Genomic DNA, 57,671 nt, shown 5'->3' with positions numbered 1-57,671 from the left:
TTCCTGCTCTTCGAGAAATAGATCTCTTTCATTGTCATCTTCAAAAAGGTATTGATCAGTATCATGCATATCTATTCTATACGAAACACCGATGCCAGCTCTCCATCGCTCTGGAGAATCTTTAAAATTAACTAAGCCAGAAACATCCACCTGCAAATTTTCATTCACAAGAAAGGCAACACCACCTCTCACAATCTCATCACTGTAGTAGTCGCTTATATAGGTTTGGAATTCAGCAAAAATTCCAGTTCTGGCATAAATGGAATGCGTGAGTGTAAAAATTCCTGCGTAAGTGGGAAAGTCTGTTGTAGGTTTATCGACAATGAAGTTGGACACCAGCACCCATTTGCCACCGCCGAAATTATTTTGTGTGATAATGGCAGCTTTAGGAGAGACATTGGGTTCGCCAGAAAACTTGAATGGATTCTCGCCAAATAGTAAGTTGACTCCGGCATACACTGAAACGGCAGGAATTAAATCACTCCATTGGGGACGGTTATTTTTCTTCCAGCTGTAGAGGTTAGGGCCATCTTTTTCTCTTTTGATAAATGGGTCGTAAATCAGATACTTGGCACCTAGTGTATTTGAACGAAAATTGCTAAAATTACTTGTAGTTTGACTTCCACCTCTCAATAAGGTTTCTTCTGAGTTGACAAAGGTTCCGTCTAGAATCAGTTCTAGTTGTTCCATAAACAAACCGTATCTCACCTGGTACTGGTAATCGACTTGCGAGCGGTCTGGAATAAGTGAAAACACGTGATTGTCTTCTCCGTAAGCCAGTCCGGTTTCAAACTGCAAAACATTCGTGCCTACGCTGTAAGCTCCAAAAGATTCGCCAGGTCTGTTGGAATTGATCATATCTGTGTACTGGGCTTGTATAGTGTAGCTTGCTAATAAAAACAAGCCAATAAGTCTGAGTTTCATAACTAAGGTTTGAGATTCAAATATAAATTAAAATCCGATTTTTTTAGCCTGAATACTGCTTTGCTATAAAGTATTGGTATTTTTGAAAATTAAATTGTTTTTATGGTATTTCTCAAGACATTATTAATTATTCTTTTAGTTTACTTCGCCGTCAAATTGTTGGCAAGATATCTTGGTCCTTTGTTGCTGAAGTATATTTTTAAAAAGGTCCAAAAGAATATGGAAAATCAATTCAATCCTCACCAACCTGAAACAAAGAAAGATACCAGAAAATCTAAGAAAACCTTCAACAGAAAATCCAAGGATGGTAAAGTTGGGGAGTATATAGATTATGAAGAAATTGAGTAACTTTCACTTTTTTCAAATTAAAATTCACCAATGAAGTCCATATTTATTAAGTCCTGGAAGCATGTTGTCGTCTTGTTCCTATTCATCGTTGCCTCACTGGCCTTTTTCTACCCTGTATTAAAAGGGAAAACAATATTCCAAAGCGATATTGTTCAATATACAGGAATGGCCAAAGCTCAAAATGATTTTAGAGCTAGTGAGGGTGAGGAGCCTTATTGGACCAATTCTGCTTTTGGAGGAATGCCAACCTATCAACTCGGAGCGAATTACCCTTATAATTTTATCAAAGAAATAGACCGTCAGCTTAGATTCCTGCCGAGGCCCGCCGACTATTTGTTCTTATATTTTATCGGGATGTATATTTTGTTTTTATGCTTTAAAGTCGATTACAAATTAGCCTTTCTTGGCGCTTTGGCTTTTGGATTTTCCACTTACCTGATTATCATTCTTGGCGTTGGCCATAACGCCAAAGCGCATGCGATTGCGTATTTTCCGATTGTAGTTTCTGGAATGGTACTGGTTTATAGACAGAAACTATTTTGGGGGAATGTCTTGTTCTGTGTCGGTCTTGCTTTTGAACTGATGGCCAATCACTTCCAGATGACCTACTATCTCATGTTGCTCTGTGTTGTAATTGTGATTGTCAACGCAGTTCATGCTTACCAGCAAAAAACCTTAAAGCCATTTTTGAAAGCGTCTCTAAGCTTTTTACCAGCAATTATTTTAGCGGTTTTACTTAATATTACAAACCTTCTCGCTACCCAGGAATACGCTGACTATAGCACCAGAGGTGATACCGGACTTACCATCGAATCTAACGGAACAGAAAAGGTAAAATCTGGTTTGGATTACGATTACATCACCGAGTATTCTTACGGTATTTTAGAAACCTTCAACTTGTTTATCCCAAGATTTATGGGAGGTTCCAGCAGTGAATCGCTTGGTAAGGATTCTGAAGTCTATGGCGAACTCATCCAAATGGGAGCCTCACCAGCTCAAGCCTTAGATTTCAGTAAAAACCTACCCACCTATTGGGGCGATCAAACCTTTATTGGTGCTCCTGCATATATTGGTGCAAGCGTTATTTTTCTTTTCGTCTTCGCTTTATTTCTCACAAAAGGTAAGAAAAAGTGGTGGTTGGTTGCGGGTTCAATTTTGGCTTTACTACTTTCCTGGGGTGATAATTTTTCGCTTCTGACTAAGTTTTTTGTTGACTTTATTCCTTTCTACGATAAGTTTAGAGCGGTGTCGTCCATCCAGGTCATTATCGAATTTTGCCTTCCAATTCTGGCTATACTAGGACTTTCAAAACTTGTAAGTGATAAAATTACAAATCAGAAGAAACTGAAAGCATTAAAAAAATCGACTATTGTTTTAGGAGGATTAAGTGTTTTATTTTTGCTTCTCAAATCTGTTCTTTTTGATTTTAGCGGTTCGAGTGATTCCGTATTCTTAGAAAATTACGGAGCTAAATTTGTTCGAGCGCTTAAGGAAGACCGAAAAGCCATGTTCAATGCAGATACCATTCGATCCTTGGTGTTTGTGCTGCTCATAGCAGGGGCTATTTATTTATACTTGAAAGAAAAGCTCAAAAAGCCTTTGTTTCTTGGACTTATTGGGATTTTCATCTTGGTTGATTTGATTGGAGTGAATACTCGCTACGTGAACGAAGATGATTTTGTAGCGGCTTCTGTGATGGAACGCCCTTTTCAAGCCACTCAGGCTGATCTTGAAATTCAAAAAGATAAATCCCATTTCAGAGTTTATGATTTAACCTCCAATCCACTTAACTCCGCAAGAGCCTCTTATTTCCACAATTCTATTGGAGGTTACCATGCCGCAAAGCCAGGAAGAATTCAGGAGTTATTCGACTTTTATATATACGAAGGCAAGCAAAGCATATTGAATATGCTCAATGTGAAGTACTTCATCTTTGATAATGAAGGCCAACCCACTCCTCAGGAAAACCCTGACCATCTGGGCAATGTCTGGTTTGTGAATGAATTGATCACTGTCGATAATGCCAATGAAGCGATTTTAGCACTGGATACGATTAATCCAAATACAACAGCGATTGTTGAAAACAATCAATTTGACTATTCAGACAAAACCTATGATGTCAGTTTTTCAGACCAAATTGAATTAACTTCTTACAAGGAAAATGAATTAATATACACTTATGATTCTGAAAATGAAAGCCTTGCTTTATTTTCTGAGCTTTATTACCCTGAAGGCTGGAAGATCAATATTGACGGAAAAGAGGCCACTCATTTTAGAGCTAATTATGTCTTAAGAGCAATGGAACTACCCGCAGGTAATCATCAAGTAAAATTTTCATTTGAGCCAGAAGTTGTGAGTTATGGTGGCAAAATAACTTTAGCTAGTTTTATAATATTAATATTAATCATCCTAGGAGGATTGCGTTATACCATAAAGCGAAAGCAAATTTAGAAGATGAAAAAGGTTTTAATTATTACTTACTACTGGCCACCTGCCGGAGGTCCTGGAGTGCAGCGCTGGCTGAAATTTTCTAAATATCTGCCAAAGTTTGGTATTCAGCCTGTCGTTTACAAACCTCAAAATCCAAGTTACCCTATTATCGATTCTTCTCTGGATGCAAGTCCCGAAGTGAAAGTGATCGAAAAAGCCATTTTTGAACCTTATGCACTTGCAGAAGTTTTGTCGAAATCAGATTCAAAAACCATTAGCAGTGGCATCATCAAATCCAAGAAAAAACAATCCTGGAAAGAGCGATTGATGCTTTATGTAAGAGGTAATTTTTTTATTCCAGACGCCAGAGTGCTTTGGGTAAAACCTTCAGTCTCATTTTTGAAAGAGTATATTCAAAATCAGGAGATCGAAACTATCATCACTACAGGTCCGCCACATAGCCTGCATATTATTGGTTTGAGATTGAAGGAGATTCATCCAGAGCTCCAATGGATTGCAGACTTTAGGGATCCCTGGACGACGATTGGTTACCATTCCGCTTTAAAACTTACAGAAAAGTCTAAGCAAAAACATCTCGGTTTAGAAAGCGACGTACTAAATTCCGCAGATCAATTGATTACTACAAGTTTCCAGACTAAGGCTGAGTTTGAGCAAAAAACCAAAACGCCTATTGAAGTCATCACCAATGGCTTTGAGGAAATGTCGGTAGATGCAGAATTAAGCGAGAACTTTACAATCTCACATATTGGCTCGTTACTCAATGAAAGAAATCCGAAGGTACTTTGGGAAGTTTTGGCTGAATTGATAGATGAAAGCCTCGTTTTTAAGGATTTTTTCGAACTCAAACTTATTGGTAAAATCAGTGAAAGCGTTCTTCATTCTGCCTATGAATTTGGTTTAAAGAATTTTATAAGTGTCGTGGGGTATTTGAATCACAAAGACGCTGTGGAAAGCCAGAAAAGTTCTCAAATGCTCCTTCTTATTGAAATTGATAAACCCGAGACCAGAGGCATTATTCCAGGTAAAATATTTGAGTATTTAGCTTCCAGGCGACCTATTTTAGCCATTGGTCCAGAAGGGTGGGATGTGGCACAAATCATTTCAGAAACCAGTTCTGGAGAATGTTTTACCTACAGTGAGAAAGCTCCTTTAAAGTCTTACATTGAAAAGTCTTTCAAGGCTTATTTAAATGGAAAATTAAAAGCCAACACTAAACATATAGAACAATTTAGTCGTAAAAATTTGACCAAAAAATTAGCGCAACTTATCGAATAATTCAATGGGAATCGTCGCCAAGCAATCTTTAAACAATCTTATTTCCACCTATGTGGGATTTGGAATTGGCGCGCTTAATGTTTTGATTTTATATCCCAAATTCCTGACTGCAGAATATTATGGATTAGTCGCTTTTCTGTTGTCCGCGGGGAATTTATTCTGGCCATTTATGGCGCTGGGGGTCCATAATACCATCGTAAAATTTTACACCAGTTTCACTAGCAAACTCGATACAGACAAGCTCCTTAATTTCGCCTTGCTTCTCCCACTATTACTAGGTTTGTTCATCGGAATCCTTGGTTATATCTTCTATGATTCTCTTTTAAGTTATTTTGAAGGGGAAAACGACTTGGTACAACCTTATGTTTGGGGAATTTTCGTCATCGCAATGACTACCGCCTATTTCGAAGTCTTTTTTGCATGGGCAAAAGTTCACTACAAAAGCGTTTTTGGAACTCTTATGCGGGAAGTTTTTCACAGACTTGCTATAACTCTCTTATTACTTATGCTCTATGCTGAATTTATTAGTGTTCACTTATTCATTTATCTTTTAATTGGTGTTTTTGTATTAAGAACAGTGGTGATGCTGGGTTATGCGATAAAATTATATAGACCGCGATTTAGTTTTCAACTCCCGCCAAGACTGAAGGATTTACTGAATTATTCTCTGCTTATCTTTATTGCAGGAACGGTAGCAGTGGCCTTGTTTGATTTGGACAAGGTGATGATAGAGTATTTTATGCCGATAGAAAATGTTTCTATTTATGGCATTGCCATTTACATTGCAACAGTCATTGCCGTACCCTCTAAAGCTATGCATCAAATCACCAATCCTATTACGGCTAAATATCTCAATTTTGGAGAAAACGATTTGTTGAAAGATCTTTATGTAAGGAGTTCTAATACATTATTTGTGATCAGTGGTTTTGTGTTTACGCTCATAATTACCAACGTCAACCAACTTTATGAAATTATTCCAGAGGAATACAGGGTAGGAGTGAGTATTGTATTTTTGATCAGTCTGGTAAAACTGACGGATAATATTTTGGGAAATAACAACAGTATTATTTTCAATTCCAAATATTACAAAACTGTACTTATTGCCGGAGTCGTTCTTGTAGGAGTTGCCTTCCTGCTTAACCTTTGGTTAATTCCCATTTATGGAATTTATGGCGCCGCCTACGCCACGTTTATCTCATTTCTGACTTACAATATCTTCAAGCTTTTGTTTGTAAGACTCACTTTCGGAATTCATCCCTTCAATGTAAAAAGTTTGTATATATTTTCAGTAATTACTGCTTTAACGATGGGCTTTTATTTTTGGGAGTTTTCGACTGATTTACCACTTCTTAATATCACTCTGAAATCAATATTGATCAGCGGTCTGTATTTTATCATTAGTTTGAAAGGAGACTTGTCTAAAGACTTGACAAAGCTTTACTTTAAAGTTATTAAAAACAAAACTCTTTAGTATCTATAACTGATGAGTTCACAACTAACCAATCAAAACTGTTTTGAAACAAAACGAATGATACTATATACATGGAGTCGGTAGAAAGTTTTTATCCTTAAACTATTATACCTTAGTTTTTAAATACTGCCCAGTAAAAGAAGTTTTGACTTTAGCTACTTCTTCAGGAGTACCTTCAGCTATGAGCTGTCCGCCATTAATTCCTCCGCCAGGACCTAAATCGATGACATGATCGGCACATTTGATCAAGTCGATGTTGTGTTCAATCACGATTACGCTATGACCATTCTCAATTAAAGCTTCAAAGGATTTCAATAATTTACTGATGTCGTGAAAGTGAAGTCCGGTTGTGGGTTCATCAAAAATGAACAAAGTTTTATCAGCGTTTTTTCCTTTGGTTAAAAAAGAAGCTAACTTGATACGTTGCGCTTCACCACCAGATAGGGTAGAAGAGCTTTGACCTAAAGTAACATAACCAAGACCAACGCTTTGTAAGGCTTCAAGTTTATTAGAGATCTTGGTTTCGTTGTGGGAAGAAAAGAACTCCATCGCATCATCTATTGTCATGGATAAGATGTTGTCGATGTTTTTGCCTTCAAATTCAACATCCAAAACTTGCTGCTTAAAACGTTTACCTTTACAAGCTTCACATTCGAGGTGAACATCTGCCATAAACTGCATTTCGATAGTCACTTCACCCTCACCTTCGCATGTGTCGCATCGTCCCCCTTCCACATTGAAACTAAAATGCTTGGGCTTGAAATTTCTTATTTTAGAAAGCTTTTGTTTAGCAAATAGATTTCGAATATCATCGTAGGCTTTGATGTAGGTTACAGGATTGGACCTCGAAGACCTCCCAATTGGATTTTGATCCACATACTCAATATGCTTGATGTGCTTGAAGTTCCCTTCAATGCCATCAAATTGGCCAGCTTTGGTTCCATAGCCTCCATTATGCTTTATCATAGCCGGGTAGAGAATCTTTTTGACAAGAGTGCTTTTTCCACTACCTGAAACTCCTGTGATGGCTACGAAACTATCTAAAGGCACTTTTACAGAAACATTTTTTAAATTATTCTCGCGTGCACCTTTCAGTTCAATATAGGATTTGGATGTCCTTCTTTCTTTAGGAACTTCAATTTCCATCTTACCGTTCAGGTATTTTGAAGTTAGTGAGTTTGCCTTCAGGATTTGTTTATATGTCCCTTCAGCTACAAGATCTCCACCATGAGTTCCTGCTTCTGGACCAATATCGATAATGTAATCTGCAGCTTTCATGATGTCTTCATCATGTTCTACTACAATTACTGTGTTTCCTAAATCACGAAGATCTTTCAAAACTTCAATCAGCCTTTCGTTATCTTTAGAATGCAAACCAATAGAAGGTTCGTCTAAAATATACATTGAACCCACAAGGCTACTGCCCAGTGATGTTGCCAAATTGATTCGCTGTGATTCTCCGCCCGAGAGAGAATTGGATTTTCTATTTAAAGTAAGGTAAGTTAAACCGACATCCATCAAGAATTTAAGTCTACTATTGACTTCCTTCAATAATCGTTTTCCGATTTTTTCATCGTGTTCATTCAGCTTTAATTTTTGAAAAAATGAGCTAACTTCATCAATCGGTAAATCCACAAGCTGAGTGATATCAATGTCATTGATTTTCACATAGGTGGCTTCTTTTTTCAATCTGCGACCTTTGCATTCCGGACATCTTGTTCTCCCACGATATCTGGATAATAAAACTCTATTCTGAATTTTATAAGCTTTTGATTTTACAGCTTCAAAAAATTCATTAACTCCGGTGACATATTGATTTCCGTTCCAGATGACATTTTTTTCGTCATCGGTTAGTTCGAAATAAGGTTTGTGTACAGGGAAATCAAACTTGTGCGCATTTTTTACAAATTCTTTCTTGTACCAACCTAAGGTGTCGCCGCTCCAGGGAGCAATGGCTCCCTCATAAACACTCAATCCGGTATTGGGAATAACCAAAGCTTCATCAATGTCGATAATATCTCCATAACCTTCACACTTTGGGCAAGCTCCTAACGGATTGTTGAAACTGAATAGATGCACATTTGGCTCGGTAAATAAAATACCGTCCAATTCGAATTTATTGTTGAAATTGGTAATTTTATTTGTGGCTACTTCTTCAATATTGAGCTCTCCTTTCCCTTCAAAAAATGCATTCTGAATAGAATCCGCTAATCGGTTGTAGAAGTCTTCATCATCTTTTACGACTATCCTGTCTACAACAATTGAAAGTTGACTTTTCTTAGGAATCTTTCGCTCCTGAGCTTCACTTATTTTTAAAACTTCATCATCAACCTTGATTCTACTAAATCCTTGTTGCTGAAGAATTTTAATTTTTTCTTCAATAGTACGCTTGTTTTCTAAGGTTATAGGAGCGAGGAGAAGCAGTTTTTTGTTTTCTTCCTGTGATTTTATGAAATCTACAACATCGGTTACCGTATGCTTTTTTATTTCTTTTCCTGAAATTGGAGAAATAGTTTTTCCAATTCTTGCATAGAGCAATTTCAGATAGTCATAAATCTCTGTTGATGTTCCTACTGTTGACCTTGGGTTTGTAGAATTCACCTTTTGTTCGATCGCTATAGCAGGAGCAATTCCTTTGATGTAATCTACCTTAGGCTTGTCTAGACGGCCCAAAAATTGCCTTGCGTAGGCTGAAAGGCTTTCGACATAACGTCTTTGACCTTCAGCATATAGCGTATCAAAGGCTAAACTCGATTTTCCTGAACCAGAAAGTCCAGTAATGACTACGAGTTTATTTCTTGGAATGACAACATCAATATTTTTTAAATTATGAAGTTTTGCACCCTTTATTATAATATATTCTTTAGGGTCAATTTTATCTAAATCTGTGTGTTTCATATATTGTAGGAATACCACAAATATAAAGATTTGTCCCCCCAATTAAGCCTTATACACTGACTCATAATATGTTAAAATTATTAACGGTATGAGGTGTGTAAACATATATTTATATATTAGCCAAATAAAAAGAAGCCTATACAACACTTTTACTTAAACTAAATTAATAACAAGAGCCGATTTTTGAAGTTGGTTTTACTTAAGTGAAAGATTTATGAATAGAACTTCGATCTCCTCAGAAGCTTATTTGGTCAAGCAATACATTTCAGGTGATGAAAACTCACTTTCCATTTTAATCAACAGACATCAACAAAAAATCTTCGGGTTTATATTTTCCAAAGTCTATGATAAAGATCTTGCGGAAGATATTTTCCAGGATACCTTCATAAAAGTTATAAGGACTCTAAAGCGTGGTAAGTACAACGAAGAGGGAAAATTTCTTCCTTGGGTTATGAGAATTGCTCACAACCTCGTTATTGATCATTTTAGAAAAAGCAATAGAATGCCAAAATTTGAGGGCAAAGGAGACTTTGATATCCTAGATTTTATGACAGATGGTGACATGAACGCTGAACGTAAAATTATCAAAGATCAAATAGATGTCGATTTACACGCTCTTATCAAAGAACTGCCCCAAGATCAACTTGAAGTCTTAGAAATGAGAATTTTCAAAGAGATGAGTTTTAAAGAAATAGCATTCAAAACTGATGTGAGCATCAATACTGCTTTGGGCAGAATGAGATACGCTCTTATTAATTTGAGGAAAATTATTGAAAAACATCAGGTAGTTTTAACAAACTAGCTTATGCAATAATTCTTTTTTAGTTGCGTTTTTGTTGTATATAAAATTAAAAAATATGGCAAAAATTTACTCTAAAGAAGTTTTAAATTCAACTTCAAAACCAATGAGACCCTCAGCAAAAACCATAAAGTCAATTTTGGATTTTTCTAAGGCAATGACTGTTGTACAGTATAGAAATTTACAGTTTGAAAATATTCAAAATTGATTGAGTGTTTTTCTTAAAATAAAAGGTTTTCTTATTTCGATTTGGAAGCCTTTTTTTTGTGGTAATTATGGATGACAGATTTACGACCAATCGTATTGGTAATAATATCCTTATTCAAATCCCAGCCCCTGGCTGGGGAATATTCTCTACCATACCAAATAATTTGTAAATGCAAGTCGTTCCAGACTTTTTCTGGAAAAAGTCGCTTGGCATCTTTTTCGGTTTGTTGCACATTTTTACCAGTACTCAAGTTCCAGCGGTACATTAACCTATGGATATGAGTGTCTACAGGAAATGTAGGGACACCGAATGCCTGAGCCAAGACCACTGAAGCCGTTTTGTGTCCAACCGCAGGAAATTCTTCCAAGGCTTCCATATCATTAGGAACTTTACCGTTATATTTTTCAATAAGAATTTTAGAAAGTCCGTGAATTCCTTTGGATTTCATCGGAGATAAACCTACTGGTTTAATGATTTCCCGAATTTCATCTGGACTCATTTTGACCATTTCCCAGGGAATGTCCGCTCTATCAAAAAGCAAAGGGGTGATTTGGTTGACTTTCACATCTGTACTTTGTGCTGAAAGCAATACTGCAATGAGCAAGGTGTATGGGTCTTTATGGTCCAAAGGAACCGGGATCGTGGGATATAATTCCTTTAACGTATTTATAACGAAATCTACTTTTTCAGATTTTTTCATTTCCTTTACTTTTAAACAAAAATAGGAATTATGACAACACTAAAAGCGGGAGATAAAGCCCCAAATTTTGAGGGTAAAGACCAAGACGGAAACGCCCACACACTTAAAGATTATAAAGGAAAAAAATTAGTCGTCTTTTTTTATCCCAAAGCAAGTACACCAGGATGTACTGCAGAAGCTTGTAACCTGAGGGATAACTGGGAAACTTTTCAGGAAAAAGGTTATGAAATTCTTGGCGTCAGTGCAGATTCTAAAAAACGTCAGCAAAATTTTAAAACTAAATACGAGCTTCCTTTTCCATTGCTTGCCGATGAAGACAAAGAAGTCATACAAGCATTTGGAGTTTGGGGGCCGAAGAAGTTTATGGGTAAAGAATACGATGGCATTCATAGAACTACTTTTATCATCGATGAAGAGGGTAAAATAGAAGAGGTTATTGCTAAAGTGAAAACCAAAGCTCACGCTGAGCAGATCTTGTAAACCTTAATTGGAATTAGTTGTTTGATCTTTAAAAATCAAATAAATATCCTTTTGATTATTTTTCAAGCTTAGGTTGAAGCTGTTGAATTACTCAAGAATTAATGTAATTTGGTTGTATGAACTGGGAGCAAGCAATTCAAGATTTTACATACTACCTAAAGATAGAAAGAGGCCTGGCCGATAATACCATTCAAAATTATCGGCTGGACATCTTAAAATTGACCAATTACCTTTCCGATTTTGATTTGAAAATTTCTCCAGTTGAAATAGCTGAAGAGGATATTCAGAGCTTTATTTATATAATTTCAAAACTTCTAAATGAACGATCTCAGTCCAGATTAATTTCTGGGCTAAAGAGTTTTTTTGATTATCTCATTTTTGAAGATTACAGAAAAACAAATCCGCTCGAACTCATAGAATCTCCGCGTTTGGGCCGACAACTCCCGGATACGCTTTCAACTGAAGAGATTGATCGACTCATTGATGCTATAGACTTGTCGCATCCTCAAGGCCAGCGTAATAAAGCCATCATCGAAACTCTTTATGGTTGTGGATTAAGAGTTAGCGAGCTCATAAATCTTAAAATTTCTGATCTACATTTTGAAGCAGGTTTTGTTAAAGTAGTAGGAAAAGGGAATAAGGAACGATTGGTTCCAATTAATGCCTACACTCAAAAATTTATAACTATTTATAAAGATGAAGTTAGAATTCATCAGGAGGTAAAACCTGAATTCACTGATATTCTTTTTTTAAATAGACGAGGCGCTCAATTAACGCGAGCTATGATTTTTACTATCGTAAAGCAATTATCTAAAGAAGCTCATATTCAGAAGAAAATTAGTCCACACACATTCAGGCATTCGTTTGCGACACATTTATTGGAAAATGGAGCTAACCTGAGGGTTATCCAACAAATGTTAGGTCACGAAAGCATCACCACAACAGAAATTTATATGCATTTGGATAAAACTCATTTAAGGTCTGTGCTTGAAAAGTTCCATCCGAGAGCTTAAATCACAACTCCATTTGATTTAAAATCTTGTAGTTTTTGTAGAGTCTTCTAGTGAGAATGCCATAAAGTACACGATAAAATAAAATCAATAGGCCAACAACGATAAGAAGTATGAAAACCATGATTCCACATATAATCCAGAATTCTAGAGTATTGAATGTGGTTTGCATCATTATAGCTCTAGCCCCACCTATCACGAACATAATTATAAAAAGAGCGATGTTATAACGGACATAGTACTTTACAGATTTCCTAGTTTTAATAATCTGCTTCATCAGTTTCCTTGCAGAGTCTGTAACTTGAATACGTAGATAGTTCTTGCAGAATAAATAAATAAATCCAAATAGAACAACATAATTTAAAACGGTCAGTATTTTCAAAAACCAAAGAAAAGATTGATTTTCTATAGAGTCCATATATTCTTTTGAGGAGACTAAAACATCTATACCCAACCAAAACACAAACTCCAGGATACTTATGATAAATATCCATTTGACACTGGAAGATGACTTTTTATGCAACATTGGCATAAGTTCATCTTGAGTGTATTTTGGCAAATCTTCATTTCTTTTTTGCCAATCTTTTTTAATAAGGTCTAACTCATCCATAGTTAAGGATTCAAAATCTTTTTAAGTTTAGTCTTTACTCTATTCATTTTCACTCTTGCATTTACTTCAGAAATTCCAAGGGTCTCGGATATCTCTGTGTAGGGCTTGTCTTCCAGATAGAGTAGGACTAAAGCTTTATCAATATCATTAAGTTCTTTTATAGCAGAGTACATCAGTTTCAAATTATCATCCAAGGTGCTATCATAGCCTTCAGCAGAAATTTTAAAATCAAAATTCTCCCAGGGTAAGGTTTGGACTCCTCTTTTTTTCTTTCTATATAAAGTTATAGCTGTATTTAAAGCTACACGATACATCCAAGTACTAAATTTTGACTCTGCTCTAAATTTTGGATAAGCTTTCCATAATTGAATGGTTATTTCTTGGAAAAGGTCTTTGTGAGCATTGTCATCGTAGGTGTACATCCTACAAATTTTATGTGCAATGTTTTGATGTTCCTCTAAAAGGTCAATAAATTTTTTCTCTAGTTCTTTATTCAAAACTTACAAAGTCTTAATCATATGTCGTTAAAATTATCAAAAGTTACAGAACTAGCATTAAATTGAACCAATTAAGATATAAATTGGTACTTATGAATGTACCAATTTCAAAATTACCAAGAGTTGTCATCATAGGTGGAGGCTTTGGAGGAGTAAGTTTAGCCAGGAAGCTTGAGAAGAAACCTTTCCAAGTAGTCATGTTGGACAAAAGAAACTTCCACACTTTCCAACCATTATTATATCAAGTTTCAACGTCTGGACTTGAGCCAGATTCCATAGCATATCCTATCCGTAAAATATTAAAAAAAAATAAGGATGCTTATTTCAGGATGGCAGAAGTGGAAAATATTGATGATGGGAAGCAACTTGTAAAAACAAACATTGGAGAAATTACATACGATTATTTAGTAATTGCAACCGGGTCCAAAACAAACTTCTTTGGAAATAAAAGCGTTGAAGAAAATGCTATTTGGATGAAAACTGTGCCTCAAGCCCTCAACCTGAGAAGTTTGATTTTAGAAAATTTCGAAGAAGCAACTATCACAACAGATCTTGAAAGGAGAAAAGCACTCTTGAACTTTGTTATTGCGGGAGCGGGACCAACTGGTGTTGAATTAAGTGGTGCTCTAGCAGAATTGAGAAAAAATGTAGTTCCCATGGACTACCAGGATATTGATACAAATGAAATTCACATCCATTTAATTGAAGGTTTGGATAAGGTGTTACCGCCAATGAGCGATAAATCCTCTGCAAATGCTCAAAAATATCTGGAAGAACTTGGTGTAGAAATTCACCTCAATACTTTTGTGAATTCCTATGAGGATAATATTGTAAAAACAAATAATGAGGACTTAAGCTTCAATACAGAAACTTTTATATGGAGTGCCGGAGTTACTGGAGCAGCCATAGAAGGGCTTAAGACAGGTGCTTTGATGGAAAAGGCAAATCGTTACAATGTCAATGCCTTTAATCAAATTGATGGGTATGAAAATATATTTGCTATTGGTGATATTGCTTTAATGACCAGTGAAGATTATCCTAAAGGACATCCTATGGTTGCTCAGCCAGCAATACAACAAGGAGATCATTTGGCTAAAAATTTACTGAGAACGATCAATAAGCAAAAACTCTTACCTTTTGAATATTTTGATAAGGGAACAATGGCCACTGTAGGAAGAAATAAGGCCGTTGTAGATTTGAAAAAGCTCAGATTTGGAGGTGCATTAGCTTGGTTTATGTGGATGTTTGTTCACCTGTGGTTTTTAGTAGGATTTAGAAATAGAATAGTTACCTTTTTTAACTGGACTTATAGCTACATCAATTATGACAGAGCAGCAAGGCTTATTGTAAGACCTTTTAAAGGGAACAAACAAATGTCGTCTCCAGACTAGAGAGGATTAGAGAAAAATCTACAAAACAAAAGCAGTCAATTCTTTTAAAAGAATTGACTGCTTTTGTTTGGAATCAACAATGAACATTTAGTTTCCTAAAACCTCTTCTACTTTTTCTCTTAAGTCGTTACCTCTTAAGTCTTTTCCTATAATTATGCCTTTCTCATCAATTAGAAATGCTGCAGGAATAGCCTTCACTCCATATTTTTGAGCAATAGGTTCTTGCCAGTATTTTAGATTGGATATGTGATTCCACTCAAGGTTATCATCTTCTATGGCTTTTATCCATGAATCTTTGTTATTGGGTTTGTCCAAGGAGACACCAACAACGGTAAACCCTTTATCTTTATAATCATTATAAATGCTTACGATATTTGGATTTTCAACTCTACATGGTCTGCACCAAGACGCCCAAAAGTCTATTAGAGTTACTTTCCCCATGGCGTCTTTCAGTGATAGTTCATTTCCTTGTGGGTTAGGTCCGGAGAATTTTGGTGCTTCAGCACCAATATCTGTAGCGCCAATCTTAGCGATATTTTGTCCAAGCATTTTTCCAAGGGGCGTATCTTTTACCTCATCCTCAAAATTGTCATATAAAGATCTCATATTGTTAAGCGGAACTGTTTTAGAATTCATCACATCAGACAAAGCCATCATGCCAACTATGGAATTATTGTTCTTCTTAATAAATTCTAAGGTGGATTGTTTAGCCTCTTCTTTGATTTCTTCTGCATCCAATTCTAAATCGAGTACCGCAATTTCGTCGTCTCTTTTAAGTGCTTCCTGGCGCTTTTTATTTAATTCATTGCCCCTTTCAGAAAATTTAATGATCAAATCTAGATAATCATTCAATAGTTGATTATGCTTGCCACCAGTGACTATTGACTCTCTTAAATTTTCTCGATTTGCTTCTATTTTGATATTCTCATTATCCTTGATGAAGATGATATTACCGTCGACACCTTCAATTTTTATGAGATTAATTTGTTGGTTGGATTTCTCAAATTCGAATTCAAATGAATTGTTTTGTACCTGAGTAGTATCTGCGGGAATAGGGACATTCTGAGGCCCGAGGTGTGTAAGATAAACATCGGTTCCATCGGGAACATTGTCAATAGTAGCTTCAAGTGTTGGACCAGAAGAATTACAACTTGCCAAAAGAAGAAGTAAAGAGAGACTGAAGAATAGTTTCATTTTGAATAATTTTATTTGCAAAAATAGCATACTCAAACAGAGTAGGGTAATAACTATAGAAGAAATTAGCTAGAGATGGTAAATCTATCTTAAGTAAAAAGTTCAATCTTCATTTTATAGATAGTATTGTAATCATTACATTTAGACATGGATCGTTATAAAGATATTTACCCATTTAAGATAAAGCTGAGCTTTCAGAAAATTCGCGACAATTTTCAAAAGCGATTAGAAACAGAAAGCAATCCAATTTCAAAAAAATATATTCAAGGCATATTGGATTACTCGGAGTCTTACCCTGAGCTTTTTGACGGGATTGAAGACTATGAGAACCTAAAGCCTTATGAGAAACAAATCAAAATATTGCTAGATGATTTGTTTCCTGATGTATTGACTCATAATGAGATTAAAGTGGCAACTGTTCCTTTTCGCAATAAAATGTTCAGAAAAACAAAACGTTTTGAGTCTATACTGAATGCGGTTCCTTATGAAGGATTTGAGTTTTTGCCGAGAAACTTCAATATTGAAAAAGATTATATTCTGGCCTGTATTATTATTCTAAACACCTACTATAGTTACAATATTGACTTCTTCAGACCAGAATATTACGATGTTCCAGATGCTGATGGTAACCTGAAAAATTACAGACTTTTTGTAAATGCGGATTTCGTAGAATTAATTCCTACAGAAAATGCAGTTGAAATCACGCCTAAAGATGTTGATGAATTACTAAACAGACATAATGATATTGATTTCTGGAAAGAAAAGTTTCCACCCAACTCCTGGATTTTTAAAGGGTTTGCGATTTTAAATCTCACTGATGTCACTGCCGATAATAGTATTTCGGAAATTAAAACGCTTCTACTCAACAATAATATTTTATCCGATTCTAAAGCTGTCACTTTGAAAATGGCAAGTATTTTAAAATCCATCTTTAGATTGCCAAAACTCGAATTTGGCTTTGCCCTTTTCAATGATGAAAAAGAGACATTTCAGCTTAGCCATTCTAATTTTATAGATAGTTTTATTTTGGACTCAATTTCGGACAACGGTTGCCGGGAGGCTTTTTGTCACGGGGCATATAAAGCGATTGTAGATCAACATAAATACTTCAGTATAACAGATGTCAATTCTTATTCTGAAAAAAATCCGGGTAATAAATTTGCCGATCATTTAAAATCTAAAGGAATTCAGTCTGTTATTCTAGCCCCGGTAAGTAAAAATAATAAACTTTTAGCCATTCTTGAATTGGTTAGTTTTTCTAAAAATGACCTAAATAATATCAATGCAACGAAGCTTGACGATATTGTGCCTTACATAGCAGAAACTGTTGAAAATTACGAACAAGAAAAGCAAAACAGAATAAAAGCAATAATCCAAAGTGAATACACCTCTATACATCCAAGTGTAGAATGGAAATTTGAAGAAGAGGCCGAGAAATTATTTTATGAAACTTCAGAAGAAAGTGAATTGAAAGAAATTTATTTTCATGATGTTTATCCTCTTTTTGGACAAATAGATATCGCCGATTCATCTACCCAAAGGAACTCTGCTATTCAGAACGACTTGATACATCAGCTCAATAAAGTTTTGGATATCATAAATTCTGCTTTCGAAGCACAACCTCTCCCAGTTTATGAACAGTTGGGTTATAGAATTACAGATTCCCTTTCTCATTTATCAAGTGGGATTTCAGCTTCAACTGAAGAAAAGGTTGAACAGTTATTAAGAAATGATGTACTCCCTGTTCTAAAACATATTCAAACCAATGTACCGAATTGTGAATATCTCGTCGATAATTATCTTGATAAAATCAAGCCAGGGAACAAGACATTTCATAAAAACAGAGATGAATTTGATGAAACAATTTCAAGAATAAATTCCTGCATGGCTGGTTTTATAGATTTAAAACAAGTTGAAGCGCAGAAATTATTTCCGCATTATTTTGATCGTTACAAAACAGATGGAGTGGAGCATAACATGTACATAGGTCAATCCATAGTGAAGGATCGTAACTTCAATGAAGTTGTTTTGCAAAATCTAAGATTGTGGCAAATTACAGTTATGTGTGAAATGGAAAATCGCTTTTATGAAATTCAGGAGACCAAAAATTTCAAATTGAGTTCAAGGTCACTAATTTTAGCTTTTAATAATACGCTAACCATTCATTATAGAATGGATGAAAAACATTTTGATGTAGATGGTTCCTACAATGCGAGATACGAAATCATCAAAAAAAGGATTGACAAGTCTTTTGTGAAAAACTCAGAAGAACGAGTAACGAGTAAAGGTAAATTAACAATTATCTATTCTCAAAAAGAAACTCAATACGAATATTTGAAATATATCAACTATTTACAAAGAAAACAATACCTCAATGAAGAGGTGGAGATTCTTGATGTTGAAGATTTGCAAGGTGTTTCTGGATTGAAAGCTATACGCGTGGGGATTTTGTATCATAAAGGGGATTCCTCCGAAAAAAGAGTCACTTATGAAAGCTTAATAAAATCTTTGAATTAAAACTTATAGCCGAGTGAGACTTGAAATACTTCATTTTTTAGGTCGGTGGATATCGTTTGTTCTTCGTTTTTAGGGATTTCAGATAATCCCAAGACATATCTGGCTTGAATAAATAAGCCATTATTCAATTCATAACTAGAACCTATAGCAAATCCAAAGTCAAAATTATTAATGTCATCTTTTATGTCTATGGTTTCATTTCTTAAAGTTTCTGGTACTAGAAACCCTGAAGTTAATATCTCATTTTCAATCTCTGAATTTACAATATAGCCAAGCTGTGGTCCAGCTAGAAGACTTAAGCCCTTATAAACGTAGTATTTGGCAAGGATAGGTAGGGTGATGTAATCTAAATTTAAATCAGAATCTACTTTCGCTCCGTCGGCTGGCCTGTTATCATAAGAGTAATTTGCTCCAACTTGAGAGTACAATAACTCTGTTTGCAATGAAAATTTATTTGAAATTGATAATTCTGAAATAACTCCAACATGAAAACCAGTTCTGCCTTCGTCATATCCTATTTGCGAATTAGAATCTGAAGCATCTCCAGTGGCAGAAGCGAAGTTTACTCCTGCTTTTATACCTACAGAAATAGTAGCTTGAGAATATCCAGAGCTACTTAATAAAAGTGTAATAAAAGCAATAGTAAATTTATACATCTATAATTTTTTTGATATTATTAATAATCGAATCTGTATTCAATATTAAGATGTAAACCATTCAAGTTGGTTGATGTTACATCATATAAAAAGCGATAAAAAAACTGACTACAGATATGATAATACCAGCCATAAATATAGTGTAAGTAATTCTGAGTAATCTGTATTTTCTTTCTAAAACTTTACCAAGTAGATAAAGGTCTTTTACTAAAGCTTCGTAAACATAATCTTTGTCTTTAAGAATTTCTTTTACGCCCCATAAGTAATTTTCGAAAGTCATTTTATGAAAGTTTCCAAAAAATAAGATGTTGACATCTCTTTTTTCAACTTGTTCTTTGGTGAATTCCCCCGATGTGACATTTGGTCTAGTTGATAAAATGGAAAGTATGATGGCGGCGACACTAAAACAAATCAAAATCAAAGTAGGGATCATCAAATGCTGATTGCTTGGATTGTCCAACTTCGGTATAATGTTCGCCAATGCTAAAGATATAATGATAGCATTCACAGACAGTAAAATGTTTGCCTTTGTATCTGCAATATCACTTAGTTTAAGGTGATTCCTTAAGGTTGTTCTGAAAAGCGTTTGAATACTTCTCTCAGGATTGTCATTTTTATATTGAGCCTTATACTTAGCTTTTAGTTTGTCCTTCTCTTTCTTTCTTTTAGTTTTTTCTTTTTCTTCAATAAGATTGATGAGGTTTTCTTGTTTGGCAGCACTCCAGTTTTTCACCGCATAATCTGTATAATATTGATGTTTAAAGGATAGCATTTCAATATTTAAATTCGTCCACTCATCGGCATTGTAGTCTTGTCCGCGTAAACGCAATTCTTGCCTTAAAAGTTCGCTCACTTCTTTGAAATATCCTTTAGCAAAATGGGAGCAATCCGCATCTTTAATTATTTTTTCAATTTCAGAAGATGGCTGGGCACCAATTTTGGTTGCACCAATTGTTTTTTGTACAGATTTAATAATATCCTGAGCTACATTATTAGCTTCCAGAAAATCCACAGCTATACGTTTACTTTCTTCTTCATGTTGATTTTCAGAAATTGTATAACCCGTATCATGTAACCAAGCCGAAAGAAGAAGTATGAGTTTGTCCTCTTCATTTAGATTTTTTTGTTCAGCTAAATATTCAGCACTTTCAACAACTCTTTTAGTGTGATTGAAATTGTGATACACATATATATTAGATAACTTATCTTTGAATAATTGAAGTATAAAAGATTCAGTTTTTGAAATGAGATCTGTCATTTTCTGGAATTTTATCGACTACCAATTAAATTATTTTAAATGAAAAACAAATTAGTACTCATCGTATTTGGGTTAATGTTTAGTGCATGTGCAACATACGAAGTTAAATATAAAAATTTAGAAAAATTTCAATCAACAGCTTATCCCGCAGACAAAAAACTTTCTCAACGATTCTATCTAATTGGTGATACAGGTTATGAAAAACTAGAGGAGGCACCACCTGGTATTTTAGCTTTTAAGGCCTTTGCGGGACCTCTAGATACACAAAATGATAAGGTCATCATTCTCGGAGATAATATTTACCCAGCAGGTCTTCCAAGCAAAGGAGAGAAAAACCGAAATCAAGCTAAAGAAATTATAGACAGACAAACGTCTAACCTTACTTTTTTTGAAGGTGACATTCATTTTATCCCAGGGAATCACGATTGGTATTCTGAAGGCATACAGTCTTTAGAGAATCAAGAAAAACAAATCAAGAAAGTTTTGAAAGACCAAGATGAGGCATGGCTTCCAACACCTGGATGCGGACTATCATCTGTGGATATTTCAGATGATGTTCATCTTATTATTTTGGACTCCCAGTGGATTATTGCCAACTGGGATCAAAATCCTCTGATCAATAGGAATTGCAATGAAATCAAAACCCTCGATCAATTTTATGAGGAATTTGAAACGGAATTGAAAAAAAATCAGAATAAAACTACGCTTGTTGCCTTACATCACCCGCTTTATACCAATGGAGTTCATGGAGGAACTTATGAATTTTCTAAGCATTTGTTTCCTTCCCAACGAAAAATTCCTTTACCTGGCTTAGCTTCTCTGGCTACTTTAATAAGGGTTTCTGGAGGAGTTTCAGTTCAGGATACGCAGAACAATCAATACCAATCTATGGTCAAACGAATTTCAGCAATAGCCAGTCGCTGGAATAGAGTGGTTTTTGCATCAGGACACGAACATAGCTTGCAATATATAGAGCATGATCTAATCAAGCAGATCGTTTCTGGATCTGGTTCAAAAAAATCTTATGCCAAATTAGGGCTTGATGGAGAGTTTGCTTATCCGGGCTATGGTTTTGCAGTGTTTGATGTTTTTGAAGATGACTCTTCGTGGGTTCAATTTTATTCTGCAGATAAGAATAAACCTGAACTCATTTTTCAAAAAGAAATTTATGAAGGTGAAAGGAGTTTTGACCTAGAAAGTATTCCCGAAAATTTCCCAGAAACAGTTGCCACTTCAGTATATGAAGACGTGAAAACCGATAGAACAGGTTTTTATGAAAGTGTCTGGGGCCAGCATTACAGAGACCTGTACACTCGCCAGATTACAGTTCCTGTTTTAAAGATAGATACTGCATACGGAGGTTTGGAGCCAATGCGAATGGGCGGAGGAATGCAAACCAACTCTCTAAGACTGAGTGATGAAAACGGCAGGGAATACAACATCAGGCAACTGAAAAAAGATCCAGTGAGACTACTTCAGCAGTTCGTCTATCCAGATAAAAACCTATACAATGAATTTGATGATACTGTAGTTCAAGAAGCGTTACTTGATTTTTTGACAGCTGCTCATCCTTTTGGATTCATGGCAGTACCAGATTTATCTGATGCTATTGGAGTATATCACACTAACCCGCGATTGGTATATATTCCCAAACAAAAGGCGTTGGGGAAATTTAACCAAGTACATGGTAACCAGTTATATATGATAGAAGAACGTCCAGAAGAGCATTGGATGGGTACTGGTGTTTTTGGGAATCCCAATCATGATATTGTAAGCACTGCCGACATGATAGAGCGCTTGAGAAGAGATGAAAAATATAAGCTCGATGAATCAAACTATCTAAGGGCTCGATTGTTTGATATGCTTTTAGGCGATTGGGACAGGCATGAAGATCAATGGCGCTGGTCCGAGTTTGAACTTGAAAACGGAGATAGAATTTTTAAACCTATTCCTCGAGATAGGGATCAGGTCTTCGCCAATTTTGATGGTGGATTTTTTAATGTGCTGAGGACAATAAGTTCGGCTCCCAAAAAATTTCAACCGTACACTGGAGACATTGAGAATCTAAAATGGTTAAATACTTCTGGTCTGAGTTTAGACAGAATGATTATCAGAAATGCTGCTAAGGAGGATTGGGTAAAAGAGGCTAAATATATTCAAGAGCATTTGACTGATGAAGTGATTCAAAAGGCCTTTTCTAAATTACCAGAAGAAATCGACAAGGAAAAAACAAAGACTCTCATTTCAATTTTCAAATCTAGATTGGGTCATTTGGTTAATTATGCTGATCAGTATTATGATATTTTAAGTGAAGTTTCTGTTTTAACGGCTACAGATAAAGATGATTTCATAGACGTCTATCGTCAGCAAAATGGACAAACAAGGGTGAGAATTATGCGGGATATAAAAGGTGACCGCAAAAACACAATTGTCGATAAAGTTTTTGATGAAGAATACACCAAAGAAATCTGGATTTATGGTCTAGATGATGAAGATACATTTACTGTTTCCGGAGATTATCCAGCGAAAATTAAAGTTAGACTCATCGGTGGTCATGATAATGATTCTTATGCTCTTAAAGCTGGAAAAAAAGTCAGGGTTTACGATCATAAAACTTTAGAAAATTCAATAGTAGAAAAAAAAGGAGGTCGAGTGATTAGAACCGATAATTATGTGGTCAATACCTTCGATAAAGACAGGAGTATCAATTGGATAAGTTCGTTTTTACCGCGTTTGGGTTTTAATCCAGATGATGGACTATTATTTGGAGCTCAAGTCTCGCTCGGATATAATGGTTTTCAATTAAACCCCTTCACTTACAGGCATAATATAAAAGCTGGTATTTATACTGCAACTGGAGGCTTCGATGTTGGGTACGAAGGTGAGTTTGCCAACGTTCTAGGCAAGCACAATCTTTTCACTTCTTTGGAATATACAAGTCCAAATTTTGCCAGGAACTTTTTTGGCTTCGGAAATGATTCTGAATATTTTGATAATGATATCGTCAAAAATTTTAATCGGGTAAAAATTAGAAAATTCGAATTTGAATTGGGCCTTCGCAGAGCTTCAAAATATGGTAGTATTTTTGAAAATAAAGTTTCTTTTCAAAATTATGATGTAGAAAGAACGGAAGGTAGGTTTATAGACTTAGTCGGTGATGAATTGCTCAGCAATAATCCGTCATTTTTTGATTCAAAAAACTTTGTTTCTTACCAATCGTCTTATCAGTATCACAGTTTCGATGACGACCTTAATCCAAGACGTGGTATGGATTTCAAAGTTGAACTTGGAGCTACAATGAATACCTCAGACGTAGATCAGCATTTTGTTTTTCTGAATCCGCATTTGGAGTTTTATAATGCTATTTCAAATGACCAAAAATGGGTATTAAGAACCAAAGCTACTTCTCAATTGATCTTTAATGATGATTATGAATTTTATCAGGGGGCAATTTTAGGAGCCAGAAATGGGTTGAGAGGTTTTAGAAGAGATCGATTTATAGGAAGAGAAAGTCTGGTGGGTAATATTGATTTACGGCATAGTTTCAATTCTATCAAAACAAATTTTATTCCGCTTCAGTTTGGAGTATTTACAGGCTTTGATGTTGGTAGAGTGTGGTCAAACGTTCCAGAATCAAACCAGTGGAAAAACAATTATGGTTTAGGTTTTTGGGTGAATGGCGCCGATTTATTTACGGGTACTTTCAACTTCTTCCATAGCGAGGATGGATTTTGGTTTTCTTTCGGTTTTGGAGCAAAGTTTTAAACAATTTTCTTGATCACCCTCAAGTTGTGTGAATAGCGACCGCTTTCTACATTGAAAATACCAGAATGATCTATTCTATCAATTCGGACTTGTCCGTGGGCGTGAATAATATAATTATCCTTCATCATAATTCCCACGTGAATTATTTTCCCTTCTTCATTATCAAAAAAAGCAAGGTCACCCGGTTCACTTTCTTCGATAAACGAAAGCGCCTGACCTTGCTTGGCTTGTTCATAAGCATCTCGGTGTAATTGGATACCACTTATTTTGTAAACCATTTGTACAAATCCACTGCAATCTATCCCGAATGGTGATTTCCCACCCCATAAATAGGGGGAATTCAGATAAAGCATGGCAGTATCAACTAAATGGTTTTTTGTGTAATTATTATTAATGGCTCCATCAAACTGATGTTTTAGAAGTGTTGAGGAGTGAATTGAAGACCCAATACAAACGGGCATTAACTGTCCATTCTCGGTAGTCATTAAACTCAACAAATCTGTAGAATATTCATTCCTTTCATTGAGATTTTTGAAATTTTCTTGATCAATTTCAAAAGCCTGCTTTCTATCCAACCAGCCTTCATAATCGTCAAAAGCTATACGAATTTTAATCCATTTAGGTTGTGTTTCGATCACTTCAAAATGATCTCCATAAAGTAGCTGAGTAACCATTTCTGAAGAGTCGCTTGCTTCTGCTCTCACAGGAACAACACTTAGGGGACAAATTCCGTATAGCATTTGGACAGATTAAAAAATTAGCGTTCTAAAATCATAGCAGAAGCGCCACCACCTCCATTACAAATAGCTGCAGCGCCAAGTTTAGCATTATTTTGCTTCATAATATTTATGAGCGTGATAAGAATTCTAACGCCAGAACAACCTAAGGGATGACCTAAGGAAACAGCGCCTCCGTGTATATTAACCTTTTTACTATCCAGACCTAGAAGTTTTGTATTTGCAATTCCAACAACAGAGAAAGCTTCATTAAACTCAAAATACTCTATATCTTCTTTTTTAAGATTAGCTTTTTTAAGAGCAATAGGTAAAGCTTTTGCCGGCGCAGTCGTAAAACGTTCAGGTTCTTGAGCTGCATCTGCATAGCTTTTTATGGTCGCTAAGATTTCAAGTCCAAGCTCTTCAGCTTTTTCTTTAGTCATTAACACAACAGCTCCAGCACCGTCATTTATTGTAGAAGAATTGGCTGCAGTTGCCGTACCATCTTTACTGAAAGCAGGTCTTAGTTTACTTATTTTATCAAGTTTAATATTTTTAAATTCTTCATCTTCCTTCATGATGACAGGTTCACCACGGCGTTGAGGAATTTCGACAGGAACTACTTCATCATCAAATTTACCTTGTTTCCATGCATCTGCACTTCTTCTGTATGATTCCTTTGCGAATTCATCCTGTTCTTCTCTGGAAATTCCGTGCTCTGTAGCACAAAGGTCTGCACAAGTTCCCATGGCATTATTATCATATGCATCTACAAGGCCATCGCGTTGTAATCCATCCACCATTTGAGCTGGTCCGAATTTTTGACCGTTTCTTAGATGAAGGTAATGAGGAATCATACTCATGTTTTCCATACCACCGGCAACAATAATTTCTGCATCACCTGCAGCAATCGCCTGTGCAGCTTGTGATACAGCTTTCATTCCACTAGCACAAACTTTGTTGATAGTTGTACATGGGACAGTATCTGGAATTCCAGCTCCCATAGCTGCCTGTCTTGCAGGTGCCTGACCATTATTGGCTTGTACCACATTTCCCATAAGTACTTCATCAACAAGCTCTGGTTTTAGATTGATTTTTGAAAGTGCACCTTTTATAGCGATTTCTCCTAGCTTAGTTGCAGGAATTGAAGCTAAGCTCCCAAGAAAACTCCCAATAGGTGTTCTTGCAGCGCTTACTATAACAATATCTTTAGACATAAATTTGAAATTTTTATTTGAGCGAATTTAAGAATTTTAACTCAATCGTATGAGTTTAAACTACACGTTAAATATTTTTTGTGAAGACACACTTCTTGATGCCTCTTGAATTGATTATCACCAAAACTATTAAATTCTGATAGAGACTCGCACCATTTAATTTTATATTTTTGAACAACATTTAGATATGAAAAACCTTCTAGACAAACTTTACAGAAATCAATCTATCATCTTTAAGTTTTTTCTTTTAGCTATAAGCGTATTTCTCATTGTTTATTTCTTCCCTACAGGTGGCCAATTCAAATATGAGATTATCAAAGGAAAGCCATGGCAATATGAAAACCTTTATGCTCCTTTTGATTTTGCGATTCTAAAATCTGATGAAGAGATCGCTGCAGAGAAGTCAAGAATAAGAAAAACTCATATTCCATATTTCAAATACGACGTTTCTACTGCTGAAAATGTAAAAAATAATTGGCAGGAAAAACTTGATGGTTCCCAGGATTCTCTCGTAAACACCAATCAAAAAGTTGCTGAATTCATTTCGAAAACTGTTGATGAGGTTTATCAGAATGGTATACGAATTCAAGATGGAGAGGAAAACAACTATTCTATTATATTTCTTATCAAGAATAAACAAGTTGAAGAGTTGTTATATAAAGATCTGCTTACCCAACAAGACTTGAAACCTTATCTGATTTCTAATATTGAAGGGAATTATTTATCAAATTTAAAAAATGAGCTTTTAGAAATATTTTTTGAAGTTTTAGAAGTTAATGTCCAGTATGATGAGGAGCTTAATCAAAAGCAGATTCAATCTAAATTTGACCAAATCTCCTATACCAGAGGACGGGTGACCAAGGGCAGTAAAATAATTGCTAAAGGAGAAATTATAGAGGGAGAAAAGTTGAGAATGTTGAATTCTCTAAAATACGAGTACGAGTCACAGAGTTTAGAGTCTTCTGCGTTTGTAGTAGTGATCACTGGATATACGTGTCTTGTAGGACTTTCTTTGTTGATGTTGCTGTTGTTTATAAGACAATACAGACCAGATATTTACGACAATAACAATAAAATTACCTTCATATTTTTTAATATTCTGTTTCTTGTCTTCCTTACTTTATTGGTGCTAAGACTGGATACAGATTACGTTTACGTAGTTCCATTGTGTATTCTGCCATTGACTTTGAAGGCCTTCTTCGATGCACGACTCGGTCTATTTACGCACATGATCACTGTCTTGATTCTGGGCCTTATCGTACCTGATAGCTATGAGTACATGTTCTTACAAATTATAGCTGGTATAGTTACTATTTTGACAGTTTCAGAATTGTATAAAAGAGCTAATTTATTTATATCTGTTGTTCAGATTACGTTGGTTTATATTTTCGCTTACTTCGCCTTTAACATGATCAAAGAGGGTAGTATTGCTGAAATTAATTACAATAATTTCATTTACTTTTTATTGAGCGGAGTTGGACTTCTTTTTGTTCAGCCTTTTATCTACGCCCATGAAAAGATTTTTGGTTTAATTTCAGATTTATCCCTTTTAGAACTTTCGGATACCAATTCCAAATTGCTAAAAGAACTGGCTAATGTAGCTCCAGGAACTTTTCACCATTCTTTGAATGTGGCCAACCTTGCAGAAGCTGCCGCCAATGAAATAGGGGCCAATTCGTTACTCATTCGCGTTGGTGCTCTATATCATGATATTGGTAAAATGAAAAACCCTATCTATTTTACTGAAAACCAAACTACTTCCGTTTCTCCTCATGATGAATTATCACCAAGAGAAAGCGCAGAAGTGATCATCAATCATAGGTTAGAAGGAATTGAAATTGCAAAACGAAGAAATCTTCCAGATAGAATTATTGATTTTATAAGGACTCATCATGGAACTACCACAGTTTATTATTTCTATGCGAAGCAAAAAGAAGAAGATGAGGGAGAGGATATAAATAAAAAAGACTTCAGATATCCAGGCCCAATTCCTTTCAGTAAGGAAACGGCAATTTTGATGATGTGCGACTCTGTAGAGGCTGCAAGTAAGTCACTTAAAGAGCCAAATACTCAGTTAATTGATGATTTCGTTGAAAAAATTATCAATAAACAAATTCAAGAAGATCAATTTATAAATGCCAATATTACCTTCAAAGAAATTCAATCTATTAAAAAGATTTTGAAGGCCAAATTGAATAATATTTATCACCTCAGAATTGAATATCCAGACTAATATGAAGCCTATCGTTATTGCAATAGACGGCCATTCTTCTACAGGAAAAAGCACCGTTGCCAAAAGACTTGCCAAACAACTTGAGTATAAATACGTTGATACTGGTGCAATGTATAGAGCAGTTACCCTCTTTGCGATGAGAAATAACTGGATACAAGAGGGGAGTGTTGATGAAGCCAAATTAATTGAAAACTTATCTGCTGTAGAAATTAATTTCGAATATAATCCAGAATCAGGGACTAATGATGTGATCTTAAACGATGAAAACGTTGAGAAGCAAATTAGAGCCATGGAAGTTTCAGGAAATGTCAGTTCTGTTGCCAAAATTGATGAAGTGAGAGAAAAACTAGTTCAAATTCAAAAGCAACTTGGTGAAGAAAAAGGAATCGTTATGGATGGCAGAGACATTGGTAGTGTAGTATTTCCTGAGGCAGAACTTAAAATTTTCATGACTGCCAGTGCTGACATTAGAGCTCAGCGTCGCTACAATGAATTGAAAGAAAAAGGTGAGAATATAAATTTTGAAGAAGTCTTAAAAAACGTTCAGCACCGAGATGATATCGATTCCAATCGTAAAAACTCCCCGCTTATCCAATCGGAAGACGCTATAAAAATTGATAACAGTAATTTATCACAGGAAGAACAGTTTGAAAAGATTTTGAATCTGGCTAAAGAGAGAATAAAATCTGCTTAATTCATTTTCAAAATTAAATCAATCAAGCGATTGCTATAACCTCTTTCGTTGTCGTACCAACCAATCAATTTGATCAAATTTCCACCGATGACAGAGGTCATTTCAGCATCAAACACACAGGAATAAGGATTACCTACTATATCAATACTGACCAAAGGCAACTCAGAGTATTCCAAAATTCCTTTCAAATGAGTTTCTGAAGCTTTCTTAAAAAGCGCATTTACCTCTTCGATAGTAGTTGAAGTCTTTACATTTAAAGTCATATCCGTTAATGAGCCATTGGGAACAGGAACTCGAATTCCGCAACCTCCAATAACCTCACTTAAGTCTGGAAAAATTTTCGTCAGTGCTTTAGCAGCACCTGTCGTTGTTGGGATGATGGATTGTGAAGCTGCTCTTGCGCGTCTTAAATCCCGATGAGGTTTATCATGCAAGCTTTGGTCTGAAGTGTAGGAGTGAACCGTAGTGATATATGCCTGTTCCACTTCGAAAGCATCATGAATTACTTTCAGCATTGGAGCTGCATTGTTGGTGGTACAGGAGGCATTGGAAACCATAAGATCATCTTTTTCTAGAACCCAGTCATTTACTCCCAAAACCACCATTTTCACAGAATCATCACTAGGAGGAACACTCAAAATCACTTTTTTGGCTCCTGCTTCAAGATGATGTTGTAATTCAGTCTTGGTTTTAAATTGACCTGTACATTCCACAAGTGTTTCTACATCAAATTTGCCCCAATTTAAGTCCTCAAGCCTTGGAACATTGACTAATGGAAATATTTTCCCTTCCACCAGAATGCCTTCGTCATTAAAACTGACTTCAAAAGGAAATTGACCGTGAACGCTATCGTACTTTAATAAATGCGATAATGTTCTTGCATCCGATAAATCGTTGATAGCAACGATTTCAATTTGTGGGTGCTGATATAACAAACGAAAAAGGCTTCGACCGATACGACCAAAGCCATTAATTCCTACTCTTATTTTTTTACTCATTCTTATTCAAGATGTTTGTGAGCTTTGTAAGAAGATCTCACAAGTGCTGAACTCTCTACGTGTCTGAAACCTAATTCTTTTCCGATGGTTTCATATTTTTTAAATTGTTCTGGAGTAATAAATTCTTGTACTGGCAAATGTTGTTTACTTGGTTGTAAGTATTGACCTATAGTTACTACATCTACATCAACGCTTCTCAAATCCTTTAGAGTTTGAATCACTTCTTCCTCTTTTTCACCAAGTCCAAGCATGATTCCAGATTTAGTTCTTTTGATGCCCTGAGCTTTAAGATATCTTAAAACCTCCAGACTTTTATCGTATTTAGCTTGAATTCTTACTTCTCTAGTCAAACGTCTTACTGTTTCAATGTTATGAGAAACAACTTCAGGGGCTACTTCAATAATTCTATCAATGTTTCTGGTATTTCCTTGAAAATCAGGAATAAGAGTTTCTAGAGTAGTAGTAGGATTCATCCTCCTTATGGCATTAACTGTTTCAGCCCAAATTATAGATCCCATATCTTTAAGGTCATCTCTGTCTACAGAAGTCACTACAGCATGCTTCACCCCCATGATCTTTATAGATCTCGCTACTTTTTCTGGCTCATCCCATTCAACATCTTCTGGTCTGCCGGTTTTTACTCCACAAAATCCACAAGAACGTGTACACACATTTCCCAAAATCATAAAAGTCGCTGTACCTTCTCCCCAGCATTCTCCCATGTTTGGACAGCTTCCAGAGGTGCATATAGTATGCAGATCATACTTATCTACAAGCTTTCTTAAGTTTCTATATTTCTTACCCGTAGGCAATTTTACACGCAACCATTTTGGTTTTCCAGTTCTGGTTGTGGTTTTATTTTCGGTAGTCGTTTTATCTTTCTCTAATACTGCAGTCTCCATAGTTTACAATTTTATACAAATGTAAGAAATAAAGAATAGTTTAGCTTTGGATTGTGGTCCTCTTGCCTATAAAATTAGAAACTCTAAGACAAATTTAACCTAGGTTGATTTTTTCCTAATATCTCTGATTTTTTCTTCTGAATTTGCCATAGATAGACGAAAGAGGTGGAACAGTTTAGTCTAAACTCATTAGTAATTTTTATGATCAAAGTACTGAAAAATATATCATTAGGAAATGGCTAAAACTGCCCAGCATCACAAAAACATGCCAGATAACATGGTTATATAAAATTGAATTTTTGACATAAAAATAAATACCTATGGTATAAAAAAAGCCCCCAAGGACAAGCATTGAAAGCTCAAGTAATGAGAAATTTTCAACTACAGAAAAACCATCAAAAATGATAAGCCAGCCCATAAGAAGATAGAGTAGGAGCGATATTTTTTCAAATTTTCCCGTAAAAAAAAGTTTTAGAATTGTGCCTGAAACCGCAATACCCCATACGGCATAAAAAAGCAAATCTCCATGGCTATTTTTCAAAAGCGTAAGCACTACGGGACTGTAGGTTCCAGCAATAAGGAAGTAAATGCTAATGTGATCCAGAACTCTCAATCTTCGTTTTAATCTACCTTCTGGAACGTAATGATAACTTGTAGATGCGGCATAAAGTAAAACCAAAGACAAAGCATAAAGAACAATCCCTAGTGTAAGGTAGTTATCATTAAAATCGATGGTAAAAAATAATATACTAGTACCAATACAAGCCAATAACAATCCAATTCCATGGGTAAGCGTATTCCAGAATTCTTCTTTTTGGGTCTGTAAAACTTCCATTCTAAGTTATGAGTCTTTGATTTTGCAAAGCTAACCCAATAAGTGATTTCATTAAAACCTCTATAGAAAATCATATGGAGATTCTTATAAAGATGACACCAACAAAACTTTTATTCAGTCTAGTGTCTAGTAAGTGAAACAACCACAACGGTCTCTTCTGAAACGCTCCTTTGCCCTGAAATTGATCATAAACGAATGGATTCCACCATTGTATCGAGCAAAAGTTGTGATAGAAGTATCATAAGAATATCCCGCCATGATCTGGTCGGTTATCCTTAAACCAATAAACGCTCCAGCTGTTACATTATGCTCATAGTTGGCACTCGCGTAAATTTTATCTTTCCAGTCCAGGTTAAAAGAAACCAGGGCACTGTAGGGAGCACCGTTAGCAACTCTAGCAAGGACAGTTGGTTGCAGATAGACTTCACGTTCTAGTTCAAATCTGTAACCAGTAGTTAAGTAATAATTTGGTGTTGTGTTCGCTAATGTGTTTCTAAATTCATCTATATAGCTGGTCGTTAAAAAATTCGGAATGGATACACCTACAAAAAAGTTTTCTCTGTGTAAAAAAATTCCTGTTCCAAAAATTAAACTAGTTCTCGACAAATCGCCAAATGGATTACCAAACTCACTTGGATCTTCGATGGATAGTAATGAGTAATCTATGGCATAATTATTTACTCCAAGTTTTATTCCTGCAGATAATAGCCAGTTTTGAGAGAGTCTTAAGTGATAAGCTATATTTCCAACCACTCTATTTTCTGTACTCGCTCCAATTTTGTCACTCATAATATCAAATCCAGCTCCAAGGTTTGTGAGTCCTATTCTATCGTGGCCTGTCAAAATTAGTGTTTCTGGAGCCCCATCGAAACCAACCCACTGCGAGGTGTAAAATCCTGTAGCGCTATACCCATCAGAACTTCCCGCATAGGCAGGATTATAAATTAGAGGTGCGAATACAAAATTTGATAATTTTACGTCTGTTTGAGCTTTGGCAAAAAAACCAAGACTCACACAAAGCAGGAGTGTTATGTTTTTTAGAAAGTTCATCATCTGTTATTATTATCTATTTGTACAAAACCTTTCTTGGTGTCATTCTTACACGGTGACTTGTAATTCAATATGTAGAAATAAGTTCCAGTGGGTAAAAAGTTTGCTTGACTTATTGTCCCTCCCACATTTGAGGCTCCTCTAAATGTATTGTCAGTATTATTATAGCTAGTTGTTTCCCATACTAATTTGCCATAGCGGTTGTAGATTTTCATTTCATTTTCAGGAAAGGATTCAATGTTGATAACATTTAGTTTTTCATTTAAACCATTTCCATTGACGGTGATAAAATTGTTGACATCTATAATGCCTTCAATGATGTTAACCTCAACTTCGAGGACATTACTGCTTAAACAATTGAGGTCGGCATCAAAGTTTCTGGCATACAATATTGTGCTCTCAGCAATAAGGTAATCTGGCGCGAGGGCTATTTCATCTGCTGGTGATAAGTACCATTTGATATCCATGCCAGAGACATTAAGATCACTTAAACTGGGTTGGTCTTCAATACAAAACTCTTGGTAGGCTTCTCCAGTTGGAGGGTCTATTTCATTGATAAAATCCTGTTCTATTTCAATTTCCAAAATCTCCATGCACCCATTATCATCCATAACTTCAATATCATAGGTGCCAGGAGCAAGTTGATCAAATAGAAAAGTTGAATTATCAGAACCGACAGAACCGAAATTGGAGGTGTAAGGAGGGATTCCGCCTTCAATAAATAAGGTTATAGTTCCGTCATCAATTCCAAAACAATTAGCTTGAGTAGTTTGAAAATTAACTTGCAACTGAGTTGGCTCGTTAATCTCTACATCTAGATTAACAGTGCAATTACTTGCATCTGTGACTACAAGAGAATAAACACCCTCGTCAAGATTGCTAAGGCTAGGCTCTGAACTGGTGAATCCATTTGGACCCGACCATTGATAATCGTAAGAGCCATTTGGAAGTAAACGACCACCTTCAATTACTACATCCACAAAACCGTCCTCGGCCCCAAAACAACTTATGTTTTCGAACGTATGGTTCATTGCTAAAGCATCAACACCTTCTATTTCAACATCAATTGATATTTCACAATTGTATTTATCGGTAACATTTGCAGTATAAGCCCCTGGTGGCAACTGACTCAATTCTTTGCCGGTTGCTCCATTGCTCCACTCTACATTGTAAGGAGCAGTCCCTCCTTCAATGTTTAGTGAAATTTGTCCATCTTCACCAAAGGCACAAGTCTCATCTTGCGAGCTAACCTCAATTTTGATGGGGTCTGGCATGATCAATTCTACATCTTTTGAAGCTATACAAGTAAGGTTATCATATACATCAACACTGTAGGAGCCAGGACCAACACCTGTAAGATTCTTTTCTGTTGAAATGACTTGATTTACAGCATTCTTCCATTCGTATTGATAAGTAAATTCGTTTGGCCCCGTTTGCAATGGTGTTCCTCCTTCTACAGAAATATTGATGAATCCATTAAATTCATCTCCAACAGCTTTGGAAGTTTCGTTTTTTGGAATACTAATTTCATCTGTACAGACTATAGCTGTCTTTTCGAGTACTTCAATGCTTATGGGGTCTGGTTCAGTTATCTCAAAGCCTTCCGTTATTGAACAATTATTTTGATCTGTTGCAATGACTGTATAGTAACCGGCGCCGATATTTTCTAAATCTTGTGTTGTAGCAACCAGCATCCCGTCTTTTAGCCAGGAGTAAGAGTAGCTTCCAGTACCTCCGGATAAGGAAATAAGAATTTTACCGGTAAATTCTCCATGGCATTGGATGTTTAGTACGGCATCTTCCGTGACGATAAGTTCATCAGGTGCTTCGATTGCATAGTTGAATTCATTCACACATCCAAATCCATCAGTGATTTCAAGGGTATAAATTCCTTGCTTTAAATTGAAAATATCTTCTTGATTGGAACTGAAACCGTCTGGACCACTCCAGTTAAATATGTAAGACTGTGTATTTGATATTGGAATTCCACCTTCAGGACTTATTTGAATACTTCCATCGTTGGCATCTGCACAACTGGTTTGGTTTCCGTTATAATCTGAAATCACAGCATTGTCAATCACCTCAGAAGAGACCGTTATAGTAAATTCAATTGTGCTTTGTCCACAAGGATCTCCACTAAAACTACTTTCGGACGTTACAGTAATGACAGCCGTTTGTGTTACACCAGTTGTATTCGTTGCAGTGAAGACTGGTATATTTCCAGCTCCATTAGCTGCAAGTCCTATTTCAGGATTTGAGTTTGTCCATTCATAAGATGTAACCATTGTAGGAGCAGTTGTTGAAAAATTAATTCCACTAATTTCATCTCCTCTACACACCTCAATATCTTCAACTGGATTTATTTCAGCAAAAGGAACTACCGTCAAAGTTGCAGGGTCAGAAACCACTGGTCCACAGCTTGAATTATCAAAACTTACCACTGCATAATAGAATTGCTCACCAGCTACATCAGTTGGAGGTAGAAATGTAGGTTGGTTGGCGCCAGTGATAGCTGTACCACCAGTGTTACTACTTTCATCGTTTTCAAACCATTGATAAGTCGGTGTTCCAAGGCTAAAGTTTAAATTAACCGATAATAAATTCGGTGTTGCATTCAGACATAATTCTTCCGACTGTGGTTGCTGATTGATTACTGGTTGTGGTTCAACTCTTATTCTTGCTGGAACACTTACAGTTTCACATCCTGCGGCCTCTTGAGAAATAACAACATAATAAAATAATATTCCTTCCTGATCCGTTGGAGGGGTGAAGCTAGAATTAGTTTCATCAGGAATTTCAGTACCAGTTGTCGCGTCTGCTGTAGTATTTACATACCATTGATAATTGAATTGTCCAACCCCACCAGAAACTTCAACGTTTAATTCGTTTGCAGGTGCATCAAGACACAGTTCTTGATTATCCAGTGGTTGAACATCGATAACAGGATCTTCTATAACCTCAACTTCAGAAACCTGACTAATCACATCTCCACATTGATCTCCTTCCGGACTTACGACTACGTAAAAGAAATAAGTACCTGGAATATCAAAAGCGGGTGGTAGGTAAGTAGCATCTGTAGCTCCAGGAATTTCTGTTCCCCCGGCATTTGTTGGTGTTGTATTTCTAAACCACTGGTAAGTTGTTGAGGTGGATTCGCCACTTTCTAAACTTACGCCTAAAGGTGATATCTGTCCACCTTCACAAATCGTTTGAAAAGATTGTGGTTCTTCCTGAATAAGACCAGAGCTTTCAACAATAACTTCCACTGTAAAAGGATCTCCAACACAATTTCCAGATCGAGGAGTCACTGTATAAGTTAGGGTTGCAATATTTTCTGATGTATTTGTAACATTCTGACTGATTTCCGTTTGTGGAGTTGTCTTTGCAGCACCACCAGTAATTGCTCCTGCAGGAACACTTACAGGTTCTGTCCAGGTATAGGTAGTATTTACAGGTACGGTATTACTACCAGAATTATCCGGTAAAACCGAAAAGGTTCCTCCAGTACAAATGTTTTCAGTAATATCTTCAATAAATGGTTTAGGTTCAACAGTAACTTCTATTAAAAACGGCTCTCCAAAACACCCGTCATGTTCTGGTGTAACCTCATAAGTAACAACTACCTCTTCGCTGCTGTTGCTTACGAGCGTTTGAGAAACTTCAGATTGTGGTGGTGTCCCATCTGTTATTCCAGAAATTGTTCCTGGTATGGATACTGTGGGTACGTCCCAGGTATATAGAGTTCCTGCAGGCACTCGGTTTGGTAGAATATCTTCTGGAGTAATATTAAAATTCTCACCACTACATATATTTATTGAGTTATCTCCTACAAAAGGTTCTGGCTTTACAACCAAAGTAAGTGTGAATGGTTCTCCTTCGCATCCGTCCACATCTGGTGTTATTGTGTAGGTGACCGTAGCCGTTTCACTGGAAATGTTTGTTAGTTGTTGATCAATAGAAGTGGTAGGTATAGATTCTGCAGTCGCTCCTGTAATTGATCCTGCAGGATTCACAACTGGGAGGTCCCATTTATAAGTAGTTCCTAGCGGAATTTGATTTCCAGAAAAATTTTCATCTGGAACAATTGATAAACTTTCATCACTGCAAACTTCAAGAGTGATGTCTTGAATGACAGGCTCATCATCAAAATTGACAGTCAATGTGAAGGGTTTACCCTCACAACCATCAAGTATTGGGGTGACGGTGTAAACTAAAGATGCAGCATTGGTTGTTAAATTTTCTATAGGTTGAGCTATACTTGTTTGAGGTGTTGTTTCTGCAAAACCACCTACTATAGCTCCAGGAGGATTGCTCACAGGATTATTCCAAATATATGTCGTTCCGGCTGGTACAAAGTTTCCGCCACCCGAGGTTGGCGTGTAATCAAAAACATTTCCATTACACAAATCTATCGTTGTATCAATAATGATAGGAGCAGGATTAATTGTGATGGTGAATGTCTCTGAGACTCCTTCACAACTTGTGCTACCAGAATTAACAAATGGTGTGACTGTGACTGTAGCAATTATTGGAAATTCAGTTAAATTTTCTGCTGTAAAACTCGGTAGATTACCAGTTCCTGAAAGTGGGGTTAATCCAATATTGGTGTCAATCTCCCATTCAAAATTAGTCGTATTAGAAGTATTAGGCGAACTAAAAATAATTTCAGAAACTTCTTCAGTATTACAAAACTCTAAATCTGGAAGAGGATCAACTTCCCCTAATGGTAATACTTCCAGATCCACAGTATCCGAATTAGCTTCGCATGAGCCTAAAGGATCATCTGTAGTAATGATAAGTGTAATTGTTCCAGTAAAACCAACTGGGGGTGTGAATTCCGTATTTGGATTTGTTGGATCTGTAAATGTACCGCCTACAGATGATGTCCATGTGATGTTAGACGCTGTTCCTCCAAAACTCCCATTGAGGTTAATACTGCTATTCACACAAATAGGCTCATAACTTCCAGCATCTACTTCAGGACCTGGTGAAATGGTAACGGTATGAGTATCGATAGGTTCAGAACAAAGCGTTCCAGAATTATCAGGAGTCAGTGTAAACGTAATATCACCCACATAGCCAGTTGGCGGAGTATAGGTTGGATCTAAAGCACTTGCATCTGGACTGAAAGTTCCCCCAGCCACACCTGCTGTCCAATTCCCAATCCCTGTTCCTCCAGATATGGTCCCATTCAATAAAATTTCTCCATCCACACAGACCTCAGTGGGGCCATTAGCTTCAATATATACTGGAGGAAGGACCTCAATAGTTCCTGTTTTTGTAGTTGGTCCACAATCGTTTGTTACAGTAAGGGTGTAATTATAAATTCCTGGAGTATCGTACGAAATAGATGGATTAGGGTCATTTGAACCTGCAATGGATGCTGCTGAAGACGATGAAAAATCCCATGAATAAGTAGTTCCAACGGTAGTATAACAATCGTAAACCGTCGGGTCAATTGTAAAAAATTCATCCTGACAAACGATTAAATCAGGAACTTCAGCTTTAGGTCTATCTTTAATGGTGACTATTTCTTCATAGACATCCTCTTTACATTCTTCTCCAGGCAGAATATCTTCAATAAATAACTCAAGTCTGATGGTGTAAATTCCAGGAGCATCAAATTGAAATTCAGGTTCTTCATCTCCTGGTCCAGTCCCATTGGCAAAACTCCAGCTTGGAGTCTCTGCAGGGCAATCCGGATTTGTAGCTGTAACAGTCCACTCATATTTTTTAGTTATATCACAACCATCGGCTTGTGAAGTGTTGTCTGTAGTTACAATAAGATTTTCTTCGAAACAAGCTTCAGTTTCATTTAAAGTAAATTCCGCAATAACTTCTGGTATGATGCATATTTCTTTTGTAATTCTGCTTTCACCACAATTATTTCTTGTTACTAATGTGATATCATAATACCCAGGAGTATCGAAAATGACACCTAAATCTTCTGAACCGTTGGTCCAGGAAAACCAGTCGGTGGCATTTCCATTATCACTACCCAATTGGCCTCCGGCAATATTGGTACCTGCAGCAGGTGTAATTTCCCAGTATCTGCCATAATCACCGCTACACCCATTTTGAGTAGTATTTGTTCCACCGACGGATGTGTCGGTAAAAGTTACTAACGAATTTACACAAGCTATATCAGCCGGAACATTGAAATCAGCTTGAGTAGGTTCTGACACACGAATTGGACCAGTAGCTGTGGCATTCCCTTTTAGATTACAAGGATTGGTAGCATTAACTGTAATCGCAAATGAATCTGTAAATGTATTTAAACCCACTCCAGAAGTGACATTACAAGAAGTCTTTGCGAATGTATGGGTAAACGTTTCCGAAATTGGTACGCCAATAGGATAGTTATCAGAGTTAAGTATTATCGGAGCAGAACCATCACTTATTTCAATTGTATAAGTAGTGCCGGGAACATTGTTTCCAGTTGTTACAGTAAAAGTATAAGGATCTGGAAAACAATTTTCTTCACTGCTAAGACTTACCGAAATAGTCGGGGGACCAGTTCCAACAAATACCTTGAAATCACTTGTGTTGGTTGTTCCATTTGGAAAAATAACAGAATAAGTGAGAGTGAATAAACCAGAGCTGTAAGTATGATCTTCAACTTGATTACTAGTGCTTCCATCGCCCCAATCTAAAAGAAATGATGTGCCAGCTGGATAAGAGGATTCATCCGGATCTTCAAATTGAAATGTTCCATTGTTTGATAAATCATTACTACATCTTAAAAAAGTAGTAGTTCCGTTTTGTATTACACGGTCATATCCTCCTAAACCTAGAGTGTTTTTAATTTCTAAGTCTGGAGTATTAAAGGTAGATGAAGTCTGATCTGTAAAAATTTCAAAAAAAGATGTGACAGCTTTTTTATTCTTTGCAGGTTGTGTAAACTTTTTTTCACTAATGCCAGAATCAGCAAAAGCGATATCATTATTGATTTCGGATATAGAATTAGATGTAGTGAAAACAGCTAATCCAATCAATAAAGAACATCCAATAAGAAATAGAGTGAGTAGTTTTGTTTTCATTAGCTGCAGTTTTCACAAGTTATCTACGAGGGATGAATTTTTAAGGTTTACTTAAAACCCGCAAATGACGTGTAGAACTTAAACTACAATAATAGAAACAATAATTAATATATTAAAGCAATATTAATGAAATTAATAAGTATGAATAATTAAATTGGTTTAAAATAGACTTTAATTAATTGAAGATCAAATGATTAAATCAAATGTTAAAAAAGCAAATTAAAAATAAAAAAAGCAATTATAACACATTGAAATAAAAAAATAAAGGATTTTGTAAGAATATTATAGTCAGAAGTCAATTACCACTCGTTGTTTTCTTTGGTGATGTAACGGAAGAGGTTTGAATTCAAATTATTTATAAAAGCAGTAATTATCGAGCGACTTTCTAATAAATCTTTTTTGATGACATCATCTTTGATCAGATCTACATCACTTATAATCCTATATTCCGTGTAATATTTATAATACAATGCTCTTACTTCAAATCTGTATTTTTGATCTCTAAGAGAAATTTTGATATCATACTTCAAGTCCGTTGGTAAATTTTTTATTTTCAAGAATCTTAATGATTTCCCTGAAATTAAAAATGAATCTTCAGAAAACTTGGAATCTAGAAGTGTAGACTCATTGAAATAACTGTTTATCCAACTTCTCAAATCATCTTCAAGCTGAACTTTACCTTTACCTTTTACTTCGACCACAATAGCTTTTGAGAAATTATAATTTTCAAAATCGAACTTTGGCAAATCTTTAGTTTGACTAGATAAATTGAATGATATAAAAATTGCTACAACTAGTAAATAGATTTTTGCCATAAATTTTAATTCTTTAAAATGTAAATTTAATCATATATGTTGTAAGTGGTGCAGATATTAATTATTAGATAATTATTTAACGCCTGTGAATCTTGTGACATAAGCTTTTCCTTTGTGAAAATTGCCTTCAGTTAAGTCGATTTCTAGTTCTTCTCCATGGCTTTCAGTCAACTCATTAAAATCATTTTTAATAGATGCTAAGTCGTACAGTAATTCTTTATTCTTGGGACCACCTGACTTATATTGTCCTTCCAACTGTTGAGGATGAAAAGCTTCTAAAATGATTTTTCCTCCAGACTTCAAAGACTTGATAGCATTTTTATGAAGTTTTATTCTCATCTCCGGATTCAGATGCGCGTAAATTAATACGATAAGATCATATTTTCCATCTTCAAACTTATAATCTTCTATTTTACTTAAATCATAAGTAATTGAAACCTGCTTTGATTTACATAGTTTTAATGCCTTTTCTTTTCCAGCTTCAGAAAAGTCAAAAGCATCTACTTGCCAGTCTTTTTCAGCTAAATAACAAGCATTTCTTCCTTCACCTTCCAGAGGCAAAAGAGCACTTCCTTTTTCATTTATTTTAGCTAGTTCGAACTTTAAAAATGAATTTGGCTCAATGCCATATACAAATTCCTCCATTCCAAACCTTTCATTCCAAAACTCTTTCATAACATTTGATTTTCAAAACAATAAAAACCCTGAACTTAATCAGGGTTTAAATATTAAATTGGATAAAACTTTATTTATAATTTTTCATTTCTGTTTTGAGATCATTTTTACCAGAAATCATTTCAAAAGAAGTATTTTTTATTCGTTCAAGTTCTAAAGCATACACTAAAGCTTGAGCAACATCTTCTCTAGAAATTTGACCCATTTTCTTCAGTTTTTTGGCAACTTCTACCTTTTCAGTGCCTTTTTCATTTGTAAGTCCGCCAGGCTGAACAATAGTGTAAACCATATTAGATTCTCTTAAGAAATCGTCTGCTGCTTTCTTAGATTTTAAATAAGTCTCTAAACCTTCAACTTTACTTGGTGCATCAGTTCCCATTGAACTAAGCATAACAAATTTCTGTAATTTGTGAGCCTTAGCAAGTTCTACAGCTCTAATCGCTCCTTTTTGGTCCACAGCAGTTGTTTTTTCTTCGCTTGCTCCTCCACCAGCGCCAGCAGCAAAAATAACTTTGTCCATTCCTTTAAAAGCATCAGAAAAATCTTGTTCTAGATCTCCGATTCTTGTCTCAATTCCCCGGTTTTCAAAAAAAGGTTTTTGAACCTCTTTTCTGATCATAGCGAACGGTTTAAAGTCTGTGGAATCTCTCAATATTTTTGATATGATTCTACCTGTGGAACCATTGGCGCCTATAACTAATATATTTTGCATGATATGTTTATTTATTTTTTTTACAAAAATATAGCTTCAAGAGCTCTTTTTATTTAAAATGCCTTTAAATCATATTTTAATTAAGTTAAATACTATTAAATATTTAAATATAATAAGGTACTTCAATAATAAGAAGCTTTGAATTGGCTTTGATGTTTATTTTGATTTTATCAGTTTCAGTAATTCCTATTGCATCACGTTTTGACAACTTAAATTCACCTATCTCAACTTCGCCCTCCAATAAGAAAAGATAAACACCATTTTCTTTGTTTTTCAATTGATAAGTTTCTGCGGTATGTGTATCAAATTCACCTATATGAAACCAAGCATCTTGATAAATCCAAATGCCATCATCATCTTTATTTGGGGATAAAATCTGTTGAAATTTATTTTTAATGCTTGAAGTGTCAATAGAGATTTGATCATATCTCGGAGTGACGTTCTGTTGATTTGGAACGATCCAGATTTGAAGAAAATTGACGGAATGTTTATCACTGTAATTAAACTCGCTGTGTTGAATTCCTGTCCCTGCACTCATCACTTGGATGTCGCCAGCTTTTATAATAGTTTCCCTTCCAGTATCATCTTTGTGTTTGAGATCTCCCTCCAACGGAATAGAAACGATTTCCATGTTTTGATGTCCATGCGTCCCAAAACCCATGCTAGGCGCAACGATATCATCATTTAACACCCGCAGAACTCCAAAATTCATACGTTCAGGGTTAAAATACCCTGCAAAACTAAAACTATGATGAGAATCTAACCAGCCATGGTTGGCGTGGCCTCGGCTATTGGCTGTATGTAAAACTGCTTTCATTATTTTTTGAGCTAAATTACAGGACTCAATCAAGCAAGACTTTAAAATAAATGATAAAATTTTTAACGCTAGTGGATTTCATCCGTATTGACTTCTGAACATAACATTAAGTATTTTTATTTAAGTTAAATATTTCAATTATGAGACCTCACAAGTTTGAAAACCTGTGAGGTAAATCTATTCAAGCTTGAAAATCAATGCTTGTATTACTTCGGACTTCTTTAATGTATAAGTCTATTGGTATAAATAGATTTGAATTTTAAAATAGCAAAAAGCTTTGATAATGTGATTTATAACAACTCAGCGACTAAAACGTCCACTCAAAGATTTCTGTTAATTTGGATTATAGTACGATTATTTCGAATTAGTCGAGTTATTTAAGACAACAAAGCCCACAACTATCAATTGTGGGCTTTGTTGTTTTTTGTTTATCAAATTTACTTAAACTTCTGACTTTGATTATTAACCATAAATAAAGCGTTGACGAAAAATAGTTTTCCATTTTCCCAGAAGGAACGGAACATCACATCATCTACCATGTAGATTATACTGCCTCTTCCCATACGTTGTTCACCAAAAACCAGAGATTTCGATATTTTTTCTGAAGCTTTTTCTCCTACAAAGCCACTTAAACGCTTAGAGGAATCATCAAAGTAAGCTACATTAAAACCTTTTTTGAGATATTGATAGGCTGTAGAACTTGTTTTCAGAGATTGATAATTCTCGTCATAACCAAAGCCAAGGGGATGGGTGTTGTCCACTTTAGTTTTAAAAATAGCTCCTGTAATATTATCCTTGGTGCGTTCTTCTTCTCGCTTCGCGTAAGGAATGAGATTCATTTCAGTTGTGTCTTTTTCTACTTTCACTTTTTCTAAGCCAAAATCTTTTTTGCCTTCAAAAGTGGAAAGCGCACTGCCTATAGCTATCACTTTTCCTCCACTTTTCATCCAGGTGGATATAGTTTCCAGATCTTTTTTATCTAACACTGAAACATAGTTTCCGTTGGGAAGCACCAGCACATCATAATCTTTGAAATCTACTTTTTTGAAATCGTCTGTAGAAATAGAAATGATGGGATAATTCAATTCCTGCTCAAAGAAATACCACAGTGAACCGTAGCTCAGCGATGAAGTTCCTTTTCCTCTCAAAACGGCGATGCGCTGAGGATGAATTTTCTTAACATCTGGTGATCCAAAATCAGTTCCAGAATCTGAAAAACCAGTAGTAGTTGATTTTAAATCTATTTTTAATTCATTGGCAGTCTCCACCATCAGGGAATCAAATTCTGGCTGTTGATTGTTGGTTTTTGTGATGATTAAACTTCCACGGCCGTATGACTTACCCTCAATTTTGAAAGGTTTTGTAGTAGCTCGCACATCGATACCATGTTCTAAAAGCTTAGCGAGAAATTTTGCATTAGTCATACTCTTCCACGGAGCGATATAACCAACGGTATCCTCATTAACCTTCAGGTCTTGAGAAGCTTTTTTCTCTTGTTTTGAATCGACTTTTCCACTTACGGTATACACATCAACTCCGTGGGCGAGGCCCAAATTCCAGGAGGTGATGTCATAGGTGAGGGGAGTGCTTAATTCTGGATCTGCCTCAAATAAAACTTTAAGCATTTTAGCCTTTGGCTGATTGGCAGGTAAAACTAGAGCATTTTCAGATTCAAAGTTCATTTTGGCATTGCTATACATGTTTTTGCCTTTCAAAGACTTATCTGTCGCAAAAGTGTATCTATACTCATGCCGATCAAAAAGTTCAGCTAAAATCTTCAGTTTTTGTTCATCCCCAGCCAGGACGTAATAATCAAAGTCAGGAGAATGTTTGAAGTATTTCTTAAACTCCGAATTTAATTCTGTGGCATTTTCCGAAGAAATTTCAACCGTAGAAAGTCCGCTTATCACATGGTGTTTTACCCGATCTAAGAGGGTGAGTTCATAATCTTCGTCGGTGTTGATGCCAAGTCCAGCTCTGCCGTTTCCTGCTTGCTCGTAGGTCATGCCAATGGCGCCGTTGTAGGTTGGATAGGTGTCGCCATAACTGGGATAGAATAGGTCGAATCGTTCTCGGGTGAAGTAAGACCAGGCATTTTCGTCGAAAGCCTCTGCATTGTTTTTCCCGATTTTAGTTTGGAATTCTTTTTGAAAATCGGTGATTACTTCATGAAAAGGTTCGGCTGCTGGCGCAAAGTAGTAAGGGGAGTTGATGCCCTGCTCATGAAAATCTACATGCACGTGAGGCATCCATTGATTGTAGAGTTTTAGACGCTGTTGAGTCTCTACTTGTGTTGCCCACATCCAGTCACGATTGAGGTCAAAAAGGTAATGATTTGGTCTTCCTCCAGGCCATGGCTCATTGTGTTCTACAGCATCTTGAAATGACGAATAGGGTGACGCTTTGACTTGATTGTACCAGTTGACGTAGCGATCACGTCCATCCGGATTTATGCTGGGATCTATTATGACGACTGTATTCTTTAGTATACCTTTACGTTTAGTGATAAGCTCATAAGCAGTGACCATAGCTGCTTCGGTACTGGAAGCTTCGTTACCGTGAACATTATAACTTAACCAAACTACAGCGATATTTGAAGAGGCATCACCATCAATTATTCCCGTTTGTTTAAGGTGATTGGTTCTTAAATTCTCTAGATTTTTCAAATTTTCTTCTGAAGAAACTACTGCATAGCTTAATATTCTACGTTCGTTGGTTTTACCATAAGAAGAAAAATTTAGGTTTGGGCTACTTTCTGATAAGTGATTGAAATAGTTAAGAACCTCATGATGACGAGTAAATTCTGTACCAATTTTATATCCCAAATATTCATCTGGCGATAAAATTGAGTTTTGAGCCTGATTAATTCCAAAAAAGCAAAAAACTAGTAGAAAAGTAAGATTGAATTTCATGTGAATAGAGTTTGCTGTAAATTTAACAGAAAACTCTATACAACTCTATAGATTTAATTTTTATTGAATCACTTATTTTTTAATCCGGCCTGTTTTACTTTCATTTTCTTCATTTCAGTCTTGTGATAATCTACAGGACTTCCAAAAGCCATCTGAAATGCGTGTTTTGCAGATTTTGCCTTGGTCATGTCCTTGAAAAGCGCAATCCATTCGTGAAATACTAACATAAAAGGATTGTAAGTGTCTATTGGTTTAGTTATGCCATAAACTGGTTTCTCGACTTCCTCCTCAAAAGTTCCGAAAATCCTGTCCCAAATAATAAGAGTAGATCCGTAATTTTTATCGAGATACTTTTCGTTTTTGGAATGATGAACCCTGTGGTGAGAAGGTGTAGTAAAAATATATTCAATTGGTTTAGGTAATTTTTTGATGTATTCTGTATGGATCCAAAATTGATAAAGAACTTCTAATTGGTGAATAACTAAAAATACAAAAGGATGGAATCCCATTAAAATCACTGGAAGAAAGAATATGATTTTCAAATTCTGCGTCCATGATAATCTGAAAGAAGTTGAGAGGTTGTAATATTCTGAATTGTGATGAACAACATGCGTAGACCACCAAAAACGTTGCTCATGAGCTATTCTGTGCGACCAGTATCTTACAAAATCTAGCGCAATAAAGCAAAGTATAAACGACCACCAGGTCATAGGAATGTAAAAAGGAGTGATGTTGTAGAAAAACAAAAAGAAAGCAAAAACTCCCAACTTCATCACACCATTAAGAAGAATGTTAACCACTCCAATAAAAGTTGAGGCTAAAAAATCTTTTCCTTCGTAAAGTTTTTTATTCTGTTTATAACTAAAATAGGATTCTAGAGCAACCAATGAAAACATTACAGGCGCAGCAATCCAAATAATGGTTGTAAAATCTAAATTTGCAACATCTTCTAAACTCAATTTTACCTTCTCCATGTATTATTTTTTTTACAAACATAATTAATGAAAGGCATTATCAATAAGTTTTATATCTATTTTACCAGCATTGGCTCAATATTTACAAATGTTTAGTTTTGGGAAAATGTAGCTTATGATTACTTACTGCTGAGCTCAGGAAGCGCTTCTATTAATTTGTTAATCTCAAGGTCTAATTCCTTATTATAAGTCACAAGATCTTTTTTAGTTTTGATTTTGGACTTTTCTATACGTAATGCAGAATCAGATAAAGAATTGGCTCCGAGATTCAGTGCAGTGCCTTTTACTTTATGTGCAAGCTTTTTAAGCTGATCTTCGTTTTCGATTTCTCTTAAATTTTCCAAAGCTTCAACTAGAGATTCATTGGCGAGATTAATAAGCTCATCAAAAAACTTTTCATTATGGCCTATCATTGCCATAACTTGATTTTTATTGAAAATTTCATCCTTACTTTCATCTGCACTTGTTTTGTCATCAAAGTATGAACTTTCAACAAGTTGATTTTTATCAGGGCTATATTTTAAGATTACATTTCTTAAAGACTCCTGCAAGATGGGTTTTGAAATATAATCGTTCATTCCAGCTTCAATACATTTTTCCTTTGTTCCTACTACGGTTCCAGCTGTAATGGCAATTATAGGAGTTGTTCTTCCCTTCTTCTCTTTCCTGATGGCTTCTGCTAGTTCATAACCATTCATGTTAGGCATTTGAATGTCGGAAAAAACAATGTCCGGGGTGTGTTTTTTAAATAACTTGAGGGCTTTAAGGCCATCTTCCGCTTCATATATATTCACCTTGGAATAAATATTTGTTAAGTAGGACTTAATCAACTCCATGTTGATAAGGTTGTCTTCTGCGATAAGAAATTTCAATCCTTCAGTTTCTTCAATAGTTTTTATTTTTTTACTATCCGAGTATAAATCGCTTTGCGGTTTATCTTCATTGGTCATAACTCTCAATAAATCGATTTTCTTTATTGGCTTAACTATTAAATGTTCAAAGCATCTTTTCAATTTTATCTCTTCAGCTCTATCATTTGCATTTGATTTTTTAAGTAGTATGAAACGTACATTTTTAGACTTGGTGTTCGTTTTTAATCTTGAAGTTAAACTACAAGAGAGCTCAAGAGAATCTTCTTGGTTTACAAAAATAACTTGAGGGGATAGTTCTACAAGTCTTTTTGATGCAGTTTCAAGGTCATTTGCGTAGTGAAGCTTCAGGTTGTAACCACCATAATGGCTTCTGATGGTCCCAAAATGTTCTGAAAACGAAGAGACTACCAAAATATCTCTTACGTCTTCAATAGTTTGAGTTTGTGTTTTTGGATTCTTTTCTGAACGTAAAGAAATCTCGAAATAGAAATTACTCCCTTGCCCAATTTCACTTTTCAATCTTAGCTTGCTATCCATCAAGTTTAAGATCTTATCTGAAATAGCTAAACCTAATCCAGTACCACCATATTTTTTGGTTATAGAAGTGTCTTCTTGTATAAATGCATTAAAAATTTTCTTCTGATTTTCTTTGGCTATTCCAACTCCAGTATCTTCGACCGAAAACACAAGATTTGCAAGATCATCTACATTGTTTTTACAAGATATCTTGAATTTCACAGAACCTTCTTTTGTAAATTTTATGGCATTGTTCAATAGATTGATTAGAATTTGTTTAAACCTCACTCCATCAACCCATACATAATCTGGTACTTTGTCATCAACTACGAGAATTAATTCCAGGCCTTTTTTGTGTGCTTCATATTTTATAAGATCTACAACCTCCTCTGCAATCTTTAATAAATTCGTTTTATCGGTATCTAGTTGTAATTTTCCAGATTCAATTTTAGAAAAATCTAAAACATCATTAATCAAGTCTAATAGAATATTGGCAGATTGGAAAACTGTCTTCATGTATTGATGTTGAACATCATTAAGCGGAGTTTTCATCAGCAAATCAGAGAATCCAATGACACCATTGAGCGGTGTCCTTATCTCATGACTCATATTTGCCACAAATTCTGACTTAGCCTGACTTGCTTTGATGGCTTCAGTTTCAGAATTTTTCAATCTTTTCTCTATTTTTTTCTGTTCTGTAACATCTTGTAATGTAGAGATGACAATTCTATTTCCTTTTTTATCAAAGTGAATAAGGCCGTTAATGACGACAGTGATCAAGTCACCAGACTTGGTCTTCAGGACTTTCTCAATAGGTCCTATTCTATTTAAATTCTTTAGATTTTCTATGGACTTGCTATCCTTGGATGTGATTGTCTTCTCGGGAGTTATTGTCCAAATGCTCATTCCAAGAATTTCGTCCTCAGTATATCCAACCATGTCCTGCATGGCTTTGTTAATATCAAGAAACTTACCCGATGTAAATTCAGTAATAACAATACCGACAGGGGAGAGTTCAAAGATATTTTTGAATTGCAGAACATTTTGTTTGAGATCTTTTTCCAGCATTTTCTTGTCAGAAATATCCTGATGAGTTCCAAACATCCATTCTGGTTGACCATCTTCTGTCCAGGAGATAACTTTTCCTTTGTCGAGTATCCAAACCCAATGGCCTTCTTTATGTTTAAGTCTTAATTCAAACTTGTAAAAATCTGTATTTCCTTGGAAATGGTCTTCCAGAGCTAAATTGCTATTCTTAAGATCTTCGGGGTGAGTTCTATCGTTCCAGGCCGATATAGAGTTATTTAATGGTATATCATGTGTAGAATATCCCAACATTTCTACAAATCGGTTATTGAATTTAGCTTCTCCTGTTTGTACATTCCATTCCCAAGTACCAAGATTGGTGGCGTTGATTATATTATTGAGTCTTTCTCTTTCTTGTTTGAGTTTCTCTTTATTTTTTTTTGATTCTGTGATGTCTTGAAAAGAGCCATAAACACTCACGCACTCTCCGTCTATAATTTCAGGTTTTATATTGATAAGAGCCCAAAGTGGTCTTTTTTTGGCTGTTAAGATTTCAAATTCACCAGTGTACGATGTATTGAAGTGAATACTTTCCAAAACCTTTTCGGTGATCAATTCTATACTTTTACCATCTTTAAAAAAAACTTTAGCCTCTTCAAGACTCGGCTGAATGTTACTATCTATTTCAGCAATTTTTTTCAGGATAGGAGTCCAGAATAATTCTCCCTTTTTCACATCATACCTCCATCCACCGACTCTAGCTAAACTCTCAGCTTCTTTGAATAAGTTGTTGATTAGCTTTAGTTTTTTTTCAGTTTTCTTTCGATCACTCACTTCCCGGACATCACATAGAATTTCATTATTGCGATTTTCTCTTTTTATCACATTCACATTCATGTTAAACCATCTTTGAACGCCATCAGTAGTAAGATCGTATTCTATTGGTATGCTAGAGTTGTAGAGTGTACTGGCTTTAACAGCCATTTTTATTTTAGACGCTATTTTATTAATAGATGTTATTTCATCAATATGCTTTCCAATAAGATCTTCCTTTTCAACCAGTAAATTTTCTTCGTCTCGATAGAATTCGATGAAATTGAGATCTGAATCAAGAAGAAAAACTAAATCTCCTGTATTGTTTAATAGTGTTTGAAATCTGCCTTTACCGTCCGAGATGCTTTTGTTAAGCTCTTCAAGTTCCAGTTTCTCTTTGTGAGAAATGATTTTATCCATCGCTTCATCAGAAAGATCTTTAAGAATATTTTTTTGAGTTTGACTAAGTTTTCTTGGTTCAGGATCTAATACGCACAAAGTACCAATGACTATGCCTTCAGGATCTACAATAGATTTACCTGCATAAAAATTAATATTATTAGTTTGTAGATACTTAACTTTTTTATCCTTTGCATCTAGTTTTGATATATCACTAATTACTTGAAGTTCATTTGGACTTTCAATAGTGATTTGACACATAGAATCCTCTTCTGATATATCGTCTAAATCAAAATTATAGCTTGATTTTATCCAGAATCTTTTTTTGTTAATTGTGCTCAATGTAGCATGGGAGCAATCGCAAACCTTGGCGGCCATTTCGACCAATCTATCAAAACCCCTGTCTTGACCAGAATCTAAAATTCTATATCGATCTACTGAATCCAGCTTTTTCTTATCCATGAAAATAGTATAGAATCTTAAATTTAAGATATTTATTAAAACAAACAGTTATATATAAGTAGAAAAGGCAATTAATATTAATTAATCACCTTTTAATGTATTTAGCCTTGTTGAAACTATTTTTAAATGGTTTCAAGATTTTCACTGAGTGTAGTGATAAATTTTTTGATAGGATTCTTTATCATCATTGCCATCATACTATTGAATTCCCCTTCAAAAATAAGTTGTACTTCAGATGCGTTCTCTCCTTTTTCTTCAATCTCACCTCTTAGTGTAAAAGGAAGTTTATCACTTGCCGCAGCCAAAACTACAAGGTGGTTGGCTTCAGTGTTGTCAAGTTTCAATTTGATTGCTGGCATTCCTTTGAGTTGAAAAAGGAAGCTTTCCTCTGAAAGTAATTCGAATTTTTCAATGCTTTCCGGCATTAATTTTTCGAAATTTTCAACTTTTTTTAAAAATTCAAAAGTTTCTTTTTGGCTCTTAGCAACGTTTTTTTTCTCGCTTTCTATGTACATAATTAATATTTCCAGTTGGCAGGATCTTTACGCCAGGTTTTTAATAATTCAAGTTCAGTTTTATTGAGGTAATTGGTTTTATAAGCTTTTTCTAAAAGAATTTCATAGTTGCCAAGGGTATAAACATCCAGATATTCGTTTTTAAACAAAGCCTCAGACTCTTCAAAGCCATAAGTGAAAATTGCCATCATACCCTTTATATTGGCTTTCCCTTCAGCTTTCAAAGCTTTAATAGCATTCATACTGCTTTTTCCAGTGCTTATAAGATCTTCTATCACTACTACATTGGCATGAGGATTTAGCTTGCCCTCAATTTGATTTTGACGTCCGTGTTTTTTAGGCTCGGGCCTTACGTACACAAAAGGTAAACCCAAGTAGTCTGCAATAATAGCACCTATGCCAATCGCTCCTGTAGCAACCCCAGCTATTGCATCTGGTTTGCCAAAAAGAGTTTCGATAGGTTTTGCTAATTCAGAAACGATATAGTTCCTGATGCTAGGGTAGGACAAAATTATTCTATTGTCACAATAAATTGGAGATTTTATACCACTTGCCCAGGTGAAAGGCTCTTGTGGATTTAATTTTATTGCGTTAATTTGCAGCAATAGCTCTGCAGTTTTGTGGGCAGTATTTTCATCTAAAATCATAGTTACAAATGTATAAAGTTTTCGTGAATGATGTGCCAATAATATTGTCAACTCAAGAAAATATAGGCTCAAATTACACTAATATTCCAATTAAAAAGGCAAAAATAAAGCAACTTATTCGCAAAATAGAATCAGGAGAACTTCTTTACCTTAACCTATATCACAAAAAAGAACATAAGCTTTTAAAACATCTAAAAAGGAAACTTAAGGTCATTGTAGCTGGAGGCGGTTTAGTCTATAATTCAAACAAGGAAATCCTATTTATTTATCGTAATAAAAAATGGGATCTTCCAAAAGGTAAAACTGAAAAAGGAGAAGACATTGAGCAAACGGCACTTCGAGAAGTTGAAGAAGAAACTAATGTAGAAGGCCTGGCTATAGAATCGTTTCTACAGACCACTTATCATATCATCAACAGAAATAATAAATACAAGCTCAAAGTTACTCACTGGTACCAAATGAGTACAGATTATAGAGGCGAACTAGTTCCAGAACTTTCTGAAGGTATAAAAAAGGCAAAATGGAAAAACTTTGAGCAGACTCAAAAAGCCCTTCAAAAATCCTACGCAAACATTAAACTTTTATTTCCTAAGGAATACCTAGTTCAGCACCCTAACGATAGGGTAAGTTAGATGAGCTTCTTCATAGTATTTTGAATTCTTATGAATCCAGTCTAATTGGGCATACCAGCTTTTTCTGAATTCAGGATCATTTTTTTGTTTCTCTTCAAATTCAGTCTTTAAGTCAGGATTTTTTTTAAAAATTTCCAAAGCTAAATCTTCAAATACATAAGGCGAAAAGTTTTCCTTTTGCTGTAAAATGCTATCGAAGAAATTCCAATTAAAAAATGAATCTACGGCAATAGGCTCCAAGGTTTCCAAAAGATAGCGCATACCAGGCTGATCGACTTCCACCAAAACATCCCCCTGAGAATAAGTTTGTTTTACTTTTCTGGCGGTAACTTTAGTGTCATAATGCAAATAATGACCATCGTAGGCAGATGTTCTAGTTTTGAAATCCTTGATTTTATATTCCTCAACTTCAATCACAGTATCATTTCCAAACCGAGTATAAGTAATGTTATTCCATTTCATCAGATCCACAACTTTGGACCATTGTTTTGGGATGATATACGCCCTCGGTATACTTACTGAATCTGTGGATTTAAATTGGTTATAATATTTCACTTCCTCTTCAAAGGGTTGATCTTTTCTGAATTTGATTCTCGGTAAATTCGTGATTTCGCTGGTTAAATTTTCAAGCTCGTAACCAAGAAAATTAAAGCATCTGTAGTCTGATGTATCCACCCTAAAGTTGAGAGGATAAAAATCAGTATTAGAATACATCTGAAAGTTTTGCTCTCTAGCTTTTTGGATATTTATTTTCTGTTCGTGAGAAACCTTCACCAGTGTTTTAAGCATTTCAAAAGTCCCATCTACTCTTTGCTTATAGGGTTTTAGCATGTGAGTTTCTATCATTAGGCCTAAAGAATTCCATAAAGTCGTAAAGCCAGAAGAATATCTTGGAGAATCGTTGAATTGAGTAAATCCATTTTTTGGACTTTCATTGTTGACATTTACATAAGGAGTGATTTCCCAGTCTTTCTCACTCAATTGATCTTCAACTGCTGGGATAAAATTGTTCTCCAGATGCTTGCCCATTTCTCCGCCAAGCTTATTATGCTGAGTAAACAGGTGCGTGAGTGTGTATTGATAATCTGCACCATTACTCACGTGAGTATCTACAAATACATCCGGATTTACCTGATGATAGATACTGTAAAAGGCTTTACTGTTCTTGGTATCAGACTTTATAAAGTCTCTGTTTAAGTCAAAATTTCTTGCATTTCCTCGGAAACCGTAAGCTTCAGGACCATTTTGATTGGTCCTCGAAGTTGAGTTTCTATTCAAAGCGCCACCAACATTATAAATGGGTATGGCAAACAATTCAATATCTGTTGGCAAGGACCAAACGTTATTTGACAAGTCTTTAAAGAGAAGCATGGTCGCATCAACACCATCGGATTCTCCTGGATGAATTCCATTGTTGACCAATATCCTCAAAGGCTTTTCTTCAAGTTCAGAAGGAGTAAATTTCACCAAGTGCAATGGTTCCCCAATATCAGTTTCATATACTTCTTCAAGTGTGATCCTGTCATCTTTGTCTGCTAAAAACTTATAAAACTTAATGACTTCTTGATAAGTCGATGTGGAGTCTCCATTGGAGCGTTCAAATGCAATTTTGAATTCTTCTGAAGTTTCTTTAGAAGATTCTTGTTTTGAAGACGACTCGCAAGCAATGATGAGAATTGAAACAGGAAGTATGAACCAGTATTTTAACATTAGTATTTTTTTAAAATAATCCTTTGATTATTCGGTTACTTTTGAACTCTAAAAATAAGCACTTGAAACAGTTTAGCCTCATTATCTTTTTGATTTCGGGAATAATTTTTTCTCAAACCCAAAAAGACACCACTACATTAAAAGAAGTAAACCTTAAAACCTCGCTAGAAATTGAAAAGGCATTCCAAACGGAATCTAATATTTCTTTTTTAAAACAAGAGGAATTACTGCAATCCAATCAAACCACTATTGCGCCAATACTGAATAAAATCCCTGGAGTTTATATGCAACAAGGAGGTGTCAATACCACCAAAATTAATATAAGAGGAATAGGAGCAAGGGCGCAATTTGAGACCAACCGGCTAAAACTTTACTATAATAATATTCCCCTAAGTACAGCCAATGGAACTTCTATTTTACATGATATAGACCTTACCACTATTTCTGAAGTAAAGGTGATCAAAGGTCCTCAAGCTACTCAGTTTGGTGCTGGTCTTGGCGGAGTCATTCAATTGAAATCTGTATTGAGAGATAAAAACTATGCCGAATCTGAGTTGCTGTTTGGTAGTTTTGACCTTTTGAAACAAAATTATTCTTTGAATTTTTCGGAGGGTAACAAAAAAGTGAACCTGACTTATAACAATCTAAGTTCTGGAGGTTTTAGAGATAATTCTAATTATCAGCGCGAATCTTACTTTTTAAACTCAGAGTGGGATTTATCAGAATCTTCTAAATTACAGCTAGTTGGGCAAGTAGTTCAGCTTAAAGGATTTATACCAAGTTCGCTTAGTAGAACAGACCTGGAGGAAAATCCAACAAGAGCTGCCTTCACTTGGGGTGAAGCCAGAGGTTATGAATCCTACACAAGAGGAATTTTCGGGATTAATTATTCTAATCAGTTAACCTCTACTATCCAACAAAACACAGCTGTTTTCACTAACATTAGAGACGCCTATGAGCCAAGACCATTTGATATTTTAGACGAAAAAAATATAGGTATTGGATTAAGACATACTACGGAAATTGATTTGCAATTATTTGGACTTACATCAAGACTTAATATTGGAGGTGAATTTTTAAGAGATGATTTTGAGGTTTCTACATTAGAAAATCAATATCGCGATAATAACGGACAAGGAGCTTTGGAAGGTGATGTACTTTCAGATTTGTCTCAAACCCGACAATATATTGAAGGATTTGCAACTCTAAATATTTTATTTTCAAGAAAATTTGATTTAAAGCTTGGTCTCGCAACGAATAAAACCACTTATGAAATTGAGGATGTGTTTTCTAATCCGGAAAATTCCCAAACAGGAGAATACGATTATGACCAGGTTTGGCTGCCGAATGCAGTTGGAACTTATTCTCTTGATGAAAATCAAAAAGTTTCAGCTTCCATAAGTAAAGGTTTTTCAGTCCCGACAGTAGAACAAAGCCTTACCGAAGAAGGTGTTTTTAATACAGAACTTGAACCAGAAAAAGGCTGGAATTATGAGATTGGCTATAAAGCCAAATGGTTTGACGATAAATTACTTACAGAATTAAGCGCATATTATATGGATGTTGAAAATTTATTGGTTGCCAGACGAGTGGCAGAAGATCGATTTGTGGGCATCAATGCCGGTTCAACCTCCCATCCTGGAATTGAATTTTCTTTCAAATCAAATTTGAATTATAACTCATGGCTAAAAATGCAACCTTATGTCAACGGAAGTTTCAATTTCTATGAATTTGATGAATTTGTTGACCAAGGTGAATCGTTTTCAGGAAACGACTTAACTGGAGTTCCGTCACAGCAATTCAGTTTTGGTCTTGATGCACAGATCGGGGATAGGTTTTATTTTTATTTTCAAACGAACGCAGTTTCAGAAATTCCAGTAAACGATGCAAATTCGGTATTTGCTGATTCTTATGCGTTTTCAAATCTGAAAGCAGAATATAGGTTTCCATTGTACAAATCCATTTCAGCTAGAGTTAATGTTGGAGTCAATAATGCTTTCAATGAAAAATACGCATCGAGTATTGTTACCAATGCCGTTGGATTTGGAGGTAGTGAACCCAGGTATTTCTACCCCGGTGAACCTAGAAATTACTTTGGAAGCTTTGCTTTAAATTATACATTTTAAAAATTAATTGTGTCCGATCAGGAAATTACAAACATTTAAAAATAGAAAGACCTCACAGGTTTTAAAAACCTGTGAGGTCTTGTAAAAAGATAAAAACGCATTAAATTTTAAACTGCTTTAATATAATTTTCTACCCTTTAGTCTTCCTACTTATTGAGATAATCAATAGCCAATTGGGATAAGGACTTCACACCTAAAAGCATCCCGTCATCATCAATCATAAAATCTGCTGTATGATGGGGGTAAGGTGTCGTGTTTCCTGGTGTCATTCCGCCAAGAAAAAAGTAAAATCCTGGGACTTTTTCTTGAAAAAATGAAAAATCTTCTCCACCCGTCGTAGCTTTTACCAACTCAACTTTGTCTTCTCCAGCCAAACTCTGAAGTGTAGGAAGCATATCTGCAGTCAACTCTAAGTCATTGTAGGTAATAGCAGTATTATTCTGAAATTCAACTTCGGCATCTCCTCCATAAGCTTTTGCAAGAGCAGGAGCCATCTCTTTCATTCGTCTGATAATCATTTCACGCATATCAGGATCCAAAGTTCTCACCGTTCCAATCATCTCCGCAGACTCAGGAATCACATTAAATCGCGTTCCTGAAGTTATTTTTCCAACGGTAATGACAGCGGGTTCGTCGACTAACTTTGCTTCCCGACTTATAATCGTCTGCAAACCGTCAATTATTTTTGCTGAAATCAAAATGGGATCTACCCCTGTCCAAGGTGCAGAACCGTGTGAACCTTTTCCTTTAACTGTAATGACAAAACGTTCAACAGCTGCCATTGTTCCTCCCGGTTTATATCGAATAGTTCCAACAGGAGTTGATGAATTGATGTGTAATCCGAAAATTGCATCCACATCTGGATTTTCTAAGACGCCTTCCTCTATCATCAAGCTTGCTCCACCTCTTTC

41 protein-coding genes (2 of these 41 running past the window's edge) are annotated in these 57,671 nt (G+C 35.5%); 15 read left to right on the top strand and 26 right to left on the bottom strand.

Going from position 1 to position 57,671, the window contains the following annotated elements; all coding sequences use genetic code 11:
- Window positions 1–924, bottom strand: partial view of a transporter gene (locus tag LB449_RS10495; protein ID WP_224455060.1) — the 5' portion only. Its footprint begins 63 nt before the window's first position; only the first 924 of its 987 coding nucleotides appear in the window; its start codon is at window positions 922–924; its stop codon lies beyond the left edge, outside the window.
- Window positions 925–1,026: 102 nt separating this feature from the next.
- Here LB449_RS10495 and LB449_RS10490 point away from each other — a divergent pair, with 102 nt between their 5' ends.
- From LB449_RS10490 to LB449_RS10475, 4 genes are read left to right on the top strand one after another with little or no spacing between them, the layout of a single operon-like run.
- A complete protein-coding gene (locus tag LB449_RS10490; RefSeq protein ID WP_224455059.1) occupies window positions 1,027–1,272 on the top strand; it encodes a DUF4834 family protein in 246 nt (81 codons plus the stop codon).
- 30 nt (window positions 1,273–1,302) lie between these two features.
- Window positions 1,303–3,723: a YfhO family protein gene (locus tag LB449_RS10485; RefSeq protein WP_224455058.1), complete on the top strand. Its 2,421-nt coding sequence runs from the start codon at window positions 1,303–1,305 to the stop codon at window positions 3,721–3,723.
- A 3-nt stretch (window positions 3,724–3,726) separates the two neighbouring features.
- Window positions 3,727–4,998 carry a glycosyltransferase family protein gene (locus tag LB449_RS10480; RefSeq protein WP_224455057.1) on the top strand — a complete coding sequence of 424 codons (1,272 nt, stop codon included), beginning with the start codon at window positions 3,727–3,729 and terminating at the stop codon, window positions 4,996–4,998.
- Between the two features lie 4 nt (window positions 4,999–5,002).
- A complete protein-coding gene (locus LB449_RS10475; RefSeq protein WP_224455056.1) occupies window positions 5,003–6,469 on the top strand; it encodes a polysaccharide biosynthesis C-terminal domain-containing protein in 1,467 nt (488 codons plus the stop codon).
- Window positions 6,470–6,574: 105 nt separating this feature from the next.
- Here LB449_RS10475 and uvrA read toward each other — a convergent pair whose 3' ends face one another.
- Window positions 6,575–9,367, bottom strand: coding sequence for an excinuclease ABC subunit UvrA (gene uvrA, locus LB449_RS10470; protein WP_224455055.1), 2,793 nt, complete (start codon window positions 9,365–9,367; stop codon window positions 6,575–6,577).
- Between the two features lie 214 nt (window positions 9,368–9,581).
- Here uvrA and LB449_RS10465 point away from each other — a divergent pair, with 214 nt between their 5' ends.
- Together LB449_RS10465 and LB449_RS10460 are read left to right on the top strand one after the other, a co-directional pair.
- Window positions 9,582–10,169 carry an RNA polymerase sigma factor gene (locus LB449_RS10465; protein ID WP_224455054.1) on the top strand — a complete coding sequence of 196 codons (588 nt, stop codon included), beginning with the start codon at window positions 9,582–9,584 and terminating at the stop codon, window positions 10,167–10,169.
- A 55-nt stretch (window positions 10,170–10,224) separates the two neighbouring features.
- Window positions 10,225–10,374: a hypothetical protein gene (locus LB449_RS10460; RefSeq protein ID WP_224455053.1), complete on the top strand. Its 150-nt coding sequence runs from the start codon at window positions 10,225–10,227 to the stop codon at window positions 10,372–10,374.
- Between the two features lie 31 nt (window positions 10,375–10,405).
- On the opposite strand, the gene LB449_RS10455 is transcribed toward LB449_RS10460, so the two are convergent.
- A complete protein-coding gene (locus LB449_RS10455; protein WP_224455052.1) occupies window positions 10,406–11,074 on the bottom strand; it encodes an endonuclease III domain-containing protein in 669 nt (222 codons plus the stop codon).
- 30 nt (window positions 11,075–11,104) lie between these two features.
- On the opposite strand from LB449_RS10455, the gene bcp reads away from it, so the two are divergent.
- Window positions 11,105–11,554 carry a thioredoxin-dependent thiol peroxidase gene (gene bcp, locus LB449_RS10450; RefSeq protein WP_224455051.1) on the top strand — a complete coding sequence of 150 codons (450 nt, stop codon included), beginning with the start codon at window positions 11,105–11,107 and terminating at the stop codon, window positions 11,552–11,554.
- Between the two features lie 116 nt (window positions 11,555–11,670).
- Window positions 11,671–12,567: a site-specific tyrosine recombinase XerD gene (xerD, locus tag LB449_RS10445; RefSeq protein WP_224455050.1), complete on the top strand. Its 897-nt coding sequence runs from the start codon at window positions 11,671–11,673 to the stop codon at window positions 12,565–12,567.
- A 1-nt stretch (window position 12,568) separates the two neighbouring features.
- Here xerD and LB449_RS10440 read toward each other — a convergent pair whose 3' ends face one another.
- A complete protein-coding gene (locus tag LB449_RS10440) occupies window positions 12,569–13,174 on the bottom strand; it encodes a hypothetical protein (protein WP_224455049.1) in 606 nt (201 codons plus the stop codon).
- A gap of 2 nt (window positions 13,175–13,176) precedes the next feature.
- A complete protein-coding gene (locus tag LB449_RS10435) occupies window positions 13,177–13,671 on the bottom strand; it encodes an RNA polymerase sigma factor (RefSeq protein ID WP_224455048.1) in 495 nt (164 codons plus the stop codon).
- A 92-nt stretch (window positions 13,672–13,763) separates the two neighbouring features.
- Between LB449_RS10435 and LB449_RS10430 the strand changes: the two genes are divergently transcribed.
- Window positions 13,764–15,062: an NAD(P)/FAD-dependent oxidoreductase gene (locus LB449_RS10430; protein WP_224455047.1), complete on the top strand. Its 1,299-nt coding sequence runs from the start codon at window positions 13,764–13,766 to the stop codon at window positions 15,060–15,062.
- A gap of 87 nt (window positions 15,063–15,149) precedes the next feature.
- Here LB449_RS10430 and LB449_RS10425 read toward each other — a convergent pair whose 3' ends face one another.
- Window positions 15,150–16,256, bottom strand: coding sequence for a TlpA disulfide reductase family protein (locus LB449_RS10425; RefSeq protein WP_224455046.1), 1,107 nt, complete (start codon window positions 16,254–16,256; stop codon window positions 15,150–15,152).
- Between the two features lie 147 nt (window positions 16,257–16,403).
- Here LB449_RS10425 and LB449_RS10420 point away from each other — a divergent pair, with 147 nt between their 5' ends.
- The gene (locus LB449_RS10420; protein ID WP_224455045.1) at window positions 16,404–18,773 is read left to right on the top strand and encodes a GAF domain-containing protein; all 2,370 of its coding nucleotides are present in this window, start codon (window positions 16,404–16,406) and stop codon (window positions 18,771–18,773) included.
- Here the strand turns inward: LB449_RS10420 and LB449_RS10415 are convergent.
- Window positions 18,770–19,429 carry a porin family protein gene (locus LB449_RS10415; RefSeq protein WP_224455044.1) on the bottom strand — a complete coding sequence of 220 codons (660 nt, stop codon included), beginning with the start codon at window positions 19,427–19,429 and terminating at the stop codon, window positions 18,770–18,772. The two genes, LB449_RS10420 and LB449_RS10415, sit on opposite strands and share 4 nt — an antisense overlap.
- A 76-nt stretch (window positions 19,430–19,505) precedes the next feature.
- Window positions 19,506–20,687, bottom strand: a complete 1,182-nt coding sequence (locus LB449_RS10410) for a Pycsar system effector family protein (protein ID WP_224455043.1) — start codon at window positions 20,685–20,687, stop codon at window positions 19,506–19,508.
- 39 nt (window positions 20,688–20,726) lie between these two features.
- On the opposite strand from LB449_RS10410, the gene LB449_RS10405 reads away from it, so the two are divergent.
- Entirely contained in the window at window positions 20,727–24,452 is a 3,726-nt protein-coding gene (locus LB449_RS10405; protein ID WP_224455042.1) for a metallophosphoesterase, read from the top strand.
- Here the strand turns inward: LB449_RS10405 and LB449_RS10400 are convergent.
- On the bottom strand, window positions 24,449–25,192 hold the full coding sequence (locus LB449_RS10400) for a C40 family peptidase (RefSeq protein ID WP_224455041.1): 744 nt from the start codon (window positions 25,190–25,192) through the stop codon (window positions 24,449–24,451). The two genes, LB449_RS10405 and LB449_RS10400, sit on opposite strands and share 4 nt — an antisense overlap.
- 17 nt (window positions 25,193–25,209) lie before the next feature.
- Window positions 25,210–26,385, bottom strand: a complete 1,176-nt coding sequence (locus tag LB449_RS10395; protein ID WP_224455040.1) for an acetyl-CoA C-acyltransferase — start codon at window positions 26,383–26,385, stop codon at window positions 25,210–25,212.
- A 187-nt stretch (window positions 26,386–26,572) separates the two neighbouring features.
- Between LB449_RS10395 and LB449_RS10390 the strand changes: the two genes are divergently transcribed.
- Window positions 26,573–28,618: an HD family phosphohydrolase gene (locus tag LB449_RS10390; protein ID WP_224455039.1), complete on the top strand. Its 2,046-nt coding sequence runs from the start codon at window positions 26,573–26,575 to the stop codon at window positions 28,616–28,618.
- A gap of 1 nt (window position 28,619) precedes the next feature.
- A complete protein-coding gene (gene cmk, locus LB449_RS10385) occupies window positions 28,620–29,312 on the top strand; it encodes a (d)CMP kinase (RefSeq protein ID WP_224455038.1) in 693 nt (230 codons plus the stop codon).
- Here cmk and gap read toward each other — a convergent pair.
- The 14 genes from gap to pyrE all read right to left on the bottom strand — a co-directional run bounded on the left by gap (window position 29,309) and on the right by pyrE (window position 52,292).
- Entirely contained in the window at window positions 29,309–30,310 is a 1,002-nt protein-coding gene (gene gap, locus LB449_RS10380; protein WP_224455037.1) for a type I glyceraldehyde-3-phosphate dehydrogenase, read from the bottom strand. The genes cmk and gap overlap by 4 nt on opposite strands.
- 2 nt (window positions 30,311–30,312) lie before the next feature.
- Entirely contained in the window at window positions 30,313–31,212 is a 900-nt protein-coding gene (lipA, locus tag LB449_RS10375; protein WP_224455036.1) for a lipoyl synthase, read from the bottom strand.
- A gap of 205 nt (window positions 31,213–31,417) precedes the next feature.
- Complete coding sequence (trhA, locus tag LB449_RS10370) at window positions 31,418–32,047, bottom strand: PAQR family membrane homeostasis protein TrhA (RefSeq protein WP_224455035.1); 630 nt, start codon at window positions 32,045–32,047, stop codon at window positions 31,418–31,420.
- A 126-nt stretch (window positions 32,048–32,173) separates the two neighbouring features.
- Window positions 32,174–33,100, bottom strand: coding sequence for a PorP/SprF family type IX secretion system membrane protein (locus LB449_RS10365; protein WP_224455034.1), 927 nt, complete (start codon window positions 33,098–33,100; stop codon window positions 32,174–32,176).
- Window positions 33,097–40,137, bottom strand: a complete 7,041-nt coding sequence (locus LB449_RS10360) for a PKD-like domain-containing protein (RefSeq protein ID WP_224455033.1) — start codon at window positions 40,135–40,137, stop codon at window positions 33,097–33,099. Before LB449_RS10360 ends, LB449_RS10365 begins: the two co-directional genes overlap by 4 nt.
- Window positions 40,138–40,436: 299 nt before the next feature.
- On the bottom strand, window positions 40,437–40,952 hold the full coding sequence (locus LB449_RS10355) for a DUF4468 domain-containing protein (RefSeq protein WP_224455032.1): 516 nt from the start codon (window positions 40,950–40,952) through the stop codon (window positions 40,437–40,439).
- A 72-nt stretch (window positions 40,953–41,024) separates the two neighbouring features.
- Window positions 41,025–41,627, bottom strand: a complete 603-nt coding sequence (locus tag LB449_RS10350; RefSeq protein WP_224455031.1) for a class I SAM-dependent methyltransferase — start codon at window positions 41,625–41,627, stop codon at window positions 41,025–41,027.
- Window positions 41,628–41,697: 70 nt separating this feature from the next.
- Window positions 41,698–42,339 (bottom strand): SDR family oxidoreductase, encoded by a 642-nt coding sequence (locus LB449_RS10345; protein ID WP_224455030.1) that lies wholly within the window; start codon window positions 42,337–42,339, stop codon window positions 41,698–41,700.
- Between the two features lie 103 nt (window positions 42,340–42,442).
- Window positions 42,443–43,156 (bottom strand): pirin family protein, encoded by a 714-nt coding sequence (locus tag LB449_RS10340; RefSeq protein WP_224455029.1) that lies wholly within the window; start codon window positions 43,154–43,156, stop codon window positions 42,443–42,445.
- A gap of 437 nt (window positions 43,157–43,593) precedes the next feature.
- Window positions 43,594–46,068: a M14 family metallopeptidase gene (locus LB449_RS10335; RefSeq protein WP_224455028.1), complete on the bottom strand. Its 2,475-nt coding sequence runs from the start codon at window positions 46,066–46,068 to the stop codon at window positions 43,594–43,596.
- 68 nt (window positions 46,069–46,136) lie between these two features.
- Window positions 46,137–47,042 (bottom strand): sterol desaturase family protein, encoded by a 906-nt coding sequence (locus tag LB449_RS10330; RefSeq protein ID WP_224455027.1) that lies wholly within the window; start codon window positions 47,040–47,042, stop codon window positions 46,137–46,139.
- Between the two features lie 119 nt (window positions 47,043–47,161).
- A complete protein-coding gene (locus LB449_RS10325; RefSeq protein WP_224455026.1) occupies window positions 47,162–51,130 on the bottom strand; it encodes a PAS domain S-box protein in 3,969 nt (1,322 codons plus the stop codon).
- A 122-nt stretch (window positions 51,131–51,252) separates the two neighbouring features.
- The gene (locus tag LB449_RS10320; RefSeq protein ID WP_224455025.1) at window positions 51,253–51,645 is read right to left on the bottom strand and encodes an SRPBCC family protein; all 393 of its coding nucleotides are present in this window, start codon (window positions 51,643–51,645) and stop codon (window positions 51,253–51,255) included.
- A 2-nt stretch (window positions 51,646–51,647) separates the two neighbouring features.
- Window positions 51,648–52,292 carry an orotate phosphoribosyltransferase gene (gene pyrE / locus LB449_RS10315; protein ID WP_224455024.1) on the bottom strand — a complete coding sequence of 215 codons (645 nt, stop codon included), beginning with the start codon at window positions 52,290–52,292 and terminating at the stop codon, window positions 51,648–51,650.
- A gap of 8 nt (window positions 52,293–52,300) precedes the next feature.
- Between pyrE and LB449_RS10310 the strand changes: the two genes are divergently transcribed.
- Window positions 52,301–52,924 carry an NUDIX hydrolase gene (locus LB449_RS10310; protein ID WP_224455023.1) on the top strand — a complete coding sequence of 208 codons (624 nt, stop codon included), beginning with the start codon at window positions 52,301–52,303 and terminating at the stop codon, window positions 52,922–52,924.
- Here LB449_RS10310 and LB449_RS10305 read toward each other — a convergent pair.
- Complete coding sequence (locus LB449_RS10305; RefSeq protein WP_224455022.1) at window positions 52,892–54,634, bottom strand: M14 family metallopeptidase; 1,743 nt, start codon at window positions 54,632–54,634, stop codon at window positions 52,892–52,894. The genes LB449_RS10310 and LB449_RS10305 overlap by 33 nt on opposite strands.
- 62 nt (window positions 54,635–54,696) lie before the next feature.
- Between LB449_RS10305 and LB449_RS10300 the strand changes: the two genes are divergently transcribed.
- Window positions 54,697–56,760 carry a TonB-dependent receptor family protein gene (locus tag LB449_RS10300; RefSeq protein WP_224455021.1) on the top strand — a complete coding sequence of 688 codons (2,064 nt, stop codon included), beginning with the start codon at window positions 54,697–54,699 and terminating at the stop codon, window positions 56,758–56,760.
- Between the two features lie 146 nt (window positions 56,761–56,906).
- Here LB449_RS10300 and LB449_RS10295 read toward each other — a convergent pair whose 3' ends face one another.
- On the bottom strand, window positions 56,907–57,671 hold the 3' portion of the coding sequence (locus LB449_RS10295) for an amidohydrolase (RefSeq protein ID WP_224455020.1). It continues 513 nt past the right edge of the window; 765 of the gene's 1,278 nt are visible here — the last part of the coding sequence; its start codon lies off the right edge, out of view; the stop codon is at window positions 56,907–56,909.

The organism is Psychroflexus lacisalsi (assembly GCF_020164495.1).
Lineage (GTDB): Bacteria > Bacteroidota > Bacteroidia > Flavobacteriales > Flavobacteriaceae > Psychroflexus > Psychroflexus lacisalsi.
This window is presented reverse-complemented; position numbering and strand designations above follow the sequence as displayed.

Coding starts and splice junctions, on each gene's coding strand:
- bcp (WP_224455051.1), top strand. CDS start 11,105: ATGACAACACTAAAAGCGGGAGATAAAGCCCCAAATTTTGAGGGTAAA.
- LB449_RS10320 (WP_224455025.1), bottom strand. CDS start 51,645: ATGTACATAGAAAGCGAGAAAAAAAACGTTGCTAAGAGCCAAAAAGAA.
- LB449_RS10490 (WP_224455059.1), top strand. CDS start 1,027: ATGGTATTTCTCAAGACATTATTAATTATTCTTTTAGTTTACTTCGCC.
- LB449_RS10405 (WP_224455042.1), top strand. CDS start 20,727: ATGAAAAACAAATTAGTACTCATCGTATTTGGGTTAATGTTTAGTGCA.
- LB449_RS10365 (WP_224455034.1), bottom strand. CDS start 33,100: ATGATGAACTTTCTAAAAAACATAACACTCCTGCTTTGTGTGAGTCTT.
- LB449_RS10460 (WP_224455053.1), top strand. CDS start 10,225: ATGGCAAAAATTTACTCTAAAGAAGTTTTAAATTCAACTTCAAAACCA.
- gap (WP_224455037.1), bottom strand. CDS start 30,310: ATGAGTAAAAAAATAAGAGTAGGAATTAATGGCTTTGGTCGTATCGGT.
- LB449_RS10410 (WP_224455043.1), bottom strand. CDS start 20,687: ATGACAGATCTCATTTCAAAAACTGAATCTTTTATACTTCAATTATTC.
- trhA (WP_224455035.1), bottom strand. CDS start 32,047: ATGGAAGTTTTACAGACCCAAAAAGAAGAATTCTGGAATACGCTTACC.
- LB449_RS10475 (WP_224455056.1), top strand. CDS start 5,003: ATGGGAATCGTCGCCAAGCAATCTTTAAACAATCTTATTTCCACCTAT.
- lipA (WP_224455036.1), bottom strand. CDS start 31,212: ATGGAGACTGCAGTATTAGAGAAAGATAAAACGACTACCGAAAATAAA.
- LB449_RS10360 (WP_224455033.1), bottom strand. CDS start 40,137: ATGAAAACAAAACTACTCACTCTATTTCTTATTGGATGTTCTTTATTG.
- LB449_RS10390 (WP_224455039.1), top strand. CDS start 26,573: ATGAAAAACCTTCTAGACAAACTTTACAGAAATCAATCTATCATCTTT.
- LB449_RS10325 (WP_224455026.1), bottom strand. CDS start 51,130: ATGGATAAGAAAAAGCTGGATTCAGTAGATCGATATAGAATTTTAGAT.
- LB449_RS10425 (WP_224455046.1), bottom strand. CDS start 16,256: ATGAAACTATTCTTCAGTCTCTCTTTACTTCTTCTTTTGGCAAGTTGT.
- LB449_RS10485 (WP_224455058.1), top strand. CDS start 1,303: ATGAAGTCCATATTTATTAAGTCCTGGAAGCATGTTGTCGTCTTGTTC.
- LB449_RS10395 (WP_224455040.1), bottom strand. CDS start 26,385: ATGTCTAAAGATATTGTTATAGTAAGCGCTGCAAGAACACCTATTGGG.
- pyrE (WP_224455024.1), bottom strand. CDS start 52,292: ATGATTTTAGATGAAAATACTGCCCACAAAACTGCAGAGCTATTGCTG.
- LB449_RS10335 (WP_224455028.1), bottom strand. CDS start 46,068: ATGAAATTCAATCTTACTTTTCTACTAGTTTTTTGCTTTTTTGGAATT.
- LB449_RS10345 (WP_224455030.1), bottom strand. CDS start 42,339: ATGCAAAATATATTAGTTATAGGCGCCAATGGTTCCACAGGTAGAATC.
- uvrA (WP_224455055.1), bottom strand. CDS start 9,367: ATGAAACACACAGATTTAGATAAAATTGACCCTAAAGAATATATTATA.
- LB449_RS10455 (WP_224455052.1), bottom strand. CDS start 11,074: ATGAAAAAATCTGAAAAAGTAGATTTCGTTATAAATACGTTAAAGGAA.
- cmk (WP_224455038.1), top strand. CDS start 28,620: ATGAAGCCTATCGTTATTGCAATAGACGGCCATTCTTCTACAGGAAAA.
- LB449_RS10415 (WP_224455044.1), bottom strand. CDS start 19,429: ATGTATAAATTTACTATTGCTTTTATTACACTTTTATTAAGTAGCTCT.
- LB449_RS10355 (WP_224455032.1), bottom strand. CDS start 40,952: ATGGCAAAAATCTATTTACTAGTTGTAGCAATTTTTATATCATTCAAT.
- xerD (WP_224455050.1), top strand. CDS start 11,671: ATGAACTGGGAGCAAGCAATTCAAGATTTTACATACTACCTAAAGATA.
- LB449_RS10480 (WP_224455057.1), top strand. CDS start 3,727: ATGAAAAAGGTTTTAATTATTACTTACTACTGGCCACCTGCCGGAGGT.
- LB449_RS10400 (WP_224455041.1), bottom strand. CDS start 25,192: ATGCTATACGGAATTTGTCCCCTAAGTGTTGTTCCTGTGAGAGCAGAA.
- LB449_RS10440 (WP_224455049.1), bottom strand. CDS start 13,174: ATGGATGAGTTAGACCTTATTAAAAAAGATTGGCAAAAAAGAAATGAA.
- LB449_RS10465 (WP_224455054.1), top strand. CDS start 9,582: ATGAATAGAACTTCGATCTCCTCAGAAGCTTATTTGGTCAAGCAATAC.
- LB449_RS10330 (WP_224455027.1), bottom strand. CDS start 47,042: ATGGAGAAGGTAAAATTGAGTTTAGAAGATGTTGCAAATTTAGATTTT.
- LB449_RS10420 (WP_224455045.1), top strand. CDS start 16,404: ATGGATCGTTATAAAGATATTTACCCATTTAAGATAAAGCTGAGCTTT.
- LB449_RS10430 (WP_224455047.1), top strand. CDS start 13,764: ATGAATGTACCAATTTCAAAATTACCAAGAGTTGTCATCATAGGTGGA.
- LB449_RS10340 (WP_224455029.1), bottom strand. CDS start 43,156: ATGAAAGCAGTTTTACATACAGCCAATAGCCGAGGCCACGCCAACCAT.
- LB449_RS10305 (WP_224455022.1), bottom strand. CDS start 54,634: ATGTTAAAATACTGGTTCATACTTCCTGTTTCAATTCTCATCATTGCT.
- LB449_RS10350 (WP_224455031.1), bottom strand. CDS start 41,627: ATGAAAGAGTTTTGGAATGAAAGGTTTGGAATGGAGGAATTTGTATAT.
- LB449_RS10310 (WP_224455023.1), top strand. CDS start 52,301: ATGTATAAAGTTTTCGTGAATGATGTGCCAATAATATTGTCAACTCAA.